Annotated in this window: 37 protein-coding genes and 4 pseudogenes; 23 read left to right on the top strand and 18 right to left on the bottom strand. The window is 70.5% G+C overall.

All coding sequences use genetic code 11. The features are described from left to right. Window positions 1–137: 137 nt before the first annotated feature. Window positions 138–1,013 (top strand): annotated as a pseudogene (locus tag IE273_RS40715) (hemin transporter); the annotation flags it as partial. Window positions 1,014–1,370: 357 nt separating this feature from the next. On the opposite strand, the gene IE273_RS44425 reads toward IE273_RS40715, so the two are convergent. Beyond that, entirely contained in the window at window positions 1,371–1,637 is a 267-nt protein-coding gene (locus IE273_RS44425) for a respiratory nitrate reductase subunit gamma (RefSeq protein WP_229888091.1), read from the bottom strand. Between the two features lie 221 nt (window positions 1,638–1,858). Here IE273_RS44425 and IE273_RS45440 point away from each other — a divergent pair, with 221 nt between their 5' ends. The 3 genes from IE273_RS45440 (at window position 1,859) to IE273_RS40695 (ending at window position 4,286) form a co-directional block, all read left to right on the top strand. Continuing rightward, on the top strand, window positions 1,859–2,056 hold the full coding sequence (locus tag IE273_RS45440) for a hypothetical protein (RefSeq protein WP_373309495.1): 198 nt from the start codon (window positions 1,859–1,861) through the stop codon (window positions 2,054–2,056). Between the two features lie 761 nt (window positions 2,057–2,817). Continuing rightward, window positions 2,818–3,201: a hypothetical protein gene (locus IE273_RS40700; protein WP_189820139.1), complete on the top strand. Its 384-nt coding sequence runs from the start codon at window positions 2,818–2,820 to the stop codon at window positions 3,199–3,201. A 71-nt stretch (window positions 3,202–3,272) separates the two neighbouring features. Further along, the gene (locus tag IE273_RS40695) at window positions 3,273–4,286 is read left to right on the top strand and encodes a YihY/virulence factor BrkB family protein (protein WP_229888088.1); all 1,014 of its coding nucleotides are present in this window, start codon (window positions 3,273–3,275) and stop codon (window positions 4,284–4,286) included. Between the two features lie 202 nt (window positions 4,287–4,488). Here the strand turns inward: IE273_RS40695 and IE273_RS44420 are convergent, their stop codons facing one another. Next, window positions 4,489–4,626: a hypothetical protein gene (locus IE273_RS44420; RefSeq protein WP_229888087.1), complete on the bottom strand. Its 138-nt coding sequence runs from the start codon at window positions 4,624–4,626 to the stop codon at window positions 4,489–4,491. Between the two features lie 831 nt (window positions 4,627–5,457). On the opposite strand from IE273_RS44420, the gene IE273_RS40685 reads away from it, so the two are divergent. Continuing rightward, window positions 5,458–6,585: an L-dopachrome tautomerase-related protein gene (locus IE273_RS40685; RefSeq protein WP_229888086.1), complete on the top strand. Its 1,128-nt coding sequence runs from the start codon at window positions 5,458–5,460 to the stop codon at window positions 6,583–6,585. A gap of 63 nt (window positions 6,586–6,648) precedes the next feature. Further along, on the top strand, window positions 6,649–7,257 hold the full coding sequence (locus tag IE273_RS40680; protein WP_189820136.1) for an ester cyclase: 609 nt from the start codon (window positions 6,649–6,651) through the stop codon (window positions 7,255–7,257). Between the two features lie 582 nt (window positions 7,258–7,839). On the opposite strand, the gene IE273_RS40675 is transcribed toward IE273_RS40680, so the two are convergent. Both IE273_RS40675 and IE273_RS40670 read right to left on the bottom strand, forming a co-directional pair. Then, on the bottom strand, window positions 7,840–8,748 hold the full coding sequence (locus tag IE273_RS40675; RefSeq protein WP_189820135.1) for a DMT family transporter: 909 nt from the start codon (window positions 8,746–8,748) through the stop codon (window positions 7,840–7,842). 238 nt (window positions 8,749–8,986) lie between these two features. Then, window positions 8,987–9,985: an aminotransferase class I/II-fold pyridoxal phosphate-dependent enzyme gene (locus IE273_RS40670; RefSeq protein ID WP_268257549.1), complete on the bottom strand. Its 999-nt coding sequence runs from the start codon at window positions 9,983–9,985 to the stop codon at window positions 8,987–8,989. A 785-nt stretch (window positions 9,986–10,770) separates the two neighbouring features. Here IE273_RS40670 and IE273_RS40665 point away from each other — a divergent pair. The 5 genes from IE273_RS40665 (at window position 10,771) to IE273_RS40645 (ending at window position 14,655) form a co-directional block, all read left to right on the top strand. Continuing rightward, window positions 10,771–11,256, top strand: a complete 486-nt coding sequence (locus IE273_RS40665) for a DUF2975 domain-containing protein (protein ID WP_189820134.1) — start codon at window positions 10,771–10,773, stop codon at window positions 11,254–11,256. Then, complete coding sequence (locus IE273_RS40660) at window positions 11,256–11,477, top strand: helix-turn-helix domain-containing protein (protein ID WP_189820133.1); 222 nt, start codon at window positions 11,256–11,258, stop codon at window positions 11,475–11,477. The genes IE273_RS40665 and IE273_RS40660 overlap by 1 nt, the downstream gene beginning before the upstream one ends. Window positions 11,478–11,724: 247 nt before the next feature. After that, window positions 11,725–12,129 carry a RidA family protein gene (locus IE273_RS40655; protein WP_189820132.1) on the top strand — a complete coding sequence of 135 codons (405 nt, stop codon included), beginning with the start codon at window positions 11,725–11,727 and terminating at the stop codon, window positions 12,127–12,129. 300 nt (window positions 12,130–12,429) lie between these two features. Then, on the top strand, window positions 12,430–12,759 hold the full coding sequence (locus tag IE273_RS44415) for an LLM class flavin-dependent oxidoreductase (RefSeq protein WP_308437086.1): 330 nt from the start codon (window positions 12,430–12,432) through the stop codon (window positions 12,757–12,759). Window positions 12,760–14,016: 1,257 nt separating this feature from the next. Further along, on the top strand, window positions 14,017–14,655 hold the full coding sequence (locus tag IE273_RS40645; RefSeq protein ID WP_373309494.1) for a LysE family translocator: 639 nt from the start codon (window positions 14,017–14,019) through the stop codon (window positions 14,653–14,655). 145 nt (window positions 14,656–14,800) lie between these two features. Here IE273_RS40645 and IE273_RS44410 read toward each other — a convergent pair whose 3' ends face one another. Further along, window positions 14,801–15,523, bottom strand: coding sequence for a LuxR C-terminal-related transcriptional regulator (locus IE273_RS44410; RefSeq protein ID WP_229888084.1), 723 nt, complete (start codon window positions 15,521–15,523; stop codon window positions 14,801–14,803). A 226-nt stretch (window positions 15,524–15,749) separates the two neighbouring features. On the opposite strand from IE273_RS44410, the gene IE273_RS40635 reads away from it, so the two are divergent. The 4 genes from IE273_RS40635 to IE273_RS40620 are packed head-to-tail and all read left to right on the top strand — an operon-like array spanning window position 15,750 to window position 19,629. Further along, entirely contained in the window at window positions 15,750–17,297 is a 1,548-nt protein-coding gene (locus tag IE273_RS40635; RefSeq protein ID WP_189820131.1) for a tryptophan halogenase family protein, read from the top strand. Beyond that, window positions 17,297–18,571, top strand: a complete 1,275-nt coding sequence (locus IE273_RS40630; RefSeq protein WP_229888082.1) for a cation:proton antiporter — start codon at window positions 17,297–17,299, stop codon at window positions 18,569–18,571. Before IE273_RS40635 ends, IE273_RS40630 begins: the two co-directional genes overlap by 1 nt. 58 nt (window positions 18,572–18,629) lie before the next feature. Beyond that, on the top strand, window positions 18,630–19,142 hold the full coding sequence (locus tag IE273_RS40625; RefSeq protein WP_229888081.1) for a flavin reductase family protein: 513 nt from the start codon (window positions 18,630–18,632) through the stop codon (window positions 19,140–19,142). A 1-nt stretch (window position 19,143) separates the two neighbouring features. Continuing rightward, entirely contained in the window at window positions 19,144–19,629 is a 486-nt protein-coding gene (locus IE273_RS40620; RefSeq protein ID WP_189820130.1) for an aminoacyl-tRNA deacylase, read from the top strand. A gap of 124 nt (window positions 19,630–19,753) precedes the next feature. Here the strand turns inward: IE273_RS40620 and IE273_RS40615 are convergent, their stop codons facing one another. From IE273_RS40615 to IE273_RS40595, 5 genes are read right to left on the bottom strand one after another with little or no spacing between them, the layout of a single operon-like run. After that, window positions 19,754–20,941, bottom strand: a complete 1,188-nt coding sequence (locus IE273_RS40615) for an NAD(P)/FAD-dependent oxidoreductase (protein WP_189820129.1) — start codon at window positions 20,939–20,941, stop codon at window positions 19,754–19,756. Continuing rightward, window positions 20,931–21,938, bottom strand: coding sequence for a 3-methyl-L-tyrosine peroxygenase-related protein (locus IE273_RS40610; RefSeq protein WP_189820128.1), 1,008 nt, complete (start codon window positions 21,936–21,938; stop codon window positions 20,931–20,933). The genes IE273_RS40615 and IE273_RS40610 overlap by 11 nt, the downstream gene beginning before the upstream one ends. Then, window positions 21,935–22,435 carry a VOC family protein gene (locus IE273_RS40605; RefSeq protein WP_229888080.1) on the bottom strand — a complete coding sequence of 167 codons (501 nt, stop codon included), beginning with the start codon at window positions 22,433–22,435 and terminating at the stop codon, window positions 21,935–21,937. Before IE273_RS40605 ends, IE273_RS40610 begins: the two co-directional genes overlap by 4 nt. 24 nt (window positions 22,436–22,459) lie before the next feature. After that, window positions 22,460–24,262 carry a gamma-glutamyltransferase family protein gene (locus tag IE273_RS40600; protein ID WP_189820127.1) on the bottom strand — a complete coding sequence of 601 codons (1,803 nt, stop codon included), beginning with the start codon at window positions 24,260–24,262 and terminating at the stop codon, window positions 22,460–22,462. Window positions 24,263–24,271: 9 nt separating this feature from the next. Beyond that, window positions 24,272–25,684 (bottom strand): TrpB-like pyridoxal phosphate-dependent enzyme, encoded by a 1,413-nt coding sequence (locus IE273_RS40595; protein ID WP_189820126.1) that lies wholly within the window; start codon window positions 25,682–25,684, stop codon window positions 24,272–24,274. A 149-nt stretch (window positions 25,685–25,833) separates the two neighbouring features. On the opposite strand from IE273_RS40595, the gene IE273_RS40590 reads away from it, so the two are divergent. Both IE273_RS40590 and IE273_RS40585 read left to right on the top strand, forming a co-directional pair. Further along, window positions 25,834–26,208, top strand: coding sequence for a nuclear transport factor 2 family protein (locus IE273_RS40590; protein ID WP_229888078.1), 375 nt, complete (start codon window positions 25,834–25,836; stop codon window positions 26,206–26,208). Between the two features lie 1,138 nt (window positions 26,209–27,346). Beyond that, the gene (locus tag IE273_RS40585; protein WP_189820124.1) at window positions 27,347–28,747 is read left to right on the top strand and encodes an isopeptide-forming domain-containing fimbrial protein; all 1,401 of its coding nucleotides are present in this window, start codon (window positions 27,347–27,349) and stop codon (window positions 28,745–28,747) included. Between the two features lie 1,333 nt (window positions 28,748–30,080). Here IE273_RS40585 and IE273_RS40580 read toward each other — a convergent pair. The 3 genes and pseudogenes from IE273_RS40580 to IE273_RS40575 all read right to left on the bottom strand — a co-directional run bounded on the left by IE273_RS40580 (window position 30,081) and on the right by IE273_RS40575 (window position 31,132). Then, window positions 30,081–30,254, bottom strand: coding sequence for a hypothetical protein (locus tag IE273_RS40580; RefSeq protein WP_189820123.1), 174 nt, complete (start codon window positions 30,252–30,254; stop codon window positions 30,081–30,083). A 149-nt stretch (window positions 30,255–30,403) separates the two neighbouring features. Next, window positions 30,404–30,676, bottom strand: a pseudogene (locus tag IE273_RS45435) (DUF6193 family natural product biosynthesis protein); the annotation flags it as partial. 15 nt (window positions 30,677–30,691) lie between these two features. Continuing rightward, window positions 30,692–31,132 carry a hypothetical protein gene (locus IE273_RS40575; RefSeq protein ID WP_189820122.1) on the bottom strand — a complete coding sequence of 147 codons (441 nt, stop codon included), beginning with the start codon at window positions 31,130–31,132 and terminating at the stop codon, window positions 30,692–30,694. Window positions 31,133–31,867: 735 nt separating this feature from the next. On the opposite strand from IE273_RS40575, the gene IE273_RS40570 reads away from it, so the two are divergent. After that, window positions 31,868–32,197 (top strand): DUF6234 family protein, encoded by a 330-nt coding sequence (locus IE273_RS40570; RefSeq protein WP_268257547.1) that lies wholly within the window; start codon window positions 31,868–31,870, stop codon window positions 32,195–32,197. A gap of 397 nt (window positions 32,198–32,594) precedes the next feature. Next, window positions 32,595–32,966 (top strand): hypothetical protein, encoded by a 372-nt coding sequence (locus IE273_RS40565; protein ID WP_189820146.1) that lies wholly within the window; start codon window positions 32,595–32,597, stop codon window positions 32,964–32,966. 599 nt (window positions 32,967–33,565) lie between these two features. On the opposite strand, the gene IE273_RS40560 is transcribed toward IE273_RS40565, so the two are convergent. Both IE273_RS40560 and IE273_RS40555 read right to left on the bottom strand, forming a co-directional pair. Further along, window positions 33,566–34,834: an MFS transporter gene (locus IE273_RS40560; protein ID WP_373309493.1), complete on the bottom strand. Its 1,269-nt coding sequence runs from the start codon at window positions 34,832–34,834 to the stop codon at window positions 33,566–33,568. A gap of 163 nt (window positions 34,835–34,997) precedes the next feature. After that, window positions 34,998–35,786, bottom strand: coding sequence for an MBL fold metallo-hydrolase (locus IE273_RS40555; RefSeq protein ID WP_189820120.1), 789 nt, complete (start codon window positions 35,784–35,786; stop codon window positions 34,998–35,000). 85 nt (window positions 35,787–35,871) lie between these two features. Here IE273_RS40555 and IE273_RS40550 point away from each other — a divergent pair, with 85 nt between their 5' ends. Further along, window positions 35,872–36,471, top strand: a complete 600-nt coding sequence (locus IE273_RS40550; RefSeq protein WP_229888077.1) for a CGNR zinc finger domain-containing protein — start codon at window positions 35,872–35,874, stop codon at window positions 36,469–36,471. A gap of 199 nt (window positions 36,472–36,670) precedes the next feature. Here IE273_RS40550 and IE273_RS40545 read toward each other — a convergent pair. Next, window positions 36,671–36,955 (bottom strand): annotated as a pseudogene (locus tag IE273_RS40545) (methyltransferase domain-containing protein); the annotation flags it as partial. 996 nt (window positions 36,956–37,951) lie between these two features. Between IE273_RS40545 and IE273_RS40540 the strand changes: the two are divergent. Further along, window positions 37,952–38,212: pseudogene (locus IE273_RS40540) on the top strand (relaxase domain-containing protein); the annotation flags it as partial. A 154-nt stretch (window positions 38,213–38,366) separates the two neighbouring features. Here IE273_RS40540 and IE273_RS40535 read toward each other — a convergent pair. Both IE273_RS40535 and IE273_RS40530 read right to left on the bottom strand, forming a co-directional pair. Further along, a complete protein-coding gene (locus tag IE273_RS40535) occupies window positions 38,367–39,413 on the bottom strand; it encodes an alpha/beta hydrolase (RefSeq protein ID WP_189820140.1) in 1,047 nt (348 codons plus the stop codon). Between the two features lie 168 nt (window positions 39,414–39,581). Further along, window positions 39,582–40,226, bottom strand: a complete 645-nt coding sequence (locus IE273_RS40530) for a penicillin acylase family protein (RefSeq protein WP_189820118.1) — start codon at window positions 40,224–40,226, stop codon at window positions 39,582–39,584. Between the two features lie 437 nt (window positions 40,227–40,663). On the opposite strand from IE273_RS40530, the gene IE273_RS40525 reads away from it, so the two are divergent. After that, window positions 40,664–41,854, top strand: a complete 1,191-nt coding sequence (locus IE273_RS40525; protein ID WP_189820117.1) for a glycoside hydrolase family 183 protein — start codon at window positions 40,664–40,666, stop codon at window positions 41,852–41,854. Between the two features lie 50 nt (window positions 41,855–41,904). Beyond that, on the top strand, window positions 41,905–42,619 hold a 715-nt coding region (locus IE273_RS40520; protein ID WP_189820116.1), incomplete at its 3' end, for a hypothetical protein.

Genomic DNA, 42,619 nt, shown 5'->3' with positions numbered 1-42,619 from the left:
GCTACAACACCGTCCGCCGCCACAGCCGCCTGGGACACCGCAGCCCCATCACCTACGAGCACGCGCTCGACCGAACATCAACTACGCTGACGCAAGCCGCATAACCCCGTGTCCAACTTCCGGGGTCAGGCCCCGGTGACGTACTGGGCGACGCGGTCACCGCGGAGGTGGCCGCCGCCTGGGACGAGGTGTACTGGCTGATGGCCGGTGCCCTCATAGCCCAGGAGGCCCGCCTCTATCAGGAGGCCCAGGTCGACCCGCGCAAGCCGTGGCGGCAGTGGACGGTCGTGGAGCGGCGGGAGGAGACCCCCGACGTGGCGTCGTTCCTGCTGCGTCCGGCCGATGACGGCCCGCTGCCCCAGGCACGCGCCGGCCAGTACGTCAGCGTCAAGGTGCTCATGCCCGACGGCATCCACCAGACCCGCCAGTACAGTCTGTCCAACGCACCGGGCGACCGCCTGCGGCGCGTCACCGTCAAACGGGTGCCGAGCGTCGCCGACGCCCCCGAGGGAGAGGTCTCCAACCAGCTGCACCGCACCGTGCGAGTCGACGACGAGCTCACCCTCTCGGCCCCGTTCGGAGACGTGGTCCTCGACGACGCCGACACCCCGCTCGTGCTGGTCTCCGGCGGCATCGGCTGCACCCCGATGACCGGCATGCTCGCACACCTCGCCGCCACCGGCTCGGCCCGCCCGGTGCGGGTCCTGCACGCCGACCGCAGCCCCGCCGACCACGCCCTGCGCGCCGAGACCCGGCGCCTGGTGGAGCAACTGCCCAACGCCAGGGCCGAGTTCTGGTACGAGCAGGGCGCGGCCGACGAAATCGGCTCTCACCCGGGCCTGATGGACCTCGACGGCCTGGACCTGCCCGCCGACGCCGATGTCTACCTGTGCGGCTCCCTGCCCTTCATGCGCGCCGTCCGCACCCAGCTCCTCCAGGCCGGTATCCCTGCCCGCCGCATCCGCTACGAGGTCTTCGGCCCCGACCTGTGGTTGGCGCACACCGAGGGCTGACACCCGCGGAACACCATTCAGCGCGCAAGCACGATCAGCCCCGGTCGACCGCGGCCGGGGCTGGCCGGCGTTGCGGCGGGGACGGACGATCAACCGAACGGCGGCTGCGCCCACCCACGCTTGCGGTCGCCCCAGGGGCAGGGCTGACGGCCCCATGCGAGATCCGAAGACCATCGGGGAGTTCGCTGCCCGCAGCCGACCCAGTCACAAGACGCTTCGACCCCCCGCGGACAAGGGCCTGCTCGTGCCAGCGCACGTACGCGATGTCCCCCAGCAGAAGGGCGCCTTCGTGCATCAGCACGTCACGGCCGAGCACCTGGCGGCGTTCCTCCCGGACGGCGATGGTCCCGATCGAGGTCAGCGCCCGACCGCCGCGCCGATCCACGCCGCCGGACGCATCGGCGCGCGCCTGGAACCGGCGCACCGGCAGGCGTTCAGCGAGCTGCGCAAAGAACAGAGCGACTCACGAACGGCCACGGAGGCGACGGCACCGAGACCGAGCAGCATGCTCCACACATGCACCAGCCGGGTGAACGGCCGGACGGTGAAGAGGAGACAGATGACCCGAGCACACGGCTGGTCCGACAACGGTGCCCCGGTGATCGCCTCGGGCCGCGGCCCCAGCTGAAGACTGCCGCAGAACCAGACGGAGACGGTCTCTCTGTAGTTAGCCGGCGGAGATGCCCAGCGGGACGGTCGGGGCGGGCACCGGGAAGAGCAGCGTGTCGCTGTGGTCGGTGCCGAGCCCGGTCCGGCGGGCCGGCAGCCGCCGGCGACCGAGAGGAGAGGACCTATGGGGAGCCGTACCCACCGCTCGGCCCCTCACGGGAGTCGAGGAGCCACGCATGCAGACCCGGAAGATCGACGCCGGTGCGCTGGAGACGCTGATGGCCGCGGCGGTGGCGGCGCCGTCGATCCACAACACGCAGCCATGGCGCACCGGCCCAAGGGTGGCTTCGCCCGGTCTCGCCGCTGGAGCCCTTGTCACCTCGCACTCGCCTGGCCACCGAGGTCGCAAGAGCCGCATCGACTTCACCCAGTAAGCCGAGGCCGACTACTTCCATGACGGGGAGGATCATTCCTTCCTCGCGGCCATCCTTGGCCATGCCTCTGCCTCTGCCTCTGCCTCCGCCCCTGCCCAGCGTGGGCAGACCGCGCGGCGGCCCGACGTCCGACTGACCGGCGACGTGCTCGCCAGCACACGGGACGACCTCGCCGGCATCCTTGACCAGCGTTTCCTCCACACGGGCGGGCCATCGGCGGCGGTCGTCGTCGCGTGCGCTGGCGAGCACGGGCGCAGCCTCACACGATCCTGGAGTGGCCCCGACCGCCGGGGTGGCCGATCCGCCGCCCACCGGGACTGCGATGCCCCGGCATCCCGCGGTCTCGGCGCGGTGCCTCAGGCTTGGTGCTGGAGAAGTGTGCGTCGAGGAAGCGACCCGTACCGCCGGGCTCGGGGCCGGCGGTCTCGGCTGCCGCCGGTGTGCGTAGTCGTGGATCGCGTGGCGTGTTCCGGCGCGGGTACCCAGACACGGCATGCGGTCGGTTGTCGAAAGACTGGCAGGTGAGTTCCGCGGAGCCCCACAGCGCCCCTGCGGCTTGCGTCGAGGTGGTCGGCTGGGTGAGCCCCGCGTGCGAGTGGATCACACGCCACCGGACCGACGTCAGGGCCGGGCTGAGGGAACGGATGTGGCATCCGCCCCGTACACGTTGCTGTCACCGACAGCGTGCAGACGACTGAGGAGTTGATTCCCATGCCGCCGGCTGAATCGCTTCCTCACCTCCTTCCGGGAGGCGAGACGGGATGAGGAAGCGCAGGAAGAAGCGGATGCCTGCGGTCCATCTGGAGCTGTGTGACGTCTGCGGGGCGACGTTCCCGGAAGACGAGGCCGTGCGCGGATACGTGCCCGACTCCTCGTCCGTGAGTCGCCGGAACGACTGGTTCGACGGCATGCGGCTCATCACGGCGTGCAGCACCGAGCACTTCGCAGTGCTGAGGAAGACCTACCAGCGCCGGCCCTTCACACAAGAGGAACTCTGGGCGGCGAAAGTCAACCGCGTCCTGACCAGTGGCACGCCGGCTCTCACGCTCGGAGAGCTGGCGTGCCGAACCGGCTTGGACGAGACGGAGATCAGGCGCGCCGTCGCCTGGCACAACGAACACGGCGGGTGGGGGACGGTGCAATGACGACGTTCTCGTCGGACGGATCTCGTCCGATTCCATCGCGGTCCTACGCGTCGACGCGGCAAGCGCGGGCCTTGAGGTTCCTCAAGCGCGCCGACGGCTTCCAGAGACGGCACCGCTGGGTGGGGCTGCCGGTGGCCGTCGTGTACAAGTTCTACGACGACCAGGCCGCCTACCTCGCGGCCCTCCTCACCTACTACGGCTTCCTCTCACTCTTCCCGCTGCTCCTGATCCTCATCGCCGTCCTGAGCACCTTCCTCAGCGACGATCCCGCTCTGCGCCAGCGGATCATGGACTCGGCGCTGCGCGAGTTCCCGGTGATCGGGGACCAGCTCGGGCACAACATCCACTCCTTCCACAGCAGTGGGGTCGCGCTGGCCGTGGGCATCGCTGGCAGCCTCTACGGTTCTCTCGGCGTGGCACAGGCCGCGCAGTACGCCCTCAACAAGATCTGGGCGGTCCCCCGGCACGCACGCCCCGACCCGTTCCGTTCGCGGCTGAAGGGCCTGCTGTTCCTGCTGCTCCTCGCCGTCGGGCTGGGCGCGTTCACCCTGCTGTCGGTCGCGGCCTCACAGACCTATCTGTTCGGCGTGACGCTGAAGGGCGGGACCTGGATCGCCGCCACCGTGGCGTCCGTGTGCCTGAACGCCGTCCTGCTCCTCCTGGGGTATCTGCTGCTGACGCACCGGCCGCTCCCGCTGCGCCGGCTGGCCGGCGTCGCGCTGGGTGGAGCCTGTGCCTGGCAGGCAGTGCAGTGGGTGGGCTCCTACTACGTCACTCACGTCCTGCGCGGCGCAACCGCGACCTACGGCATGTTCGGCATCGTCCTGGGCCTGCTCGCCTGGCTCTACATCGGGGCGCTGATCTTCGTCACGGCGGCCGAGGTGGCGTCCGTACGGGTGATGCAGCTGTGGCCGCGCAGCCTGCTGACGCCGTTCACGGACCGGGTGCACCTGAGCCCGGCGGACCGCCGGGCCTACAGCTCGTACGCCGCCACCGAGGCGTTCAAGGGGTTCCAGAAGATCCACGTTCGCTTCGACCAGCCACCGAAGCCCCTGCACGAGGAACCCCCGGATGATGCCTCCTAGGGAAGCCCGCTCGCCAAGAAGGACTGCCGCCCAGCCACCTCGGGACCCGGCGCCGTACACCTGCTGAACGGCTGGTACGACGCGCGCCAACGCGGCCTCGATGGCGCCGTTGTCGGCGCTGTCGGCAAAGCGAAGCCGCCACTCGGCCGAGCTGTCCGAAGGGGCGCTCGCGGGGATCAGCAGGCTGCCTCGCGGCGGCGCTTCAGCAGGTTGCCGTCGCCGGGTGCGCGGTGCGGCCGGCGGGGTGACGGCGCATCCGGTGCAAGGGGACCAAGGCCAGGGAGCGGACCGCGACGGCTCCGATGACACCGGTGGCCACGGCGACCACGACCCAGCCCACCGGGGCGCTCCACCTCGCCCCGGTGAGGGACAGCAGCCGGATCCCGTAGGTCGCACTCGCCGCGGTGTGAAGGTCAGGGCCCAGAAACCGAGGGTGAAGGGAAGCCGCAGGTAGTCCTTCACGAGGAAGCGGTGGGGCAGGAGCAGGGCGGCCATGGTGCCGAGCAGGATCTCGTGGACCGTTCCGGGCCGGCCCCCGGTGATCACGCCACGCGGTCGCGGCCACCAGCCAGAGGGCGGTCCCGATCACCCGCGGCGCTCCCAGTGCGGCGGCGGCCGTCCAGGTCCCCGCCAGCCCGGACAGGCCGAAGGAGATGCCGAAGGTGTTGAGCGGAAGCCGGGCCCGGGCGGGTCGCGCGCCGCCGGCGGACCGGCCCGTACGGGAGGTGGATGCGGACATCGGGACTCCAGTGATGCGTCGAGCGGGCAGCGCCACCAGGGCACGGCCGCCTAGGGACGGTTGACGTCCTGCTTCGCAGGACGCTCCGATCTTGCGCTCTTGCCGTCACATGAGTCCAAGGAATGGTCTTCATCATGTCGATAGGTTCGACGCATGAAGTGCCCGAGGGGGTCCCGCATCATGCATGAAACCTATGGAAGCCAGCACACCCAGTCATTGGAATCATCACTCCTTTCGTACCAGAGTGATGCGCGGCCCCACCGGCAGCCCTTCGACGGAAGCACGCGGACGGGGACCGTTGTGCACTGATGTGCGGAACGCAACCAGAGGTGACCTTCTTCGCGAAGGCCCCGGCACAGTTGGGAGCCAGTTCTTATGCGTACCCCCGATCCCGCTTCGACGACGGGTCCGGACCGGCGTACGGGGCTCGCCGTGCCACTCGCCGTGGGCGCGGCCCTGGCGGTCGGCGCCGGGCAGGCGGAGGCCGCCCCACGGCCGGGCAGCGGCGCCCCGCACGCGCCGCGGTTGGAGACGGTGGCCACGTTCGACGGGGCGATGCCGACCGGTGTCACGGTCTCGCGTGGTGGCCGCGTGTTCGTGAACTTCCCCCGGTGGGGCGACGACGTGCCGTTCACCGTGGCGGAGATCCGGCACGGCAAGCCCGTCGCCTACCCGGACCGGGAGATCAACACCCCTGACACGGCCGCCCCGGAGCGGCACTTCCTGGGCGTGCAGAGCGTCGTCGTCGACGCTGCCGACCGGCTGTGGGTGGTCGACACCGGCCGGGTGGAGTGGGCCGACGCGCCGTACGGCGGGCCCAAGCTGGTGGCCGTCGACCTGGCCGCCGACAAGGTGGTGCGCACCATCGTCTTCCCCGCCTCGGTGGCCGGTCCGCGCAGCTTCGTCAACGACGTGCGCTTCGACCTGGTCCACGGCTTCGCGTATCTCACCGATGCCACACCGGACGGCCCCAACGGGCTGATCGTCGTGAACCTGGCCACGGGCGAGTCGTGGCGGCGCCTGGACGGCACCCCGTCGACGATGCCGGTGCCGGGCTTCGTGCCGACGATCGACGGCCGGCCGATGCTGAACCGTCCGGACGGCGCGTCCGCGGGCACGCCCATCGGCATCGGCGTGGACGGTATCGCGCTGAGCCCCGACGGTGAGTGGCTGTACTACTGCCCGCTGTCCAGCCGGCGACTGTACGGGGTGCGCACACGCGACCTCACCCGTCACCGGAAGACCGCCATACAGGTGCACGACCTCGGTGTGAAGGGGATGTCCGACGGTCTGGAGACCGACCGTGCGGGGCGTGTGTACGCCGGTGACATCGAGCGCAAGGCGATCGTCCGCCGCGACACCGACGGCAGCTACCACACGCTGGTGCGGGACGAGCGGCTCAGTTGGCCCGACACGTTCTCCATCGGCTACGACCACAAGCTCTACGTCGTCGCCAATCAGCTGAACCGCCAGGCCGCCTACAACGGCGGCACGGACCTCCGGCGCAAGCCGTACGTGCTGTACCGCCTGCCCATCGGCAGCGGACCGGCACGTCGCTGACCCGAGCCGGCTCCGGCCGGGCTCCTCCTCGCACAACCGATCGACCGAAAGGCGGATTCCCGCATGTCCCGCAAGTTCACTCGTGCCGCCGTGGCGGCCTCCGTCGCCGCCGCTGTCGCGGCCGGCACCGCGCTGGCCGCGCAGCCGTCCGTCGCCAAGGACCAGCCGCGGACCGGCTCCCACGCCTGGCCCTGGAAGCTGGTCGACGGCTCGCCCGACCTGGTGAGGCCGGCGGCGCTGACGGCGGACCGCTCGATCGGTGAGCGCCGGGCGGTGCTTGAGGTACGTCTCGCGCAGCAGCTGTACACCTTCTGGAACACGGGGGAGAAGAAGTACCTCGACGCGTCGGTCAGCCCGGACTTCGTGGACAACACCCTGCCGCCCGGCCGTCCGCAGGGCCCCGAAGGCCCGGTGTTCGCCTCGCGGAACTTCCGCGCCGCCGTGCCCGACCTGACGTGCGAACTGGCCGACCTGCTGATCACCGGTGACAAGATCACCGCTCGGCTCGTCTTCCGGGGCCACTTCACCGGCACCTTCGACGGGGTCCAGGGCAAGGGCCAGAAGGTGGACTTCGACGCCATCGACATCCAGCACGTCGGCGAGCGGCAGATCGTCGAGGACTGGCACATCGAGGACAACCAGACCCTGCTGTCCCAGCTCGGCGTCGCCTGACCCGTCCGCACCGACCCCCGCCACGCGGTCGTACCCCGGGCCGTCCGCCGGGCGCGGCACCGGATAGACCGGTGCCCTCCGGGCACGGGCGCCCTGGGTACCGCGTCCGGTGGCGGGGTGTGCCGCACAGGCCGGCGTCCACGGTGCCCGGGGGAGCGACGGCGAAGGTCTCCGGTCACGGCACTGGTCGCACGTGATCGTGTGCGGCGGCCAACCGCACGTGTGACCCGCGGGCACGGCTCGGAAGATATCGCCCGGCTCGCCGTACGAGAGGCGCGCCGCCCCGGACGAACCGCTCAGCGGGGTGTACATCACCACCGCTTCCACCTGTACCGGTGGCCAGGGCGGAGAGGGGGCCGGCTCGCCCCTTCCGTTCGTTCCGCGTCCGCGGTGATACGCGTGCCGGCTCGGGGTCCGCGGCGGGGTGTTCGGCGAGCCCCGGTCTCGCCGCTGCCGGAACGCGTACGCGACAGGCCGTGGAACCGGCCTTCGAGACCCTCCCGGGCGCGCCGGACCCGCGACGCCTGCGCGGTCGGCGGTGGACGTGTCCCTACGTGCCCCTTCGGTCCAGCACGCCGGCCGTCACATGAGGGCTGCGGCGCGCTGACCCACCTCCTGGTCCTCGTCCCGCTCCTCCTGGTTGACGCACTTGGCCAGGCACCGAGTGCGGGAGAGCGTGAAGACGCCGTACGCCAGGAGCGCCAGACCGGCGAGGGCCGGCACGAGCCACAGCCCCTGCCGGGGCGACTCCGCGTACAACGTCACACCCAGACCGAAGCTGACCGCGGCGTCGCCCAGGGTCAGGGCCGGCTGGGAGGCGATCAGCGGCCCGCCCTGCATGGCGTACCCGAGCAACACGATGGAGAGCGATCCCGCGACCGCGAAGCCGTACGTCTGCCAGGCGAGGAGGAAACCGGCCGCTCCGTCACGGGACAGGACGTCCATGGCGGACTTCACCAGGGCCGCCGTGAGCGCGTTGCCGATGGCCGCCGCTGCCGCCAGACAGGCGGCCCTGGCCAGACCGGGCGGCCGGCGCAGGCCGAGCAGGGCCAGTGCCGCCTCCGCCGCGACGACGACGGCGATCGTCGGTGGCCACCACGAGCCGGGCACCTGGTCGCGTCCGCCCGTGGGGGCGGCCGAGAACAGGAAGACCGCCAGCCCCGCGAAGATGCACAGCACGCACCACCACGCCTTGCCGGACACCTGCACCCGGAAGACGAAGCTGCCGAACAGCAGGGCCATCGGCAGCTCCAGGATGAAGACCGGCTGCACCGTCGCCAGCGATCCGGCGTTCAGGGCCAGGGCCTGGAAGAGGGCCGAGAGCGTCACTCCGAGGATGCCGCCGAGCCACGCCGGTCTGTGCAGCAGACCGGCGAGGAGCCGGAGGGGTGATCGCGAGGCGGGGACGCTGCCGGCGGCACGCCGCTGCAGGACGGTTCCCCATGCGTTGCTTCCCGCGGCAAGCACGGCAAAGACGATCGCCAGCATCATGTCCGATGGCACCGCTTCCGGTTGTCGTGCGCGTTCGGTGAGGACGGAGCGTCGCCGTACGGCCGACGAGCGAGGTGTTCTGGGCGGTTTCCTGCTTCTTCGCGCGGAAACACCCGGGTCAGTGTAGTCCCGGCCGTCCCGGTCGGCCCGTTCTCCGGTGCCGCCGCCCGGCCGGGTCCGGCGGAGCCGGTGCGTCGCCCTCGGAGCGGCACCCGGGCCACCCTCCGTTCCTGACGCGTCATCCGAGCGTGGCCACCAGCGTGCCGAGGCGGGCGATCCCCTCGCGCAGTTCGTCCGCCGCCGCGGCGCAGGAGAGCCGGACATGGGTGTCCGCCGTGCGGACGCCGAAGTCCCTGCCGGGGGTCAGGGCGACGTGTGCCTCGCGCAGGGCCCGCTCGCAGAACTCCCAGGAGGTGAGTCCGGTGCCGCTGACGTCGAAGTACACGTAGAACGCGCCGTCGGGGCGCACGGGCACCGGCAGGCCGATGCCTTCCAGGCCCTCGACGGCGAGGGCGTGGCGCCGGACGAACTCCTCGCGGCGCGCCTCGCAGACCGCGAGCGACTCGCGGGTGAAGCAGGCCAGCGCGGCCTGCTGGGCGGGCGCCGACGCGCACAGGAAGTAGTTCTGGGCGAGGCGCTCCATCACGGGTACGTACGTCTCGGGGACGACGCACCAGCCGAGCCGCCAGCCGGTCATGCCGAAGTACTTCGAGAAACTGTTGACGACCACGGCGTCGGGGTCGGACGCCAGCACGCTCGCTTGCGGGCGGCCGTGCTCGTCGTGGTCGCCCAGGTCCAGGTAGATCTCGTCGACCAGGCACCACGCGCCGCGCTCGCGGGCCGTGCCGCAGATCGCGGCCAGCTCGCCGGCCGGCACGGACGTACCGGTCGGGTTGGACGGTGTGGCGACCATCACTCCGCGGGTCCGGTCCGTCCAGTGCGACCGCACGGACGCGGCGTCCAGTTGGAAGCGGCCGGCGGCGGTGGTGGTGGGCACCAGGACGGCCCGTGCGCCGAAGCTCTCCATGATCTGTCGGTTGCACGGGTACGACGGGTCCGCGATCAGGACCTCGTCCCCGGGGTCGACGAGGGCGGCGGCGGCGAGGACCAGGGCGGCCGAGGCACCGGCGGTCACCACGATCCGGCCGGGATCGACCGGTACCCCGTGCGTGTCACGGTAGAAACGGGCGATGGCCTGCCGCAGCGCGGGCAGACCGACGGCGGGCGTGTACGGCAGGGGTCATCCGTCCATGGCCTCACGCATGGCCTCCAGGACGGCCGGGGGCGCGCCGAAGTCGGGCGGGCACGGGCCTGTTGCCGCCAGCCTCTCGCCCGGCCCAGGGAAGCGCCCAGGGCTGTCCGGACCGGTCCGGTGCCCAGATCGGCCCGCGCACGAGACGGACCCCATGGGCGGGGCCACCTTGCACGCACCGGCGCATCCCGATTGCCGGACCTGCTCGCCGCCGCCGAGCAGCGGCGGGCTGCCGTCGGCGAGGCCGTCGACCTTTGCCCCGCCCACGGCACCCCCCTGCCACCGCCGCCGAGGAGCTGCCGGTGATCATCGCCCCCGCCACCGTTCCCGACGTGACCGGCCCGGCCGGCCACTCTGGCCGATGCCCTGCTCCGATCCGGTCGCAGTGCTTCCCGACTTGGTGCACGAACAGTGCTCGAACTCGTGAGCGAAGCCACCGCACGCCGGGCGACTGGGGGTCGCGACGGCTGCCGGCCGCGCCGACCTCGCCATCGGCCGCCCACCGGCCGACTGGGGCACCTGTCCGGCGCCTTTCGGCCGGCCGTACTCCTGGCGTTCGACACCGGGCGTCAGCGCTTGGGTCGTCCGTGTCCGCTTGGGTCGTCCGTGTCCGCTCACCCGCACGCAGAGCTCAGGGCGGTCGCCGCGAGTGCCGCACCGACGCCACCGCTGGACGGTTGCGGATCCACCGCCCAGTCCTCCGTCCCAGCCGTTGTCTGACCTATCGAGATTCGATAGGTTTCCATCGCAACTCGATGGAAGGACAGGTCATGGGAAAGCTGACAGTGCGTGCGCTGCGGGCCGTGCTGGTGGTGGTGCTCGCCGGCACCGTGTTCGTACAGGCATTGATGGTGTGGGCCCTGGCCACCGACCCGGAGGACGGGTCGCTCCCGTTGACCCCGCTGCGTCTGCTCACGATCCTGGGCATGGTGACGGCCCAGGTCGCCCTGGGCTGCGTATGGCGGCTGGTGGCGATGGTCCGACGCGGAACCGTGTTCTCCCAAGCCGCCTTCCGGTACGTGGACGGCGTGATCGGCGCGATCGTGGCGGCTGCCCTCGTGTGGTTCGCGGTCACCGTCCTCAATGCACCGGGTCAGCGGGACGACCCGGGCGTCACCGTCATCATGGGCGGGGTCGGCGTGGCCATCCTGGGGATCGCGCTCATCGTGCTCGTGCTGCGGATGCTGCTTGCCCGGGCCGTCGCGCGCGACGTCGAAGCGGCACGGATGCAGGCCGAGCTGGACGAGGTGATCTGATGCCGATCGTCGTCGACATCGACGTGATGCTGGCCAGGCGGAAGATGTCCGTGGGCGACCTCGCGAACCGGGTAGGGATCACGCCCGCCAACCTGGCGGTACTCAAGAACGGCCGCGCCAAGGCGGTACGGTTCGCGACGCTCGCCGCGCTCTGCGAGGTGCTTGAGTGCCAGCCGGGTGACCTGCTCCGCTGGGAGGCCGAGGACGTCGCGGACGAGTGAACCGTCCCTGCCCACGCGTCAACGCAGGTCCCGCCGGTCTCCTGACCAACTCCGCGACCATCCGGGGGCCTTGCCCCGCCAGGTCCTTCGTCCAGGTGGCCCAGCTCTTCGAAACCGATTGGTGCACGCACAGGACAGTTCGGCTTCGCTGCCGAGCAAGAATCGCCTGCGTTGAATGGGTAACTTCCTTTATGACGGGGGCTTTTCGGTAACTGACGGTTCCGCGTGCCGTCTCAAGGAGTGCGTCATGACTTTGCAAGCGAAGGCGTTCGGTTTTGGTATGCCGTGGGAGTCGTTTTACGGGTACAGTCAGGCCATGCGGGTCGGTGACACGGTTTACGTGTCTGGGCAGCTGTCCCATGACCGTGACGGCAACTTCGTGGGCGCAGGGGACTTCGAACTGCAGGTCCGAACCACGCTGGAGAATCTGGACCTGGTGCTGAAGCAGTTCGGGGCCGAACGCAGCCAGGTAGTGGAAACGACAGTGCTGGTGAGGAACTTGCGGGAGAACTTCGACACGACGGCACGCCTCCACGCGGAGTACTTCGGGGAGCACCGGCCCGCCAGCACGGTCATGGGCATTTCCGACCTGGCACTGCCGGACCAACTCGTGGAGATCGGCGCGCTCGTGCGTCTCGACGTGAAGCCATAGGCGGGAGACTGGCCTGATTCCTTCATCTGTCTCATCGGGCCGTCACATTCGCCACGGTACGTTGTGACGGCTGTCCCTACGGGCTGATTCCGCAGCCCGTTGGGACGGCAGCCCGGACGGAAGTCCTCGAACTCCGCGAAGCCGTTCCCGAGTGGGGAGGCCAGCTCGTCGGGCCCGAACGCCTCGTAGCGCGTCGCTGTCAATGGCGGCGCGTCGACTCGAAGGGCGCGTGGCAACCATGTCCGACCAGCACCTCCCCTCCGGTGACATAAGGATGGGCAGCCCCTCGAAGGGTGGACGCTGCTGCGCGCCCTGGCCGCCAGGACAGTCGACGTGATCTCCGGAGGCCATCTGAACATGGGCATCGGCGTGGGTGGCGCCGTCCAAACCCCCGACGCGGGCGGCATCGCCGGCGAGAACCCGGTCGCCGCTGAGTACGCCGCCTACGGCCTCACACTCGTCCCGCCCGCCGAAGGCATCGCCCGCCTGGAGGAGACCATCACCATCCTCCGCGGCATGTGGACGCGGGACGTCTTCGAGTTCCACGGGCGCTACGACACCCTGACCGGCAACCACAACGAGCCGAAACCTGTCCAGCGGCCAGGCCCGCCCCCGCTGATCGGCGGCTGAGGAAACAGGACGCTCCGCCTGGTCGCCGAGCAGGCCGACACCGGGGACATCCCCGGACCGCCGCACAACACGCTGGACTACATCACCGAGCGCGGTGCCGTACTGGACGACCACCGCGCGGCCATCGGGCGTGATCCGCGGACGATCACCCGCTCCGTTCAGTACATCGTCTCCTACGACAACCCGATCGCCGACCGCAAGGCCATCGGGGAGCTCATCGCCGCAGCCGTGACGCACATCGTGCTGAGCCTGCGCAGCCCCTACCCTCCTCAGGTCTCGCAGCGCCCAGGTCGGATACCCGTGCACCCAACGGGGGGCGATCCGTCCGTCGTCCGGGCGGCCGGGGAATGTCCGTCGGGTGGGTGTGGTTGCAGGGGGTGTGGCGGTGAAGGGGACAGTGTCCCCGGGCCTCACCTATTGCCTGCGGGGACGATCGTTCGGCTGAAGCCCCGCAGAGCCTTTCGCCGCGTAGGCGACCACCCCCTCACCACCACACGCTTCAAGCGGTTCAGTCCCGGCCGATGGCCACGTCGGCCGGGACTGAACTGCCAGGCGAACGTGATCAGCTCAAGGCTGCCCTGCGCCGCCGGCTCGGTCGGCAAGCCGAGCGGATCCCCACGAGGACCCCGGTACACGGGGCAATGAGCCCACCTCGCACAGCACTCGCCTCAGCAAGGCACCCACGGCAGCCCGAACCGCGAGGCAGCAGTCACCCGCCGCGACCGCACCCCCGCAGGCGCCGGATCAGCTCCCGCCGCCGACTGGTTCGCCCCCCCGGGCTCGGGCCGCCCTGCGCGGCGCCGCGACGACGTCGAGGCCGCCCTGCGCCGAGTCCCGAGACGCGGCCCCACCGTCGGCCCCACCCACGGCCCGCCGGTCGGCGCCGCACATCCCCGGCGTTTCCTGCTGGAGCCACCCGCGCTCCGCCAGCCGACTTGGCCTTCGCGCGCACGCCCGGCCGCCTCCCATTCCACCGGCATTCCCAGCACCGACGCCACCGCGCGCCCCCGCTCACGAAGCGGACGCAAGGCGCCGCATGCCTCCCTCACTCCCCGGGACCCTGTAGCCGGACCTGGTCCGAGGTGGGTGACCTTGGCCGGATCGAGGCGCTCGCGCCGCGGCCGGCGCGATCCGCTGGGGTGATGGAGCAGTGCGCGGTGGACAAGACCAGGCTGAGAAGAGCCGAGTAGTGCCGGCACGGTTCACTGATTTCCTCGAACCGCAGGGCGATGAGGGCGGGGCGCGTATCCTGTGCTGGTGATCGGATTAGATCGTCTGGCTGTCTTCCTGACTGTGGTGACCGTGCTGATCTCCGTGCCGGGGCCGAGCGTCCTGTTCGTGGTGAGCCGGGGGGTGGCGCTGGGGCGACGGGCCGCCGTGTCCACCGCGGTGGGGAACGAGGCGGGGCTCCTCGTCCAGGTCGTACTGGTGGCGTTCGGGCTGGGGGAGGTACTCGCGCGATCCCTCCTGGTCTTCTCGGTCCTGAAGTTCGCCGGCGCTCTCTACCTCGTCTATCTCGGTGTTCAGGCCTGGCGGCACCGCAAGCTGCTGATGGTGGAGGAGGAGCAGGCCGCGGCGTCGGCCGGCCGGCCGGGACGGGTCTTCCGGGAAGGTTTCATCGTCGGGGTGAGCAATCCCAAGGGCCTGCTGATCTTTGGCGCGGTGCTGCCGCAGTTCGTCGACTCCTCGGCGGGAAATGTCCGGGTGCAGCTGTTGCTGCTGGGCTTGATCTGCGTCCTGATCGCGTTGGTTTCCGACGCGACATGGGGCCTTCTCGCGGGAACGGCCCGCAATTGGCTTGCCAGGTCACCGCGTCGGCTGTCGTGGATCGGTGGGGCGTCGGGAGTGGTGATGGTCGGACTGGGAATCCGGCTGGCGTTCAGCGGACGCGAGTGAAGGGGGCGGGGGACCGACCCGCCGACCTGATGTCAGACGCGCGGCAATCCGCAGGCCGGAGAGTCGATGGCGTACGGTCGGCGATCCGGCTGCCGGGGTCCTGGGTGCCGGGAGCGGTCCGCCTCAGCTGACACGTTCGACCACGTCACCGCGGCCATTCACCTCGGGTGATGCCCAATTCGTAGGCGACCGCGACCGCGCTGGCCCGATTCCGCAGGCCGAGCTTGACCAGCAGATTCTGCACGTGTGTCTTGACCGTACTCTCGCTGACCACCAGTTCTCCGGCGATCTCGGCGTTCTTCATGCCGCGCGCCAGGAGTTTGAGGACTTGTCGCTCGCGCAGCGTGAGCAGGTCGAGGGCCGTATGGCGGACGGACTTCCTGCGCGGCAGCCTGTTGTCCGGCTCCTCCTGGTCAGGTATGCCGATCCGGTACCCTCCGGAGACGAGCCTGATGGCGGCCACCAGGAATTCCGGTTCTTCCCAGGCCAGCACCACACCCCCGGCGCCTAGTTTGTCAGCATCCGCGCGGAGGGGATCGTTCGCATCATTGGTCACCAGCAGCATGCGCGAGACACCGGAACCGGAGTAGTGGACAGCCCGGTGCATCAGGTCCACCACGTTGATGGACCGGCATGCGGTGTTGATGATGAGCACGTCCAACGAGGAGTCGAGGGTGGCTTCGAGTGCCGTCGGGCTGTCCCGGGCGCTGCCGACGAGGGTGAGGTCGGGATACTCGCGCAGAACATGCGCAAGCCCGGCGTGCACCAGGCTCGAATCATCGATCAGGAAGATCCGTAATGGTTCCGGCTTCTCACCGCCGGCCAAGTCGCTCGACGCTGGGTTCCGGTCGGATCGAACTTCGTCCACGAGCCCCCCTGCACCGCGAGTAGCGGCTACGGACAGAGTCGAACAACGTCTCATCTAATCCCACGGCCGCGACCCAGAGCACACGATTTCTTGCCACATTCGGCTGGCAAATGCAGAAAGGGGGAGAGCCGGTCACTTCGGCCTAGTCCGTTCGGCTCCTGGCCTGCCGTGATCCGTCCGATCTACCGAAGACACCACCCGGAGATCACGCCTAGAGTCACCAGCCATGACACAGAGCGTGGTGATCCTGGGTGGTGGAACGGCTGGGTGGATGACCGCTTCCTACCTGCGGGCGGCCTTCGCGGACAGAGTCGACATCACTGTGGTGGAGTCCCGGCGGATCGGCACCATCGGGGTGGGCGAGGCCACCTTCAGCACCGTCCGCCACTTCTTCGACTATCTCGGTCTCAGCGAGGCCGACTGGATGCCGGAGTGCAACGGCACGTACAAGCTGGCGGTGCGCCTGGAGAACTGGCGGGCGCCCGGCACGTACTTCTACCACCCGTTCGAACGGATGCGGGTCGTCGACGGGGTGCCACTCACCGACTGGTGGCAGAAAGTCAGCGGGACGGGCCGCTTCGACCGGGACTGCTTCCTCATCCCCTGGCTCTGCGACGCGAAGGCGTCCCCCAGGTATCTGGACCACCGGCTCTTCGAGCAGGACTTCGACGAGGACCCCGACCGTCCGCTCTACCGGACCACGCTCGCCGAACAGAACACCCAGTTCCCCTACGCCTACCACTTCGACGCCTCGCTCCTCGCCGACTTCCTGTGCCGCTACGCCGTCGGACGCGGCGTCCACCGGATCATCGACGACGTCGTGGACGTGCGCCTCGACGAGCGGGGCTGGATCGACCGTCTCGTCACCCGCGAGCACGGAGACCTGACCGCGGACCTCTACGTAGACTGCTCCGGCTTCCGCAGCCGGCTGCTCGGCGACGCACTCGGCGAGCCGTTCATCTCCTTCCAGGACTCCCTCCCCAACGACCGCGCGGTGGCTCTGCGGGTCCCCGTCGACACCGCGGTGCGGGGCATCAGGCCGTGCACCACGGCCACCGCTCAGGACGCCGGATGGATCTGGACGATCCCGCTCTACGACAGGATCGGCACCGGATACGTCTACGCCGCCGACTACTGCGAGCCCGAGGAGGCCGAACGCGTCCTGCGTGACTTCGTCGGGCCCGCTGCCGCGGACCTGGAGGCCAACCACATCCGGATGCGGATCGGCCGTTCCCACCGGGCCTGGGTCAACAACTGCGTGGGCATCGGGCTCTCCGCCGGCTTCGTCGAACCCTTGCAGTCGACCGGCATCTTCCTCATCCAGCACGCGATCGAACAACTCGTCAGGTACTTCCCCGGCACGGACAGGGACCCGGTGCTGCGCGACACCTACAACCTCAGCACGGCCCGGACCATCGAGGGCGTCCGGGAGTTCCTGATCCTGCACTACCGGGGCGCCGCGCGCGTGGACAACGACTACTGGCGCGACGCGAAGAAGCGCGCGGTGCCCGAGGACATGGCCGTGCGCATGGAGCAATGGCAGAGCAGACTGCCCGACAACGACACCACCTACCCCTACTACCACGCCTTCGAGCCCTACAGCTACGTCTGCATGGCCCTCGGCCTCGGAGGCATCCCGCTGCGCCACCCGCCCGCGCTGGACCTGCTCGACACCCGTGCGGCGCGGGCCGAGCTGGCCCGGGTCCGGGAACAGGCGCGGAAGCTGGTCGACACGCTGCCCAGCCAAGTGGAGTACCTCTCGGGGCTGCGCTGATGGTCGTAGCCCTCCACGCCGTGGTGGTGCTGGCCGTGGTGCTCTTGGCGGCCCGGCCGGCCCGCCGAGCGGCGACGCTGATACGCCAGCCACCCGTCATCGGGGGAATCGCCCTCGGCCTCGTCGTCGTCCCCGTCCTGACGACGGCCGCCGGACCCGGACTCGTCGAGACGGCGCTGCCGTCCGCGGTCACCGGCCACCTGCACACCATCGGCCTGGCCGGGCTCGCGTTGTACCTGACGGGCGTGGGACACAGCGCCCGCCCGCGGCGCGGCGAGGTGTCACCGCGCTCCTACGGCTGGCTGCTGGCCGGCTCCCTGCTGCCCGGGCTGATCGCCGGGGCGTTGGTGTCCGTATGGGTGGTGTCGCGGGACGCGGCGGGGGAGCGGGGTACGGCACCCACCGCCGCGCTGGTGCTGCTGCTGGCCACCGCCTTCGCCGTCACGGCTGTTCCGGTGCTGGCGCGGATCCTCACCGACCGGGACCTCGCCGACACCACCGAGGGCCGGCTGTCCCTCCTCGTCGCCGTCTCCATCGACGCCCTGACCTGGCTGCTCCTGACCTCCGCGCTGGCCGCCGCTGCGGGCAGCGGCAGGCAGGTCGTCCGCTCCGCGGCGGTGATCGCCCTCGGCACGGCGGTGGCCGTGGCGCTCCGGTGGCTGCTGGGCCGGAAGGCCGTCGGCAGGCTGTGCGCCCGGTGGCCGGCCGCCGCCGCGGCCACCCTGGGCGCGGTCGCGATCGCGGCGGCCCTGGTCACCGAGCGGGCGGGACTCACAGCGATCTTCGGCGCGGTGCTGGTCGGTCTCGCCGTTCCCCGGGACGGCGAACAGGGACCGCGGACCGAAGCCGTACGGAGCGTGGAGCGATGCGGCCTGCTCCTGGTCCCGGCGTTCTTCGTGACGGTGGGCTTCCGGACGGCCACTGACGGGCCGGACGGTTTCTCCTGGGTGACCCTCGCCCTGGTCCTGCTTCTCGCCATGGTGGCCAAGCTGGGCGGCGGCTACGCCGGCGCGCGTGCCGCGCGGTTGCCCACCGGGACGGCACTGCGCTTCGGGGTGCTGATGAACACCCGGGGCCTGACGGAGATCGCCGTACTCCAGGCCGGACTGTCGGCCGGGATCCTCTCGTCCGGGCTCTTCCTCGTCCTGCTGCTGATGGCGCTCGTGACCACGGCTGCCACCGGCCCGCTGCTGTCGTTCGCGGACCACCGTTTTCCCGCCACCGGGGCCCTGCCGCGTTCCGCGTCCGAGGAGCTGTCCCATGACAAGGCCTGACATGTCTGCCACGGCCAGCCGGGAAACGACGGTGGGTGAGGGCGACTTCAGGACGTTGATGTCCTTGTTCCCCACCGGTGTCGCGGTCATCGGGACCCTGGACGGCGCTCGTCGGCCCTGGGGCATGACGTGCTCGTCCCTGTGCAGCGTGTCCCTGAACCCGCCCATGCTCCTGGTCTGCGTACGAACCGGCAGTCCCACGCTGGCCGCGCTGGAGCGCACCGGAGCGTTCAGCGTCAACCTGTTGCACGACTCTGCCCGGGACGTGGCGGAACTGTTCGCCTCAGGCGACCCGGACCGGTTCCGGCGGACGGCCTGGCACCTGCCCGACGCGGCGGCCGGCCCGCACCTGCTGGACGCCGCGCACGCCGTGGGCGACTGCCGGGTCGACGGGGTGCGGCAGGCAGGGGACCACACCATCGTCTTCGGCCGGGTGTTCCGCGTCAGCGTCCGCACCGAGCACGGACGGCCCCCGCTGCTGTACGGGCTGCGCCGGTACGCCGCCTGGCCGACGAGCGGTAGCGTGGCGGAGCCCGGCCGGTCCCGGCCGGACCCAGCCGCCGAGGAGTGAGATGTCGCAGCCAGCGGAGCCCACCAGTGTCCTGTCGCCCGAGGAGGTGCTCCGCAAGTCCGGGGTGCCGTTCACGGTCCTCGACCACGTCCCGATCGTCGGCCAGGAGGATGCCGAGACCAAACTCGGCCTCACCACCGAGCGGTTACTGAAGACCATGGTTTTCCGGACGGCCGACGGCGGCTTCGTGCTCGCCGCCCTGCCCGTCACCGGACGCGTCAACTACGGCCGGCTGGCCCGGGCGGCGGGCGTGTCCCGCGCCAAGCTCCGGCAGGCCGAACCGGGGGAGCTGAGCCTGCTGGGCATGGAACCGGGCGGCGCGAGTCCGGTCTGCGATCTGCCGGACGTCGTGATCGTCTTCGACACAGCGGTGACCCGGATGGGCACCGTGTACTGCGGCAGCGGTCGCGCCGACCGGACCGTACGGATCGAGGCCGCGCAACTCATCGAGCTGGTCGGGCCGAAGATCGAGGAACTGTCCCAGTGACGCGGCAGGCCCTGTCACCCGGTGGCCCGGCCTCGGCCGGACACCCGACCGGGTGAACCGGAAAGGCGGTGCGAGCCGGATGTTCGGACCGCACCGCCTCCCTCATGGGGGGACACCCCCCGCCCTACTCCCGGTCGTCGAACCGTTCCGGGGCGAACGGCTCGGCACCCGCCGGTCGCCGACCGGACACGAGGTACTCCGTCAGGAGCCGGGCCGTGCCCGGGGCCAACGGCATGCCGTCGATACCGAACCCGGTCAGGAGCCACAGCCCCGCGGCCCCGGACGCCGGGCCGACCATGGGCAGACCGTCGGGGGACATCGGACGCACACCCGACCACGCCGCGCGCACCGGTGTCTTGGCCAGCACCGGGGCGTGCCGGGCTGCCGCCGCCGCGATCAGCGGGACCGCCACGTCGCCGTCCCGTACGTCGTCGAGCTGGAGCGCCGGACCGCTGCTGGAACCGAGCACCACCTCTCCACCGGGCAACGGCTGCAACGAGAAGACGACCTGCGTGGCCGTGGCCGTGGGAGCGGCGATGTCGGCCAACAACGGCGGGCCGTTGCGCCGCAAGCCGACCGGACCGTGCCAGGTGGACTGCATCAGAGTGTGCCGGAACACCGCGCCCGTGACCGGCGCGGTGCGCAGCAGCCAGCCACGTGCCCCGAACACCGGCACATCGCTGCCGGCCTGCTGGGCCAGGCTCCGTGACCACGGCCCCGCCGCGAGCACCACGTTCCCCGCCGCCAGCGGGCCGTCGTCCGTGACCACACCGGTGACCCGGTCGCCGGCCGTGGTCAGACCCCGGACCAGTGCGTGCGTCCGGATCTCGGCGCCCGCGCGGGCGGCCCGCCCGGCCAGGGCCGCGGCGGCCAGTACCGGGTGGAGGGCGTACGCCCCCTCGACGATCACCGCGCCCGCCAGGTCAGGCGCGAGGCCGGGTTCCAGATCCCGCAGTTCATCGGTGCTGACCACGTGGGCCGGGAACCCGACCGCGGACAGCGCGTGGCCGTGGGCGTGGGCGCGGTCCATGTCCTCCGTGTCCGCGGCAACCAGCAGATAGCCGTGCGGACGGAACCTGAACGGCACCTCGCTCTCCAACTCGGCCTGTTCGTAGTAGGCGACCGCCTCGGCGAACAGCCCGCCGCACTCGGGCAGCGGACTGGGGAGCAGACCGCCCTGGTTGCGGCCGGTCGCACCGCCGGCCAGGGCGCCGCGCTCCAGCAGAAGCACACTCAGCCCCTGCCCGGCCAGCCGCTCGGCGACCGTACAGCCCGCTATACCGCCGCCGACCACGATCACGTCATGTGCCATGGGATCCGCTTCCTTCCAACGGGTGCTCGTATACGGGGGTGGGGGACGGAGCGCGCGCCTCGGGTGTGGAAAGCCGCACGCAGTCGCGGGCGATCCTGCCGAGGAGCCGGGGAACGGTGCGCTCGATCTCCTCGACCCGTGCCGTCCGCAGTGCGTCCGGCTTCTCTAATCGGCTGGACGCGGCGGCCGGGTACAGGCCGTTGGCCGCCAGGTCGTCCCGTACCACCCGTATCCGGCGCAGGAGCTGCGCGGCGACCTCCGCGGGCGAACAGGGCGCGCGGAGGGTGAGGAAGTACGTGTCGAACAGAACTGCCCGGACGTCGCGCGGCAGGGCCCGGCCATCGCCCGCCGCCGACTGGAGCAACGAGGGGGCGTCGGGCACCAGCTTCGCGGCGATGCCTTCGTGCACGGCGTCGTTGAGCGCGCACTCGTCGAGCAGGACGTCTGCCCAGCCGCCCCAGGCTTCGGGGAGCCGCCCCCGCAACAAGGCCCGCACGGGGCCGTAGTCACGGGCCCAGGCACCGCTGAACGCGGGATGGTGCAGCGCCATGCTCGGCCGGATGATCCGGTGGTAGACGTCCCGGGTGCACGACGCCGTGTACAGCAGCATGGCCGAGTAGCCGCGCACCAGTCGGGCCGCGGCAGTCACCTCCTCCGGTGCCGCCGGGACGGCGGCCTCGGCGGCCCGCCGTCCCAGCTCCTGCCAGAGCATGAAGGTGAGTTGGTGACCGGTGATCCACCGGAACCAGAACAACTGCTCCTCGGACCCCGCGGCACCCAGCGGCACCAGGGCACCCGGGTGGACCGCACCCGGGTCCGTGCGGGTGCGGGTGGTGCCGAGGAGTTCCGCGTACCGTCGGGTCAGGTGACCGTCGCCGCTGCTCGGCACTGGGGCGGGCGGCAGCACCAGAGGTTCGAGCCCGTAGGCGCGGCCGCCGTACTCGGCGACGCCGGCTTCCAGCAGACCGGTGGTCGAGTTGCCGTCGAGCGCGCTCACCGTCCCTCTGCCCCCACCGGTATGTGGGTGAACTCGTACTCCAGCCCGTTGACGTCGTAGGCGTAGAAGCTGCTCACCCCGTCCGAGTCCACGACGATCTCCGTCGATGGCTCGGGACGGGCGAAGACGTAGCGTCCGGAGGCGAACAACCGCTGCCAGCGGTCCCGCCACGCCCGTAACTCCTCGGCCGTCGCGGCGGCCATGCACACATGCTGGAACTGGAACGTGTCCGGATGCGGGAGGGAGTAGGCGGCCGAGCGGGTGAACAGATGGAACCGCATGCCGACGGCGGCCACCTCGGTCAGCCGGGTGATGCCGGGCAGCCGGTCACGGGTCAGGTCGGAGAACGTATCGAGGGTCCAGGTGGCGGTGCCACGGAAGAAGTCGGTGTACCACGCGACACAGTTGTCGAGGTCGGCTGTTTCGACCGCCAGGTGGTGCAGTCCGGCCCGCAGGGCGCGACCGGCCGCTGGGGGTTCGTCCACAGGGAGGGGCACGGTTCGGGAATCCTTTCCAGTGGTTCATCGGGCGACGGCGTACGCCTGCTCGCCGCGCGGTGACGCTGCGGCACGCAGCAGGCCGTCACCCGGTTCGACACCCACGGCGCACACCTTGCCCAGCGACCAGTCCGGTACGGAGACCAGAGCGTGCCCGCGGCGGATGAGGTCGGCTGCGGCCTCGTCGCTGCGACGGCTTTCGATACGTACCGCGAGCGGCCGGTGTGTGCGGGGCGTGAACGAGGAGGGGACGTGCTCGGAGTGGAAGGCGAGGGTCTCGGCGGCGCGTTGCAGGTCCAGTCCGAAATCCGCATGGGCCAGGAAGAACCCCAGCGTCCACTGGTCCTGCTGGTCCCCGCCCGGCGTGCCGAACGCCAGCCGGGCCTGGCCGTCCTGGAGGACGAGGGTCGGGCTCAGGGTCGTACGGGGCCGCTTGCCCGGTGCCAGGGAGTTGGGGTGCCCCTCCTCCAACCAGGCCATCTGGCCCCGAGTGCCCAGCGGGAAGCCGAGCCCCGGGACCACGGGGGAACTCTTCAGCCAGCCGCCGCTGGGCGTCGCGGCCACCATGTTGCCGTGCCGGTCGGTGACCGTCAGGCAGCACGTGTCACCGCGGGCCTCGGTCGCCGCCACGACCGGGGGAACCACCGTGGGCAGTCCGTCGTACAACTGGCCCTGCCAGTAGGGTCCAACGGGCGGTTCCGCACGGTCCAGCGGCGGGATCCGTGGCGGCCGTCCCGCCGGCGAACCGGGACGCAGCGTGTCGGAGGCACGGTCGCCGACCAGTCCTCGGCGTTCGTCGGCGTAGTCACCGGCCAGCAGCGTGGACAACGGTACGTCGGTGAAGTCCGGGTCCCCGTACCATGCCTCCCTGTCCGCATAGGCCAGCTTGGCGCACTCGATCACGGTGTGCAGATAGTCGGCGCTGTCCAGGCCCATCGCCGCGAGGTCGAACCCCTCCAGCAGGGCGAGTTGCTGGAGGAACACCGGGCCCTGCGACCAGGGGCCCGGCTTGTGCACCTCCAGACCCCGGTAGGCGCGGTGGACCGTGGCCTCCGTACGCGGTTCCCAGCGAGCCATGTCGTCGCCGGTGAGCAGGCCCCGGTGCCGCCTGCCCGTGGCGTCCAGGGCGGGGGTGCGCAGATGTGCGTCGATGGCCTCGGCGACGAAGCCGCCGTAGAACGCCTGGTGGGCGGCGCGTATCTGCTGCTCACGGCCGGGGCCGGCGGCCTCGGCTTCCTTGATGATCCGCCGGTAGGTCTCGGCCAGCGCCGGGTTGCGCAGCCGGGAACGGGGCCGGGGCGGCGTGCCGTCCACCAGATACGTGTGGCCGGACTGCGTCCACTCGTCGCGGAACAGCTCCGCGAGAACGGCGATGGCCTCGGCCGCCTTCGGCAGGACCGGATAGCCGTCCGCCGCGTAACCGACGGCGTACTGGAGGACCTGCGCGAGCCGCATCGTGCCATGCTCCTCCAGCAGCCGCAGCCAGGCCCCGAACGCGCCGGGGACGGTGGCCGGGAGCAGACCGGAGCCGGGGATCCGGAGCAGGCCCAGCGCCTGGAACGCCTCCGGTGTCGCCGCCTGCGGCATCGGCCCCTGCCCGCAGATCACCTGGGCGCGACCCGATGCGGCGTCGAAGAAGAGGATCGGCACATCGCCGCCGGGCCCGTTCAGATGGGGTTCCACCACCTGGAGCACGAAGCCCGTCGCGGCGGCGGCGTCGAAAGCGTTGCCGCCTGCCTCCAGGGTCGCCATGCCCGCCGCAGAGGCCAGCCAGTGTGTCGAGGACACCGCGCCGAACGTACCCCGCAGTTCGGGACGCGTCGCCATGACCGCCCCTCAGACCGAGGCGGAGGGCGACGGCAGATCGCTCAGGCTCGCCGCGATCTGCTCGTCCGTGACCGTCGGATTCTCCATCGTCCCGGCCAGGAAGGAGTCGAAGGCGGCCAGGTCGAAGTTGCCGTGCCCGGAGATGTTGAACAGGATGACCCGTTCCTCCCCCGCCTCGCGGGCGGCCAGCGCCTCGACGAGCGCCGCCTTCAGCCCGTGCGACGACTCGGGGGCGATGACGAAGCCCTCGCTCCGCGCGAAGCGCACCGCCGCATCGAAGATCTCTGTCTGGGGGAAGGCCCGGGCCTCCACCAGACCGTGCTCTTTCAGCAGGCACAGGCTGGGCGCGTCGCCGTGGTAGCGCAGGCCGCCGGCGTGGATCGAGCCGGGGATGAAGCCGTGTCCCAGGGTGTGCATGTACAGGGGCGGGGTCAGGCCGGTGGTGTCCGGGTAGTCATAGGCCAGCTTGCCGCGGGTGAGTGTGGGGCATGCCTCGGGCTCGGCGGCGACGAACCGGGTCCGCGGGCGTTCGCCGCTCAGCCGGTCCCGCAGGAACGGGTAGGCGAGCCCTGCGTAGTTGGAGCCGCCGCCGACGCAGCCGATCACCACATCGGGGTACTCGCCCATGATCTCCATCTGCTTCCTGGCCTCCAGACCGATCACGGACTGGTGCAGCAGCACGTTGTTCATGATGGAGCCCAGCGCGAACTTGGTGTCGTCGCGGCTCAGCGCGTCCGCCACGGCCTCGCTGATGGCGATGCCGATGCTGCCCGGTGAGTCCGGGTCCTGAGCCAGGACCTGACGGCCGGCCTCGGTCCGCCGGGTGGGCGAGGCGTAGACCTGGGCGCCCCAACTCTGCATCAGCGACTTGCGGTAGGGCTTCTGCTCGAAGGACGCGCGAACCATGTAGACGTTCACTTCCAGGCCGAACAGCGCACCGGCGAATGACAGCGCGGAACCCCACTGGCCGGCCCCGGTCTCCGTCGTCAGCCGGCGGACGCCCTCCTCGGCCGCGTAGTACGCCTGGACGACCGCGGTGTTCGGTTTGTGGGAGCCCGAGGGGGACACACCCTCGAACTTGAAGTAGATGTGTGCCGGAGTGTCGAGCGCGCGCTCCAGTCGCTCCGCCCTGACCAGCGGGGAGGGCCGCCAGATCTTGTAGACGTCCCGCACCCGCTCCGGGATCTCCACCCAGCGGTCCTGCGTGAACTCGTGCTCGATGACCTTCTGCGGAAGCAGGTCGACCAGATCCCCGGGCTGTAGCGGAGCCATCGTCATGGGGTTGAGGGGGCCGGGGAGAGGCGTGGGGAGATCGGGAAGGATATTGTACCAACGGTCGGGCAGGTCGCTCTCGGAAAGCAGGACTCGCTTCAACACCGGTGATTCCCTTCGAACGCCAGGACATTCCTGGTGCAGAATCATAGGAAGGGAATATCCGTATGGCTTCGCCCTTTCTGCTTGCTCGCGGGGACGAGCACTCCGCAGATCTGACTAGTCCCAAATGCGCACGACTCCCCACCCTCCCCGGATGCAGACTGGCTGCTCGAAGTCACCGGGAGGCGGAGGAACACGTGACGGCACTTGACACGGACGTCATTCGTGAACTGGAGAAGCGCCGTTTCGACACCCTTGTGGCACACGACCTCGGAGGCTTCATCGACCTCTGTCATCCCGACCTCGCCTACGTTCATTCGAGCGGAACCCTGGATACGCTCGATTCGTTCGTCGAGAAGTGCGAGAGCTCCCACTACGTGTACCACCGCATCGATCACCTTGTGGAGAGCGTCAAAGTGATCGGCGACACGGCCGTGATAATCAGCGAAATGCACATCGACATCACTGCGGGGGGAGCGCGAAGGAAATTGGCCAACCGCGCGCTCGGAGTGTGGACCCGTGTCGATGGCAACTGGAGGCTCCTCGCACACCAGGCCACGGCGAAGCGGTAGGGGGCGGTGGGGAGCGGTGCCCGCGGAGAACCGTAACCCTGCCCCGGCCGGGGCGGCCGGTGCGTGAAGTGGGCTCGGTGGAAGCCGAATCGGCGGCGCCGGCGGCGTCGGGACGACGACTCCGGTCGGGCTGACGGGCCTGCTGGACGAGGCACCGGGCATGTCGGCCCACGCACGGGGAGGGGGCGCCGTTCCCAGGGCCTGGGCACACTGCCTGGTGTTCCGTCGGCGGCCGTAGCCGGTGCCCTGGTGTTCCGTCGGTGGCTGTGCCAGGTCTTTGCCGGAGCCACGGAGTCGACGGCCCGCCAGCGGAAGGAGACCTGCGGCCATGGGACGCAGGAAGGATCGACCACGGAGCGACAGCACGAGCCGCACTTCCCACCTTCTGCCGCTGTACTGCGCCTGACGGGCGAGGAGTTGTCCGCCCTGGCCTGGCAGGAGGTGGCCGCACTCGGCGACGAGCCCCTGCCCCACGGTGTCGGCGGGGTGTTCGGCCGACTCCCGGCGATCACGCTGCCCCGCGATAGGCAGGGGCGCAGGCAGACGACCCGGGCCCTCGACCGGCCGGACCCGCTCTCCTGCCACCGGGCCGAGGAGATCTTCGAGGTGAACACCGTCTCCTGGTCACCCCGCTCGCCTCTCCCGAGGACATCGAGGACCTGGACGGCTTCACATTCCACCGGCTCCGCCGCAGTGCGCTCACGCACGGCGTCGAGGACGGCGGCACCTCCACCCCCGATGCTGCCGGCCCGCTCCCGCCACGCCTCCGGGGTCTGTATACGTGTGCCGCTGCGCCAGAACCGTCAACCCGCCGCTGGCCGATTCATCCTGAGTGAGAGTGACGGCAGCACGTGCAACATGGGCTTTCGGTCATGTCGGCGATTTGCGAGGGAGGGCTGAGGAGCCCCTGTGACGGAAGTGGCGTACATACGCGGCAGGGATGACGGCGCGGCAGCGGATGCGCGGGCGCGGCTCTCGCAAACTTGCCTCCCGGGGGTTGGCTGGACTTCTCCATCCAGCACTGTACGTAATCACGTCAGTGCGATGCGCTACGGAGTGTTTTGGCTCCGTCGCGGCGCGCAGAGGTGCGGCCCGGCGGCGGCGCATATCAGCAGTGCCGACCCAAGGGGGAAAACCCATGACCACACCTCCCGCTGCCCCGCTCCGGGTTGCCCTGGTCAACGGCAGCTTCGAACAGCCCTCCGTGACCGACGTGGAGATCCTGCCGGACGCCTCACAGACACAGGCTGCCAAGCGGGTTCAGGGCTGGCTCACCACCGCCTCCGACCACAGGATCGAACTGTGGCATTCAGGCTTCCAGGGGGTTCCGGCAGCCGACGGCGCCCAGTTCGCCGAGCTCAACGCCAATGAAGTCTCCACGCTCTACCAGGACTTGCCGACCACTCCCGGTACGAAGCTCTACTGGCGGCTGTATCACCGAGGCCGCCAGGGGCAGGACACCATGGCGCTGGACATCGGCGCACCGCGCTCCACGGTGGAGCAGAGGCGCTTCACCGACGGCAACACCGCCTGGGGCTACTACACCGGCACCTACACCGTCCCGGCAGGCCAGACAACGACGCGCTTCGCCTTCCGTTCCATTTCCGCCGCCGGCGGCAACCGAGGCATCGGCAACTTCCTCGACGGCATCTTCTTCGGCACCGCCGCCTACGTGGTGCTCGAAAAGACCGCCATCCCGGCCGGACCGCTGGACGTGGGCGACGTCGTCACCTACCGCATCACCGCCAAGAACGAAGGAGGCGGCGCGGCCGAGAACCTCACCCTGACCGACGTCATCCCCCAGGGCACGACGTACCTGCCCGGCTCCCTGCGCATCGTCGACGGCCCCAACACCGGAGCGAAGACCGACGCGCAAGGCGACGACCAGGCGTACTACGACGCCCAGGCGAACAAGGTCGTCTTCCATCTCGGCAACGGTGCCACCGCCGCGGACGGGGGCGGCCTGCCCAACACCGAGACACTGTCGGCAGGAACCACGGTGGAGTACCGGGTCACCATCGACCGGGCCAGCGGCGGCAAGCAGATCACCAACACCGCGACCGCCTCCTACGAGAACCGGCTCGGCGACACACCAGAGCCCCTGACCTCCACCTCCAACGAGCAGGTCACGCAAGTCAAACCGGCTGCCGACCTGACCGTGGCGAAGGCAGCCGACGCCACCACCGTCACCGTCGGCCAGACCATGACCTACCGCATCACCGTCCACAACGCCGGCCCGAACGACGCCACCGGCGTCACCGTCACCGACCAGCTCCCCGACGGCCTCACCTTCCTGTCCGCCGAAGGCCCCGGAAGCTACAACCCGGCCACCGGGCAGTGGACCGTGGGCGACCTGGCCAACGGCGCCAACGCCACCCTCGTGCTGCGGGCCAAAGCCACCAAGGCCGGCCTGGTCGACAACACCGCCACCGCCACCGCCAACGAGAAGGACCCCGACACCGCCAACAACGCCGACACCGTCAGCGTCTGCGTCGAACCGGCCCCCTCCTGCTGCGACCCCTGCGCCGGCCAGAAGTAGCCCCCAGCCGATCGCCGCGAGACCACTGCCAAGTACTGCTCGCAGTGGCGCCGCACCGCCTCGGTCCTCGATGTAGCTGCACAGTCGCGCGACTTCCTGGCGCCCGGCCTCCGGCTGGGGCGGCAGGTCGCCGCCGGTAGTGACGACGCCGACGGCGAAGGGGAGTGGGCTGGTGGCCTGTTGAGCGCGGTGCGCGCTGGGCTGCCTGTGCGAGTACGCCACCGCCCGGACCCGCGCGGACGGCGAGATGCCCGGCGACTCCTGAACCTGCCCGCCGATGTCCTGACCGCCCACCCTGAGCGGGAGACGGTCGCCACCGTGATCGGCGTACAGCGGCGGGCAGAGACGGGCAGGGGGATAGGGGGCGGATGGTGCCAAGGGCATGGCCGCCTGGCTGGCGCTGGGGCGTGGTGGTCGTGTCCAAGGGGCGGTTCTGGTGCGTCGCTGTGGACGCTGCTGATCTTGACTATCGTGCCCGGACACAGACTGGCCGTATCCCGCCGCATCTGGTCTCCCGGTTTCTCGAACGTGGCCATGCCGCCGAGGTGGAGTGGTGGGCCGGCCACGGGGAGTGGTTCTGTGCGCGGGAGTGGGCGCGGCTGCTCGGTGAGGAGGGAAAACAAGCCGAGGCGCTGGAGGTGCTCACTCCGTGCCTCACTACGGGCTGGTGGCAGGCCATCAGGGCTACGGCGGAACTGTCGGAGAGCTGGGGCCGGGCTGACGAGGCGATCGTGCTGACCCGTGCTCGTATGGAGGCCGGGCATCCGCTGGCAGCGGAGTTCTGTGCGCGCTTGCTCACCCGGCACGGCCGTGGCGACGAGGTGTTCACTCTGCTGCACCTCGGTCAACGGCCGGGACCAACTGGCCGATCTGCTGGCCCGGCACGACCGGCCCGATCAGCTGCGCGCCTACGCGGCAACCGAGGTGCCGGGGCGTGCCGCACAGCGTCTTGTGGAACTGCTGGAGGAACGCGGTGACGTAGAGGCCGCCATCGCCGTCTACCGGCAGGCCGGCGACTCAACCGCTTGCCGGGCCGCCATGACGGTGCAGCTCGCGCACCTGCTGGCACGGCACCGCCGCGGGGACGAGGCGATCGAGGTGATGCGGGGCCTGGCCGATGCGCCAGGCGCCGAGCACTGGATCCTTCACGTACTTTGCACTCTCTGCACCGACCAGGGCCGCCCCGAGGACGGCCTGGCCTACCTCGACGCCCTCAAGGAACGCCGCGGACAGGAAGAGTGGGATCTCTTCTGGCTGCGGCTCCCGCTGATGGCTGCCTGCGACCGGGTCGACGAAGCTCGAACAGGCCCGGGCTCACCCCGAAGGCGACACCTCATACGCGGCGCGGCTCATCGCCGTACTGCTGGCCGGTGCCGGACGTATCGGGGAGGCTGCCACCGTCCTGCGCCCTCACGCTCCCGTGAACAGCCACGATCTGGCCGCGTCCCTCATCGACCTCGGCCGCATCGACGAGGCCATCGCCGCCCTTCATCAGGACCAGCCCCATCCGCCGCGAGCCTCGCGTAGCGACTGGAGCGAGGAGCCCCCCTTCTGAAGTTCACAGACACACCGCAGGGCGACGACGCATGGGTTTCTCCCACCATGGTCAGCTCTGTCTGTCTACGGCTGTCGGCCACCCGGCGAGAAGCACGTGTGTCACTCCTCTCGTTCGGCAGTTCCTGCGACGGCCGGGCCGAGGTCGGCAGGGAGGTGGGACATCGCGAACATGACGGCTTCCTCGGCGGTGGCGGCCTCGCTGATACAGGCAGCGTGAGGGCGTTGCATCACGCGGTACGGGCCGCCGCCGTGTCCCGGAGCGAGGGCCACCTCCACACGGAACGGGTAGCCAGTACAGGAGCTGAAACCGAGAGTCCAGTGGCTGGAGAACACATACAGCTGTCTCAGCCGCGGTTCAGCGTGAGCCGCTTCGACGAGGGCGCCGAACTAAGGAAAGTCCGGGGCCTGGGCTGCCTGTTCCGGCATGGTCCGCCATTGCAGCTCCACCACCGTGGCCGGCCCGTGCTCGTAGGCTTCTGCTCGCTCACTGAAGTGCAAGAACGGCAGCTGGGCTCGCATCTCCCGCAGACCGGCGCCCCCGCCCCACGCCGCTCCGGCTTGGACGACCTCCGCCAGATCGGGCGTGGCTCCGGTGATGACCTCGATGCCTTCACTCCAGCCGGAGACACCGAAGAAGCGGCGCTCGGCCCCGATGTACATCGACAGCGGCTTGCGGTGCGGGACCGATGAGGCGATACCCGCCGTCACCAGAGTTCCCCCTTCGTGGGGGACGACGGTGAGATCGATACCGAGCCGGGCCGCCGTCTGTTCGAGCGCCGCGCCCAGGCCGCCTGCACCAGTCAGATCAGGATAGAGATCACGGTTCACCCTTCCCAGTCTGCCGTGGCGGTGACGTCCAGAGAGCGGGGACCGGAATGTCGATGAGTGCCTCCGGCAGCGGACATCGTTCCCCCTGGTCGTGGCCGATGATGGCCAGGCTGACGATCTCAGGCGAGTCATGCGCTGTACTGCCTGAGAGTGGGGGACGTGCAGGGGCACGGCCCTCTTGTCCCCTCTGATGCTGAGGAGCCATCGCCAAGTTCGGGGCGTGCCCGTCGGGCCAGGCATCGGGCGAGGAGTTCGGCGCCGCCGAGGTTGCCGGTGCCTGGTAACGGCTGACCACGTCGGCCGGGGTATCGGTGAAGTGCTGTCCGGCTACGAGTTGTCGGCGATCGGCCACAGCCGTGCGTGCGGCGGTGAGGGCGAGGGTCTTGGGGTAGGTGGCCAGGTCGCGGACGACGATTCGCCACGGCCGGGCCCTGCTTGCACGACCGGCCTGTTCGGTCAGGTCAGGAACATCGGCCGGCCGTCGTTTGACGACGCGGGCGTAGGCGCCAGGGGGCAGGTGCGTGCACCGCGTGATCCAGGAAGCGGCCGTCTCACCGTCGAGGGGGGGCGGTGCGGATGAAGTGGGTCTGGGGTCTTTCCACCCGAAGATCGCTGGTGCACGGCTGTATGCGACCGTGCTGGAGCACGCCCCCGGGTAGGGAATCACTGATCGACGGTGGTGTCTGAGTATGCGTACTCAGGCCCCAGACTGTTGTGCTCGCAGAAGCTTGGCTCATGCACGGCCATTCACCTTCCCGGCGCGGTACGGGCGAAGACGTGCTCTTCGCCGTCCTGCTGTGGTTACTCGACGCCATTGTCGGAATCGTCGCCCTGCTGACCGGTCTGGCGCGGACCGACTTCAACCCCTTCGAGCCGGACCCCCTCGCGTCGCTGACGCCGGTTCTCGCCTACGTGGGAGGATTCGGTGGACTGGTACTACTCTCCGCGGTCGGCTTGTTCCGACGGGGATACCGGGTGAGTGTGGCGACGCAGGCCGTAGCCGCTGTCGCGGTGCTGGCCTTCTGTACCGCCGCGATGAGCGGGCACCTCGCCCTGGCTAGTTGAGTTTGTATGCGTGATGTCCGCCAGTCGGCGGAGCGGGCGAGGCGCTCCCGACGCCGGGGGTTTCCGATGAACTTGGCTGCGAAGCGTGTTCGATACCGCGCATCGCGGCCGGGTGGCCGTCTGTCATGCGCGCCGACGATGCCCGGCCTCCACTCCACCGGGTGAACTCCACCGGGTGGGAGCGGATGAGACAGATGGGAACTATGCCGCGCGTTCACCCGGCGCGCTCCCGCTGCATTTCCCTTGACCACGGCCTGTGTCAAGGGGGAACGCGACGCCGCAAACCGGTGCCGCTTCACCGTGTCGACCCTACTCGGTGCGTACCGCCCACAGAGTGAGCTTCCACCAACTTGAAGTCGCAGGTCAAAGGGCTGGTGTGCCTTCTGCGATCCGGTGCATGGATCCCGAGCTGCTGGAACGGATCACCGCAAGGCGGGCGGAGCTGGATGAACTCGAAGAACAGCTGGCCAGGCAGCTGGCGGAGGTTCGGGCCGAGCGGGACGAACTCGCCGCCGTCGAGCGGGTCCTTGAGATGCTGGTGAAGACCGACAAGGGCCGGAAGGTCAGCGTGACGGTGACCGCCCACCGCTACGGCTGGACCAGCGGCGGACAGCAGGCAGCGGACAGCCGGCCAATGGTGAGCTGGCTGGTGTTCTCGATCTACGGCAGTGTCCGATCGACGCCGGCCTCTCACCCGGGCTCCTCGCCGGCACACCTGTGCAGGGTGCCGGTCTCGATGGCGGCGGCGAGATCGTCCGGGCCGCTCTGACACCGTGGCACGGGCCGGCCGGGGCGTGGATGCCGGCCCGCCCCGGTCTGGCGGTGCCCGGCCCGGTCCGGCGCCCCGCCGTCCCGTACGCCGGGCTCTGCCGTCCGGCCCGGCCGCCGCTGTCTCGTCCCGTCGCCGCTGCGGGCCACGGCGCCTGGCGGGACGGTCTACGGGGTCGGTCCGGAGGAAGACTTTCGTGCCGGGGCTCTGCGGACGGCGTGCGGACCAGGCGGTTGCACCGGCGCTGGCCGGGGGTCGAGCCCGAGGGTCTGCCGGCAGGCGGCCGGGAGGCGGATGGCCCCGTGCCGAGGGGCGCCAGGCGCCGTAGAGCGTGTCGTTCTTGCGCAGGCTGTGAGTGGTTTCGTTGAGCTGGTCGGAACGCAGGTCGCTGATGGTGCCGCCCTCGCGTCCGACGCAGACGTGCCGGCCGAAGTAGTTGTCCTTCTGGTAGACGCGTGCGGTGCGGCTGCTGTTGTTGATGATGGAGCTGCCCTATCCGGGGATGTAGCCGGGCAGGTGCCGCGCCGACCCGACGGCCGGGACAGCGGCGGCGAGCAGCGCGGTCCTGCCGGTGCGGGGCCGTCTCCAGAGGTCCCCACTCAGCGACTGCGCGCTGCGACGACGACCGCCGGCACGATGGCCAGCGCCAGGGCACCGCCGCCGACCGCCAGGAGGGGGTAGCCGGCGGCTGTGACAACCAAGCCTGAAGCCATGCCGCCCATGACGCCCGCGACGGAGACGGAGACATCGACCAAGCCCTGGGTCCGGGCGCGGGTGGCCAACGGGACGGCATCGGTGATAATCGCGGTGCCGCTGACGAGACCGAGACTCCAGCCCACACCCAACAATGCGAGAGCCATCGCGAATACGGCGGCGGAACCATCAGGGGCGTTGGCGGCAACGATCCCGGCAGCCAGCAGAACCAGCGCGGCGGCGGCGGCGACCGTCAGTGGGCTGAACCGGTCGACGAGCCAGCCGGACATGGGCGCGGGCAGATACATCGCCCCGATGTGGATCGCGATGACGAGGCCGGAGGCGGCGGCGCTGTGACCGTGGTCGTGCATGTGGACCGGTGTCATCGTCATGATCGCGACCATGACCAGCTGAGTGAGGGCCATGACCAGCGCACCCAGCAGTACGCCGGAGCGGCGCCCTCCGGCTGCCGGCCGCGCCCGACTGCCGGGATCGTCTGAACGCGCGAACGTTTCGGCGGTGCGCTCAGCCTCCAGCGTGCGGGCCAGCAGCAGTGGGTCGGGGCGCAACCAGATGGTCAGAACCAGCGCGGCTGTCGCGTAGGCGGCACTCGCGAGAAGGAACAGCCCGGCCAGGCGGGGGATGCCGAGGGCATGAGCGAGGTTGCCGGCGGGTGCGACGAGATTGGGGCCGGCCACGCCGCCCAGGGTGGTGGCGACCAGCACGGTAGACAAGGCGCGGGCGCGATGCTCGGGAGCCGCCAAGTCGGCACCCGCGTAGCGGGCCAGCAGGTTCGTGGCCGTACCGGCGCCGTAGACGAACATCGCGACGAACAGCAGAACGGAGCTGTCGGCGACGGCGGCGGCAATGACGCCCGCGCTGCCGATCGCGCCGGCCAGGTACCCGGCGGCAAGACCGGAGCGACGGCCACGGGCTTGGGAGATACGCCCGACTACGATAGCCGCCAGCGCGGAGCCGGTGAGGGACAGGGCGCTGAGTAGGCCGGCAAGGCCGGTGGAGCCAAGCATGTCCTGCGCGAGCAGGGCACCGACGGTCACCCCTGCCGCCAGTCCGGCGCCGCTGAGGACCTGAGCGACGATCAAGACAATCAGGACGCGGCGCTGCGCCTGGAACCGCGGGAGATCCTCGATGCGAGCGTGCGGGGTAGTCGTCACAGAGTTCCTTCGCTGAGCATGACCTTGCCGGACGGCGCCTCTGGTGGTTCGGGAGGTCCGAAGGGGACGCGGGCAGGGCGGCGTGGCAAGCCGAGCCGGGGGGCGGACCCCTACCGGCCCTGCCGAGGCATCGGTCGGCGTCCCGGCCTGACCGGCTGCGTGATCAGGCGCGGTCGCAGAGGTCCAGGCGGTCGAGCAGCCCGGCGTCGGTGAAGGCGGCGATCAGTTCGTCACGGCCCTCGGTGAAGTGCGCCCAGCTGTCGTAGTGGACGGGAACCACCCGGCGGGCACCAAGGATCCGGGTGGCGTCGGCGGCCTGCGCACTGTCGAGGACGATCAGCGCGCCGTCGAAGAGCATGGGGAAGCGGGGTGCTCCGGCGAACAGGATGGCGGTGTCCACCACGCCGAACCGTTCGGCGATCTCCTTGACCAGGTCGAGCGAGGCGTTGTCGCCGCTGACGTAGACCGTCGGCAGGCCATCCCCGGTCAGGACGAATCCGACGACCTGACCGGTGATCGGTTCGACTTCCTCGCGCGGACCGGGCCCGTGGAGGGCCGGCACACCCGTGACAGTGATCGTTCCGCCGCCGGGGCGCTCCAACTCGATCGGCTCCCAGTCGGCCAACCCCCTGGCCGCCCCACCCAGGCGCTGCCCGCCCCCGGGCGTGGTCAGGGTCAGCGGGACGTCGGCGAGCAGTGTCCGGCCGGAGTCGTCGAGATTGTCGGGGTGCTCGTCGTGGGAGAGCAGGACCACGTCGATACGGCCGAGGCCGGACGGCACGGCGGAGGCGGGCGCCGTCTTGGTCAGTCGGCCGCCCGGCACGTGGTAGTCGCGGGGTGCGTCGAACGTCGGGTCGGTCAGGAATCGCAGGCCACCGTATTCGAAGAGGGCGGTCGGGCCGCCGAAGACGCGTATGGGGATCTGCTCAGTGGTCGTGCTGGTATCGGGCATCAAAACCTCACGGACAGAAGGCGGTTCATCCGTGAAGAACGGTAGAGGTGTGTCACGGATGAATGCAAGCCGTACCATGAGAGCCATGAGCGAGACCCTGACCGCCCCATCCGCGCCCCCGCCCGCCCCGGGCGCGGAGGAATACCTCGCCCTCGACTTCGTGAACAGCGCCGTCGCACTACCCGGAGGGCACTTCATCGATTTCCTCGGCACCCCCGAGGCTACGAATCGCTGGCTCACCGAACACGGCCTCGCGCCTGCCGACGCCGGAGTGCAGGAGATGTGTGCGACGCAGCTGCGCTCCCTGCGCGAACACATCAGGGCATTGTTCGCCGCCCGCGTCAACGGACTGCCCCCCCTTCCCGTGGCACTGTCCGCCGTCAACGACGCCCTGGGCAGAGCTCCCACGGCCGCCCTGCTCTACTGGGACGAGAAGAACGGCCCCTACCGCGCGGCGCCGTGCCCCACCAACGAGATCCTCGACCGCGCTCTCGCGACCCTGGCGGCCAACACGGCCGACCTCCTCACCGGCCCCGACGCCGACCGCCTCACCAGCTGCGATTCCACCCCCTGTAACCGCTACCTGCTGCGCCACGGGCGCCGCCACTGGTGCTCCACCCGCTGCGGCGACCGCGCCCGCGCCGCCCGCGCCTACGCCCGACGCACCCGGGCGAAAGCAGACTGACGAACCCGTACCGCCCAGGAGAGTGCCGCCGACACCAGGGGACGGGGGCAACGGACGTGACGATGCACATGCGTTCGCCCCCACCGGGGCCCTGAACGGCTTCTTCGCCCGCCTCGGTGCCGCCGCCCCCCGACGAGGACATGATCACGACCGCGTAGGCCGGCTCCGGCAGGGCGCTGAGGTCGTCGGTGGTGATGTCCATGCACCGCAGGACCGGTGCGTGGCCGGGCCCGGGGTCCTGGGCCGCGGCGAGCGCGACGGCGCTGGGGCAGCAGTCGATGCTGGTCGTGCGGTAGCCGAGGTGGGCGAGGCGGCGGGCAGGAGAGCCGTCGCCGCAGCCGATGTCGAGGGCCGGGCGGTCTCGGCCGGGGCCGAGGCGGCCCTCCAGCAGCCGGTTCTCGGTGTCGTCGAGCTGCCGGTAGCGGCGGCCCTGGGACCAGAGCCGCTCCCAGTGGGTCGTGGCGGTGGTGGACACGGTGGTCATGAGGCTCCTTCACGGGCGGGCGGTACGGCCGCGCGGGCGGGGTTCTGCCGCGGCACGCGGATGGGGGAGGCCGGCAGCAGGACGACGGGGACGACTTGGAGAAGCTCGCCGATGGCGGGGGTGGTCCGGACATCGAGGAGGAGGACCAGGCCGCCGCCACCGCCGGCGGCGAGCGGGCGGGCCCCCGGCGGTGAGCGTGGTGCCGGCGGACTGCATCCGCCACTGGAAGATCACGATGTCGGCCTCCTCGGTGAACTCGCCTGCGGCGCCCTCGTCGAAGGACTCGCCGGCTTCGAGTCGACCACCGACGACGCTGAGCAGCCCGGGGGAGTGCCACGAGTGGTGCTGGTGCCGAACGGTGAGTCCCCGGCCGACGGCCGGATGTCGCAGCAGATCATGACGTGCGCGACCCGCCGTACCGGATGGAGACCCTGACCGGGAGCCTGGGGGGACACCCCGCCTCGCTAGAGTCCCCCGTGGCCCCTGGCCCTGACGCCCCGACCCGCCCGACCTCCTTCAGGAAGCCCCGGCTGATGCCCCGTACCACCCCGCCCCGCCCCGTCGACGTGGAAGCGGTCGTCCCCGAACTGACCGCGCTGCGCCGCACGGCCACCCGGCTACACCCACGCCGTGACACCCCCACGGCCCACGACAGCTCCGTCGGCGGCCCGATGCTGTGGCCCGCCGACGAGCCCTGGCCCGTGTGCACCCTCCCCCACAAGCGGGGCAGCGGCCACCGCTACGCCGATGTGCTGCGCGAGCGGGAGATCCTGGAACGGGCCTGGCGGCGCGACCCGCGCTCCGGCCCCAACGCCGAGGAGGCCGACGAGCTCTCCCGCTTCAAGCGAGGCCGACACGCGCCCCACCTGGCCGACACCGACCCCATCCCGCTGGTCGGCGTGACCCAGCGCTACCGGCGGGACGTGCCCGGCCTGCCCGGCACCGGTGCAGGTGACCTGCTCCAGGTGTTCTGGTGCCCCTTCGAACGGCACGGCGCGCGAGGTGGCGCATGGCCGCAGGCCGGTCATGGAGATCGCGGGAATCGACCAGCGTCTCATCTGGTGGCAGTCGGCCCGCCGCCGGCAGATCGAGGACGCGCTGCCCGTCCTCACCGCCAAGTACCGGGAACGGCAGGGGCATCCGCCGGGAGAGCGGGCCGCCTACGCGCTGGCCTGCCAGGCCGCCGACCAGACACGCCCGCCCAAGTGCACGGAGCTGCTGTCGCTGACCGCGCTGCGCAAGCGGTGGCGGGCCTCGCTCGGGAACGGCGAGCTCGACAGTCCCGGCGCGGGTGTCCCACTCGCGCGGGCGGTAGCCGTTGCGGCGGGCGTGGCGCGCGGACGCCGGACGGGACGGCCGCCACGTGGGAGGCGGCAGCCGGCCCGTCCGTTCGTCGCGCGCGTGCGTACGGTCAGGAGGCGAACGCCTGCTCCAGCCTGGGGATCAGGTCCCGCAGATCCTGTTCCCAGCAGCCGCCGTTGTGGCCGCCGTTGCACTGGGTGCCCCAGGTGGAACCGTCGCCGTAGTCGACGTAGTGGTACGGCATGCCGAGCGCGTCCATGCTGTCCTTGACGTGCTGGGCCGCGCCTTCGAGCCAGAACTCCGGTTCGGTGGGGACGCCGCCGCCGTTGCCCACGTAGATGGAGACGCCGATCCCGGCGAGCTTGTCCATGTGCGCGGCCGGATCGACCTCGTTCCACCGCCAGTCGGCGTTGAACACCGGGTAGGGCGAGCCGAACAGGGCGTCACTGTCCACGCCGGGCTTGTAGGGGGAGTTGTCGGGGTCGCAGGCTCCGGACGACGAGCCGCAGATCGCGCCGAGCGCGTCGGTGACGGAGGCGACGACGGCCAGCCGCAGGTCCATGGACCGGACCGACAGGTCGATGTCCCCCGACAGGGACGCCGTCTGGCTGAACAGGTCGGGCCGGACCTGCGCGTAGTGCAGGGCGCCGAACCCGCCCATGGAGACACCGGCGACGGCCCTGGCCTTCTTGGTGGGGATGGTTCGCAGGTTCGCGTCGATGAACGGGATGACCTGCTTGAGGTGGAAGTTCTCCCAGTTCTGGGCGCCGAGCTGCGTCTTCTGGTTCAGCCAGTTGGCGTACCAGCCCCGGGCGCCGCCGTCCGGAATGACGGTGATCATCGAGTCGGACATGGTCAGCGCCGGATAGTTCTGCTGGATCGGGTCGTCGGGCGAACCGTGCAGGAAGTACAGCACGGGGTAGCGCCTGTTCGGGTCGTCGTAGTAGCCGCTAGGCAGGATGATCTTGATGTGGTGCTTGCCGGCGACCTCCGGCGTGGTCACCGTGATGGTGAAGTTCGTGGGACCACCCGCGGCCGTGTCGACCTGCGTCAGTCCGAATCCGTTCGTCAACGGCGGCGGTGCGGTGCCGTCGGCCGCCTGGGCCGGACCGGCCGGCAGGGCCAGGGCCAAGGCCAGGGCGACGGCGGTGACCATCCCGGTCGCCGTCAGTCGCCAGCGGTTCGATGTCCTTGCCACAGCGTGCCTCCTTGTGAGCCTTCGTGTGGTGCGGGGCGAGATGTGCCGGGACGCGGTGACGCCCCGGGAGGGGAGGAGCACGCTGAAGACTGTCCTCGGCGGTTCCGGCGTACTCACACGTCGATCTCAGCTCAGGACCTCGACCTCCAACTCAGGCGAGGCCGCGATCTGTTCCCCGGTGAAGCGCTCGGTCACCCACCGGCCCGCCGAGAACAGCCTCGTCCGATCGGCGTAGTGCGGCGTGGCCGGGTCGATCGACCGGGAGTAGGTCAGCAGGGAGGAGGACTGCGGCGGGGCCGTCCGCGGTGAACCGCACCTCCTGGATGAAACTGGACCCGAAGACGACATCTCCTTGACTTCCGGCTCCGGGCCATTGGACGCGGGCTGGTCGATCAGCCGCTCCACCACCCGGTCGTCGTTGATCCGCTGGAAGTACCGGTCGCCGTTGAGGTTGATGATGGTGTTCCGGCCCCTGCCGGGGCTGACCCTGCCATCGGGCCCGAGATGGCGCGACCTCCGGGCGCCGACCATCGGATACGTGCCGGCCAGGGCGCCGAGGGTGTCCTTGGCCGTGAAATACCCGTACCCCGGTCCCAGTGCCTCCCAGCCGGAGGCCGTGATGTGCGGGATGCCGTACTCGGTAGAGCGGACCGTCGCCTCGGCGCTCCCCTCCCCGGCGGCGGACGAAGCGGCGACCGCCGTCGTGCGCATCACGGCGACCGCGGCCATCACCACCACCGGCAGCCTCGAACCGAGTCTCCTGCACGCCATCGAGCCGTCCCTCCCGTACCGGCGGCTTTTGTCCGGGCCCGGTCACGCTAAGGAGGGCCGATGGAATTCCCATGACACCGCTGTGGGTGTGCGACGGTCCGGGCCGACGGGTGACGGCTCCACGACGACTCCTCCACCGAGGCTCCCTGGACGCCGAATCCGTTCGCTGAACGGGGATTTCATCGATTCTTCAACGCCCCCCGCCAGGATGAGCCGACCGCCGCGGGCCCGCCGGTCCATCCGGCCCGTCCGGTCCGTATCCGCAGCCGTGGCCCGGCGACCACCTCGTGCCGCCACCCCGGCACCGGCCGCGGTGCCCGACCCCGCACGACCGCCGGCACAGCGCCCGCGGCCCGCATCCCCGACCGTCACTCCGTGCGTCGCGGCGGACCGACCGACCGAGTCCACCGCGGCCGACCGACCCCGAAGGGACGACCATGTCCGACTCCGCACACCCCGACCGCCGTCCGCCCACCCGCCGAACCCTGCTCAAGGCCGGCGCGGGCGTCGCCCTGACCGCCGGCGCGCTCGGCGGCTCCCTCGCCGCCGCCCCCTCCGCCGCCGCGGCCCAGAACGGTGCGCCGCTGTGCGAACAGCCCGGCGACTCGGCCCGTGCGCAGGGGCTGGGATCGGGCGACCTCGCCATCCCCTACTACCGGGAGCACGACAACACCTGGGGTTATGTCTTCGGCGACTCCTTCAGCGAACCCGCGCTGGGAGGGGAGTATCTCGGCTCCCCGGTCATGCTGAACCAGGCATCCTTCGACGCCTCCGGCTCCACGCCGATCTCGTTCACGTGGGCCATGCCCACGGGAGGCGGCGCCCGGCAGCTCTTCGACTACCAGCACAACGCCGACAACGGACACGGCTTCGAGGTCAGCCGCATCCCGAACGACTGCATCGAGTTCGGCGGCCGCACCTACATCCAGTACACCTCCGTGGAGGTCTGGCAGCCGCCCGCGGGCTACGACGGCTCACGGATGTCCGGCGTCGCCTACTCCGACGACCACGGCGTCACCTGGCACGACTACCCCTACCACTGGGCGGGGGACACCCAGGGCGTCAACCAGTCCCTGTACGGCATGTGGTCGTTCGCGGGCATCGACCCCGACGGCTGGCTGTACATCTTCTCCAAGCGCTGGAACGGCAGCCACCTCAACACCGGTGACGGCGGCGCGATCCAGCTCTTCCGCATCCGGCCGGAGGAGTTCCGCGCCGGCAACTTCGGAGCGCAGGAGAACTGGGCGTACCTGGACGGCAGGTGGCAGTGGACCCGCGCGGTGCAGCCGTCCGTGATCCTCTCCGGGAACAACATCGGCGAGTTCTCCGTCAAGCGCATCGGCGGCACGTACTGCATGAGCTACTTCGACGTCACCGACTACTCGATCTGCACCCGCACCGCCCTCCGGCCCGACGCCGTGTGGAGCGCGCCGAAGCCGCAGATCGTCGGCAACGCCACCTGGCCGACCTCCCACTGGGGCAAACCCCAACTCCCCTTCCTCTACGGCGGATACATCCACCCGGGCAGCGCCGGTCCCACCTCCCTGACCCTGATCGTCTCGCAGTGGAACGGCCAGCTCCACCAGTCGCCCTACCGCGTCCTGCAGTACGACGGCATCAACCCGTGAGTCACGCCCCGCACGTGCCCTCGCAGAACACACCCCCCAGGAGGAATCAAGTGCGCGCAGTCCGCTTACGACGCGCGAGAGCAGGCGGCACGGCCCTGCTCGCCGCCCTCACGGTGCTGACCGCCCTCAGCAGCGGCCCGGCGAGCGCCGACAGCACCCGACCCCCGAAGATACCCGGCCCCCTCGGCCACGCCGCGCCCGCCACGGCGTACTGCGACATCCCCGCGGAACGCGACATAGCGGTCACCCGCAAGGTCTACGAGGTCGGCCAGCGCATGAACGTCTCCCCGAAGGTGATGCTCGCCGGGTTCGAGACCGGCTGGGTCGAGTCCCGGATGAACAACCTGGCGTGCGGGGATCGGGACTCGCTCGGCGTCTTCCAGCAACGCCCCTCGCAGGGCTGGGGATCGCCCGAGCAGGTCCTGGACGTGGACTACGCCGCGTCGAAGTTCTTCGAGGTCGCCGAGCAGATGGAACCCGGTATGGAGGGCAGCACCGCCGGGCAGCTGGCCCAGGCCGTCCAGCGCTCCGCCTACCCGCTCCGCTACGACCAGGCCGAGGGCACCGCCGTGGCGCTGCGGGACGAGGCGTTCCAGCCCTACGGCACGATCGGGGCGAAGTACGGCGGCATGGGCGGCCCGGGGGGTGTCCTCGGCGCGCCGGTCCGGGCCGAGGAGGCGGCTTCGCTGGGTGGGCGCTTCCAGCTCTTCCAGAACGGGATCATCCTGTGGCATCCGGACGTGGCGTATGCGGTGTACGGGGATG

It is taken from the genome of Streptomyces olivaceoviridis (assembly GCF_014650115.1).
Lineage (GTDB): Bacteria > Actinomycetota > Actinomycetes > Streptomycetales > Streptomycetaceae > Streptomyces > Streptomyces olivaceoviridis.
This window is presented reverse-complemented; position numbering and strand designations above follow the sequence as displayed.

Excerpts from the sequence above, each read along its gene's own strand:
- IE273_RS45440 (WP_373309495.1), top strand. The coding sequence starts at position 1,859 with ATGCAGACCCGGAAGATCGACGCCGGTGCGCTGGAGACGCTGATGGCC.
- IE273_RS40700 (WP_189820139.1), top strand. The coding sequence starts at position 2,818 with ATGAGGAAGCGCAGGAAGAAGCGGATGCCTGCGGTCCATCTGGAGCTG.
- IE273_RS40680 (WP_189820136.1), top strand. The coding sequence starts at position 6,649 with ATGTCCCGCAAGTTCACTCGTGCCGCCGTGGCGGCCTCCGTCGCCGCC.
- IE273_RS40675 (WP_189820135.1), bottom strand. The coding sequence starts at position 8,748 with ATGATGCTGGCGATCGTCTTTGCCGTGCTTGCCGCGGGAAGCAACGCA.
- IE273_RS40665 (WP_189820134.1), top strand. The coding sequence starts at position 10,771 with ATGGGAAAGCTGACAGTGCGTGCGCTGCGGGCCGTGCTGGTGGTGGTG.
- IE273_RS40660 (WP_189820133.1), top strand. The coding sequence starts at position 11,256 with ATGCCGATCGTCGTCGACATCGACGTGATGCTGGCCAGGCGGAAGATG.
- IE273_RS40655 (WP_189820132.1), top strand. The coding sequence starts at position 11,725 with ATGACTTTGCAAGCGAAGGCGTTCGGTTTTGGTATGCCGTGGGAGTCG.
- IE273_RS40635 (WP_189820131.1), top strand. The coding sequence starts at position 15,750 with ATGACACAGAGCGTGGTGATCCTGGGTGGTGGAACGGCTGGGTGGATG.
- IE273_RS40630 (WP_229888082.1), top strand. The coding sequence starts at position 17,297 with ATGGTCGTAGCCCTCCACGCCGTGGTGGTGCTGGCCGTGGTGCTCTTG.
- IE273_RS40625 (WP_229888081.1), top strand. The coding sequence starts at position 18,630 with ATGTCCTTGTTCCCCACCGGTGTCGCGGTCATCGGGACCCTGGACGGC.
- IE273_RS40620 (WP_189820130.1), top strand. The coding sequence starts at position 19,144 with ATGTCGCAGCCAGCGGAGCCCACCAGTGTCCTGTCGCCCGAGGAGGTG.
- IE273_RS40615 (WP_189820129.1), bottom strand. The coding sequence starts at position 20,941 with ATGGCACATGACGTGATCGTGGTCGGCGGCGGTATAGCGGGCTGTACG.
- IE273_RS40600 (WP_189820127.1), bottom strand. The coding sequence starts at position 24,262 with ATGGCGACGCGTCCCGAACTGCGGGGTACGTTCGGCGCGGTGTCCTCG.
- IE273_RS40595 (WP_189820126.1), bottom strand. The coding sequence starts at position 25,684 with ATGATTCTGCACCAGGAATGTCCTGGCGTTCGAAGGGAATCACCGGTG.
- IE273_RS40585 (WP_189820124.1), top strand. The coding sequence starts at position 27,347 with ATGACCACACCTCCCGCTGCCCCGCTCCGGGTTGCCCTGGTCAACGGC.
- IE273_RS40580 (WP_189820123.1), bottom strand. The coding sequence starts at position 30,254 with ATGGGGCTGGTCCTGATGAAGGGCGGCGATGGCCTCGTCGATGCGGCC.
- IE273_RS40570 (WP_268257547.1), top strand. The coding sequence starts at position 31,868 with ATGCACGGCCATTCACCTTCCCGGCGCGGTACGGGCGAAGACGTGCTC.
- IE273_RS40565 (WP_189820146.1), top strand. The coding sequence starts at position 32,595 with ATGGATCCCGAGCTGCTGGAACGGATCACCGCAAGGCGGGCGGAGCTG.
- IE273_RS40555 (WP_189820120.1), bottom strand. The coding sequence starts at position 35,786 with ATGCCCGATACCAGCACGACCACTGAGCAGATCCCCATACGCGTCTTC.
- IE273_RS40550 (WP_229888077.1), top strand. The coding sequence starts at position 35,872 with ATGAGCGAGACCCTGACCGCCCCATCCGCGCCCCCGCCCGCCCCGGGC.
- IE273_RS40535 (WP_189820140.1), bottom strand. The coding sequence starts at position 39,413 with ATGGTCACCGCCGTCGCCCTGGCCTTGGCCCTGGCCCTGCCGGCCGGT.
- IE273_RS40530 (WP_189820118.1), bottom strand. The coding sequence starts at position 40,226 with ATGGCGTGCAGGAGACTCGGTTCGAGGCTGCCGGTGGTGGTGATGGCC.
- IE273_RS40525 (WP_189820117.1), top strand. The coding sequence starts at position 40,664 with ATGTCCGACTCCGCACACCCCGACCGCCGTCCGCCCACCCGCCGAACC.